At 60.0% G+C, this 57,671-nt stretch carries 52 protein-coding genes (1 of these 52 running past the window's edge); 42 read left to right on the forward strand and 10 right to left on the reverse strand.

The genetic code is table 11. The features are described from left to right. The 25 genes from AC1DE4_RS10785 to folD form a co-directional block, all read left to right on the forward strand. Window positions 1–450: flagellin (locus AC1DE4_RS10785; RefSeq protein WP_477881330.1), on the forward strand; the 450-nt coding region annotated here is incomplete at its 5' end. A gap of 241 nt (window positions 451–691) precedes the next feature. Beyond that, window positions 692–1,600: a flagellin N-terminal helical domain-containing protein gene (locus AC1DE4_RS10790; protein ID WP_018856795.1), complete on the forward strand. Its 909-nt coding sequence runs from the start codon at window positions 692–694 to the stop codon at window positions 1,598–1,600. A 265-nt stretch (window positions 1,601–1,865) separates the two neighbouring features. After that, window positions 1,866–2,831, forward strand: a complete 966-nt coding sequence (locus AC1DE4_RS10795; RefSeq protein WP_025659529.1) for a flagellin N-terminal helical domain-containing protein — start codon at window positions 1,866–1,868, stop codon at window positions 2,829–2,831. Window positions 2,832–2,998: 167 nt separating this feature from the next. Next, window positions 2,999–3,634, forward strand: coding sequence for a hypothetical protein (locus AC1DE4_RS10800; protein ID WP_025659528.1), 636 nt, complete (start codon window positions 2,999–3,001; stop codon window positions 3,632–3,634). Continuing rightward, window positions 3,631–4,869 (forward strand): MotB family protein, encoded by a 1,239-nt coding sequence (locus AC1DE4_RS10805; protein ID WP_025659527.1) that lies wholly within the window; start codon window positions 3,631–3,633, stop codon window positions 4,867–4,869. The genes AC1DE4_RS10800 and AC1DE4_RS10805 overlap by 4 nt, the downstream gene beginning before the upstream one ends. 3 nt (window positions 4,870–4,872) lie before the next feature. After that, on the forward strand, window positions 4,873–6,168 hold the full coding sequence (gene motC / locus AC1DE4_RS10810; protein WP_025659526.1) for a chemotaxis protein MotC: 1,296 nt from the start codon (window positions 4,873–4,875) through the stop codon (window positions 6,166–6,168). Between the two features lies 1 nt (window position 6,169). Then, a complete protein-coding gene (gene fliK, locus AC1DE4_RS10815) occupies window positions 6,170–7,576 on the forward strand; it encodes a flagellar hook-length control protein FliK (protein WP_025659525.1) in 1,407 nt (468 codons plus the stop codon). Beyond that, window positions 7,518–8,081, forward strand: coding sequence for a lytic transglycosylase domain-containing protein (locus AC1DE4_RS10820; protein WP_025659524.1), 564 nt, complete (start codon window positions 7,518–7,520; stop codon window positions 8,079–8,081). The genes fliK and AC1DE4_RS10820 overlap by 59 nt, the downstream gene beginning before the upstream one ends. A gap of 283 nt (window positions 8,082–8,364) precedes the next feature. Next, window positions 8,365–9,036 (forward strand): transcriptional activator Rem, encoded by a 672-nt coding sequence (gene rem, locus AC1DE4_RS10825; RefSeq protein ID WP_018856802.1) that lies wholly within the window; start codon window positions 8,365–8,367, stop codon window positions 9,034–9,036. A gap of 129 nt (window positions 9,037–9,165) precedes the next feature. Continuing rightward, window positions 9,166–10,467, forward strand: a complete 1,302-nt coding sequence (locus tag AC1DE4_RS10830; RefSeq protein ID WP_018856803.1) for a flagellar hook protein FlgE — start codon at window positions 9,166–9,168, stop codon at window positions 10,465–10,467. Between the two features lie 18 nt (window positions 10,468–10,485). Further along, complete coding sequence (gene flgK / locus AC1DE4_RS10835; RefSeq protein WP_018856804.1) at window positions 10,486–11,952, forward strand: flagellar hook-associated protein FlgK; 1,467 nt, start codon at window positions 10,486–10,488, stop codon at window positions 11,950–11,952. 3 nt (window positions 11,953–11,955) lie between these two features. Further along, window positions 11,956–13,077 (forward strand): flagellar hook-associated family protein, encoded by a 1,122-nt coding sequence (locus AC1DE4_RS10840; protein ID WP_025659523.1) that lies wholly within the window; start codon window positions 11,956–11,958, stop codon window positions 13,075–13,077. Between the two features lie 36 nt (window positions 13,078–13,113). Then, window positions 13,114–13,461, forward strand: coding sequence for a flagellar biosynthesis regulator FlaF (gene flaF / locus AC1DE4_RS10845; protein WP_007530128.1), 348 nt, complete (start codon window positions 13,114–13,116; stop codon window positions 13,459–13,461). After that, complete coding sequence (gene flbT, locus AC1DE4_RS10850; RefSeq protein WP_025659522.1) at window positions 13,458–13,907, forward strand: flagellar biosynthesis repressor FlbT; 450 nt, start codon at window positions 13,458–13,460, stop codon at window positions 13,905–13,907. Before flaF ends, flbT begins: the two co-directional genes overlap by 4 nt. Then, window positions 13,898–14,338 carry a flagellar hook assembly protein FlgD gene (gene flgD, locus AC1DE4_RS10855; RefSeq protein WP_018856807.1) on the forward strand — a complete coding sequence of 147 codons (441 nt, stop codon included), beginning with the start codon at window positions 13,898–13,900 and terminating at the stop codon, window positions 14,336–14,338. Before flbT ends, flgD begins: the two co-directional genes overlap by 10 nt. 63 nt (window positions 14,339–14,401) lie before the next feature. Beyond that, window positions 14,402–14,668 (forward strand): flagellar biosynthesis protein FliQ, encoded by a 267-nt coding sequence (gene fliQ, locus AC1DE4_RS10860; protein WP_018856808.1) that lies wholly within the window; start codon window positions 14,402–14,404, stop codon window positions 14,666–14,668. A gap of 88 nt (window positions 14,669–14,756) precedes the next feature. Next, window positions 14,757–16,844, forward strand: coding sequence for a flagellar biosynthesis protein FlhA (flhA, locus tag AC1DE4_RS10865; protein ID WP_025659521.1), 2,088 nt, complete (start codon window positions 14,757–14,759; stop codon window positions 16,842–16,844). Then, window positions 16,841–17,593, forward strand: coding sequence for a flagellar biosynthetic protein FliR (gene fliR / locus AC1DE4_RS10870; protein WP_018856810.1), 753 nt, complete (start codon window positions 16,841–16,843; stop codon window positions 17,591–17,593). The genes flhA and fliR overlap by 4 nt, the downstream gene beginning before the upstream one ends. A gap of 4 nt (window positions 17,594–17,597) precedes the next feature. Then, a complete protein-coding gene (locus AC1DE4_RS10875) occupies window positions 17,598–18,011 on the forward strand; it encodes a hypothetical protein (protein WP_018856811.1) in 414 nt (137 codons plus the stop codon). A gap of 31 nt (window positions 18,012–18,042) precedes the next feature. Continuing rightward, window positions 18,043–18,609, forward strand: a complete 567-nt coding sequence (locus tag AC1DE4_RS10880; protein WP_025659520.1) for a rod-binding protein — start codon at window positions 18,043–18,045, stop codon at window positions 18,607–18,609. 17 nt (window positions 18,610–18,626) lie between these two features. Further along, entirely contained in the window at window positions 18,627–18,992 is a 366-nt protein-coding gene (locus tag AC1DE4_RS10885) for a hypothetical protein (protein ID WP_018856813.1), read from the forward strand. Then, window positions 18,992–19,498, forward strand: a complete 507-nt coding sequence (locus AC1DE4_RS10890; RefSeq protein WP_025659519.1) for a membrane protein — start codon at window positions 18,992–18,994, stop codon at window positions 19,496–19,498. The genes AC1DE4_RS10885 and AC1DE4_RS10890 overlap by 1 nt, the downstream gene beginning before the upstream one ends. Window positions 19,499–19,815: 317 nt before the next feature. Further along, complete coding sequence (locus tag AC1DE4_RS10895; RefSeq protein ID WP_025659518.1) at window positions 19,816–20,619, forward strand: WecB/TagA/CpsF family glycosyltransferase; 804 nt, start codon at window positions 19,816–19,818, stop codon at window positions 20,617–20,619. 87 nt (window positions 20,620–20,706) lie between these two features. Then, window positions 20,707–22,437 carry a GumC domain-containing protein gene (locus tag AC1DE4_RS10900; protein ID WP_477881335.1) on the forward strand — a complete coding sequence of 577 codons (1,731 nt, stop codon included), beginning with the start codon at window positions 20,707–20,709 and terminating at the stop codon, window positions 22,435–22,437. 118 nt (window positions 22,438–22,555) lie between these two features. After that, a complete protein-coding gene (gene folD, locus AC1DE4_RS10905; protein WP_025659516.1) occupies window positions 22,556–23,455 on the forward strand; it encodes a bifunctional methylenetetrahydrofolate dehydrogenase/methenyltetrahydrofolate cyclohydrolase FolD in 900 nt (299 codons plus the stop codon). Here folD and AC1DE4_RS10910 read toward each other — a convergent pair. After that, complete coding sequence (locus AC1DE4_RS10910; RefSeq protein WP_025659515.1) at window positions 23,434–24,480, reverse strand: LacI family DNA-binding transcriptional regulator; 1,047 nt, start codon at window positions 24,478–24,480, stop codon at window positions 23,434–23,436. The two genes, folD and AC1DE4_RS10910, sit on opposite strands and share 22 nt — an antisense overlap. Before the next feature lie 286 nt (window positions 24,481–24,766). On the opposite strand from AC1DE4_RS10910, the gene AC1DE4_RS10915 reads away from it, so the two are divergent. From AC1DE4_RS10915 to AC1DE4_RS10940, 6 genes are all read left to right on the forward strand, one after another. Beyond that, window positions 24,767–26,131, forward strand: coding sequence for an ABC transporter substrate-binding protein (locus tag AC1DE4_RS10915; RefSeq protein ID WP_025659514.1), 1,365 nt, complete (start codon window positions 24,767–24,769; stop codon window positions 26,129–26,131). Between the two features lie 163 nt (window positions 26,132–26,294). Beyond that, window positions 26,295–27,308, forward strand: a complete 1,014-nt coding sequence (locus AC1DE4_RS10920) for a carbohydrate ABC transporter permease (RefSeq protein WP_018856820.1) — start codon at window positions 26,295–26,297, stop codon at window positions 27,306–27,308. Between the two features lies 1 nt (window position 27,309). Beyond that, window positions 27,310–28,473, forward strand: a complete 1,164-nt coding sequence (locus AC1DE4_RS10925; RefSeq protein WP_018856821.1) for a carbohydrate ABC transporter permease — start codon at window positions 27,310–27,312, stop codon at window positions 28,471–28,473. A gap of 26 nt (window positions 28,474–28,499) precedes the next feature. Further along, window positions 28,500–30,152 carry a beta-galactosidase BglA gene (bglA, locus tag AC1DE4_RS10930; protein WP_025659513.1) on the forward strand — a complete coding sequence of 551 codons (1,653 nt, stop codon included), beginning with the start codon at window positions 28,500–28,502 and terminating at the stop codon, window positions 30,150–30,152. Window positions 30,153–30,173: 21 nt separating this feature from the next. Next, the gene (locus tag AC1DE4_RS10935) at window positions 30,174–31,265 is read left to right on the forward strand and encodes an ABC transporter ATP-binding protein (protein WP_018856823.1); all 1,092 of its coding nucleotides are present in this window, start codon (window positions 30,174–30,176) and stop codon (window positions 31,263–31,265) included. A 269-nt stretch (window positions 31,266–31,534) separates the two neighbouring features. Further along, the gene (locus tag AC1DE4_RS10940; RefSeq protein ID WP_018856824.1) at window positions 31,535–31,888 is read left to right on the forward strand and encodes a hypothetical protein; all 354 of its coding nucleotides are present in this window, start codon (window positions 31,535–31,537) and stop codon (window positions 31,886–31,888) included. 73 nt (window positions 31,889–31,961) lie between these two features. On the opposite strand, the gene edd is transcribed toward AC1DE4_RS10940, so the two are convergent. The 5 genes from edd to AC1DE4_RS10965 form a co-directional block, all read right to left on the reverse strand. After that, the gene (edd, locus tag AC1DE4_RS10945) at window positions 31,962–33,782 is read right to left on the reverse strand and encodes a phosphogluconate dehydratase (RefSeq protein ID WP_018856825.1); all 1,821 of its coding nucleotides are present in this window, start codon (window positions 33,780–33,782) and stop codon (window positions 31,962–31,964) included. Window positions 33,783–33,842: 60 nt separating this feature from the next. Then, complete coding sequence (gene pgl, locus AC1DE4_RS10950) at window positions 33,843–34,541, reverse strand: 6-phosphogluconolactonase (protein ID WP_025659511.1); 699 nt, start codon at window positions 34,539–34,541, stop codon at window positions 33,843–33,845. Between the two features lie 11 nt (window positions 34,542–34,552). Continuing rightward, complete coding sequence (gene zwf, locus AC1DE4_RS10955) at window positions 34,553–36,028, reverse strand: glucose-6-phosphate dehydrogenase (protein WP_025659510.1); 1,476 nt, start codon at window positions 36,026–36,028, stop codon at window positions 34,553–34,555. A 133-nt stretch (window positions 36,029–36,161) separates the two neighbouring features. Further along, on the reverse strand, window positions 36,162–37,460 hold the full coding sequence (locus AC1DE4_RS10960; RefSeq protein WP_025659509.1) for an NAD(P)/FAD-dependent oxidoreductase: 1,299 nt from the start codon (window positions 37,458–37,460) through the stop codon (window positions 36,162–36,164). Between the two features lie 13 nt (window positions 37,461–37,473). Further along, window positions 37,474–38,910 (reverse strand): glutamine synthetase family protein, encoded by a 1,437-nt coding sequence (locus tag AC1DE4_RS10965; protein WP_025659508.1) that lies wholly within the window; start codon window positions 38,908–38,910, stop codon window positions 37,474–37,476. A 125-nt stretch (window positions 38,911–39,035) separates the two neighbouring features. On the opposite strand from AC1DE4_RS10965, the gene AC1DE4_RS10970 reads away from it, so the two are divergent. The 4 genes from AC1DE4_RS10970 to AC1DE4_RS10985 all read left to right on the forward strand — a co-directional run bounded on the left by AC1DE4_RS10970 (window position 39,036) and on the right by AC1DE4_RS10985 (window position 45,371). Then, entirely contained in the window at window positions 39,036–40,217 is a 1,182-nt protein-coding gene (locus AC1DE4_RS10970; RefSeq protein ID WP_025659507.1) for a BaiN/RdsA family NAD(P)/FAD-dependent oxidoreductase, read from the forward strand. A gap of 150 nt (window positions 40,218–40,367) precedes the next feature. Then, complete coding sequence (locus tag AC1DE4_RS10975; protein WP_018856831.1) at window positions 40,368–40,511, forward strand: hypothetical protein; 144 nt, start codon at window positions 40,368–40,370, stop codon at window positions 40,509–40,511. A 324-nt stretch (window positions 40,512–40,835) separates the two neighbouring features. Next, entirely contained in the window at window positions 40,836–43,364 is a 2,529-nt protein-coding gene (locus AC1DE4_RS10980; protein WP_025659506.1) for a methyl-accepting chemotaxis protein, read from the forward strand. Between the two features lie 165 nt (window positions 43,365–43,529). Beyond that, window positions 43,530–45,371: a methyl-accepting chemotaxis protein gene (locus AC1DE4_RS10985; protein WP_025659505.1), complete on the forward strand. Its 1,842-nt coding sequence runs from the start codon at window positions 43,530–43,532 to the stop codon at window positions 45,369–45,371. On the opposite strand, the gene AC1DE4_RS10990 is transcribed toward AC1DE4_RS10985, so the two are convergent. Next, window positions 45,344–45,577, reverse strand: coding sequence for a hypothetical protein (locus AC1DE4_RS10990; RefSeq protein ID WP_025659504.1), 234 nt, complete (start codon window positions 45,575–45,577; stop codon window positions 45,344–45,346). The genes AC1DE4_RS10985 and AC1DE4_RS10990 overlap by 28 nt on opposite strands. Before the next feature lie 87 nt (window positions 45,578–45,664). On the opposite strand from AC1DE4_RS10990, the gene AC1DE4_RS10995 reads away from it, so the two are divergent. After that, window positions 45,665–46,534 (forward strand): LysR family transcriptional regulator, encoded by an 870-nt coding sequence (locus AC1DE4_RS10995; protein ID WP_025659503.1) that lies wholly within the window; start codon window positions 45,665–45,667, stop codon window positions 46,532–46,534. Window positions 46,535–46,551: 17 nt separating this feature from the next. On the opposite strand, the gene AC1DE4_RS11000 is transcribed toward AC1DE4_RS10995, so the two are convergent. Then, window positions 46,552–46,788 (reverse strand): SMc00767 family acetate metabolism repressor, encoded by a 237-nt coding sequence (locus AC1DE4_RS11000; protein ID WP_025659502.1) that lies wholly within the window; start codon window positions 46,786–46,788, stop codon window positions 46,552–46,554. 22 nt (window positions 46,789–46,810) lie between these two features. Then, window positions 46,811–48,100, reverse strand: a complete 1,290-nt coding sequence (gene aceA, locus AC1DE4_RS11005) for an isocitrate lyase (protein WP_018856837.1) — start codon at window positions 48,098–48,100, stop codon at window positions 46,811–46,813. Window positions 48,101–48,291: 191 nt separating this feature from the next. Here aceA and AC1DE4_RS11010 point away from each other — a divergent pair, with 191 nt between their 5' ends. The 5 genes from AC1DE4_RS11010 (at window position 48,292) to AC1DE4_RS11030 (ending at window position 53,903) form a co-directional block, all read left to right on the forward strand. After that, complete coding sequence (locus AC1DE4_RS11010; protein WP_025659501.1) at window positions 48,292–49,704, forward strand: helix-turn-helix domain-containing protein; 1,413 nt, start codon at window positions 48,292–48,294, stop codon at window positions 49,702–49,704. 126 nt (window positions 49,705–49,830) lie between these two features. Continuing rightward, entirely contained in the window at window positions 49,831–50,931 is a 1,101-nt protein-coding gene (locus AC1DE4_RS11015) for a polyamine ABC transporter substrate-binding protein (RefSeq protein WP_037215550.1), read from the forward strand. A gap of 93 nt (window positions 50,932–51,024) precedes the next feature. Then, window positions 51,025–52,167, forward strand: coding sequence for an ABC transporter ATP-binding protein (locus AC1DE4_RS11020; RefSeq protein ID WP_477881342.1), 1,143 nt, complete (start codon window positions 51,025–51,027; stop codon window positions 52,165–52,167). Window positions 52,168–52,170: 3 nt separating this feature from the next. Continuing rightward, entirely contained in the window at window positions 52,171–53,082 is a 912-nt protein-coding gene (locus tag AC1DE4_RS11025) for an ABC transporter permease subunit (RefSeq protein ID WP_025659500.1), read from the forward strand. 2 nt (window positions 53,083–53,084) lie between these two features. Continuing rightward, on the forward strand, window positions 53,085–53,903 hold the full coding sequence (locus AC1DE4_RS11030) for an ABC transporter permease (protein WP_025659499.1): 819 nt from the start codon (window positions 53,085–53,087) through the stop codon (window positions 53,901–53,903). Here AC1DE4_RS11030 and AC1DE4_RS11035 read toward each other — a convergent pair whose 3' ends face one another. Beyond that, entirely contained in the window at window positions 53,904–55,784 is a 1,881-nt protein-coding gene (locus AC1DE4_RS11035; RefSeq protein ID WP_025659498.1) for an AsmA family protein, read from the reverse strand. It lies immediately after the preceding gene. A 163-nt stretch (window positions 55,785–55,947) separates the two neighbouring features. Here AC1DE4_RS11035 and AC1DE4_RS11040 point away from each other — a divergent pair, with 163 nt between their 5' ends. Beyond that, window positions 55,948–57,671: the 5' portion of an acetoacetate--CoA ligase gene (locus tag AC1DE4_RS11040; protein ID WP_025659497.1), read on the forward strand. It continues 229 nt past the right edge of the window; only the first 1,724 of its 1,953 coding nucleotides appear in the window; its start codon is at window positions 55,948–55,950; its stop codon lies off the right edge, out of view.

The following is a 57,671-nucleotide window of genomic DNA, read 5'->3' on the forward strand; positions in this document are numbered from 1 at the left end:
GTCCGCGGCACCGGCGGCACGGTCTCGATCAAGACCACCGACTATGTGCTCGGCACGACCAACACCCTGTTCAACGGCACGACCACCGGCGGCATTCTTGGTGGGACCGGCGCAAGCTCCGGCCAGTCGGTCTACGGCTTCACGATCGGCAACACCACGACCCAGGCCGCAATCGACAACCTGCTGACGGACGTCGAAACCACGCTGAAGAACATGACCACTCTCGGTTCGCAGCTCGGTTCGCTGCAGCAGCGCGTTGATATCCAGACCGAGTTCGTCTCCTCGCTCAGCGACTCGATCGACTCCGGTATCGGCCGCCTGGTTGACGCCGACATGGAAGAAGAGTCCTCCAAGCTCAGCGCCCTGCAGACCCAGCAGCAGCTGGCGATCCAGTCGCTGTCGATCGCGAACTCCTCTTCGCAGAACATCCTCTCGCTGTTCCGCAGCTAATAGCAGGAGCGCCCGCGGGCGCTTCAAACCGAAAGATCGCCGATCGAAGCCGCGCTCCCCCGAGCGCGGCTCTTTTATGTTTGTTAACTCGGCGTTAACCAAACTCATGTTTTCTGCCGTCAACGAAACGGTATGTTAACCAAGCTTAAGAAGCGGTTAGCGGGCATGAAGCTGATTGCCGTTCCCGGTGGCGGACCGGAGTGTCCTTTTCAATATTTGCCAGCCAAGGACCAATAATTTCATGACCAGCATTTTGACGAACGTCGCGGCAATGTCCGCCCTCCAGACCCTCCGCAGCATCAATGGCAGCCTGGAAGAAACGCAGAGCCGTGTTTCGTCAGGCTACCGCGTCGCGGAAGCCAAGGACAACGCTGCCTATTGGTCTATTGCGACGACGATGCGCTCGGACAACAAGGCGCTGTCGGCTGTCTCCGACGCGCTTGGCCTCGGCGCGGCGAAGGTCGATACCGCATATTCCGCCATGGATAGCGCCATCGATATCGTCAGCGAGATTAAGGCCAAGATCGTAGCCGCAACGGAAAAGGGCGTCGACAAGACCAAGGTTCAGGACGAAATCGCGCAGCTGCAGCAACAGTTGCTGAGTGTTGCGCAATCTGCTTCCTTCTCCGGTGAAAACTGGGTTGCAGGCAATACAACGAAAAGCGTGGTCTCCTCGTTCGTCCGCGACGCGAATGGACAGGTGTCCGTTCAGACGACAGAATATTTCCTCGATGACTCGACCAGCGGCAACGTTCTGTTTGGCATGACGACAACCGGAGCAATCGACACTGCGACTGGTATCATCGGAACCTCCTCGGGCAGCGTTGGCTCGATCTTCAGCATGGACATCACGAGCTTCAGCGACAGCGATATTAACCTGGCATTGACCACCGTGGAAAACGGCCTCAGCGCGCTGACGAAGGCGGGTTCGCAGCTCGGTTCGATCTCAACCCGTATCGATCTTCAGGAAAGCTTCGTTTCGAACCTCAGCGACTCGATCGACTCGGGCGTCGGACGTCTCGTTGACGCTGACATGGAAGAGGAATCGAGCAAGCTGACCGCGCTGCAGACGCAGCAGCAACTGGCGATCCAGTCGCTGTCGATCGCCAACAACAGCGCACAGAACGTCCTCACGCTGTTCAAGGGCTAAGAACGCCGCCAGCCACGAAGTGAGACAGAAAGCCGCGTCGCGAGATGCGGCTTTATCTTTGTTTTTGAAGCGATAATCAAGGTTGCGCGAGGCTTGCGGCACCGACGCCGTAGCCCTTGCGCCGGTCCGGAGCCTTGGTTACCTTCGCTTAACAGTTGATTTGTTTTAGCGACAATCCGGCCTGGAGGATCCAGTCGGGGGCATGACGCCAGCTCAGTCGCTGCCGCTCGCCGGCCTGTCCCGTTTCCCTATTCAGAGCCAGAAAATGACATACAAAATTACCAGCTCGGCACAGGTGAACGCCCTCGCGGCGCTGCGCATCATCAACAAGGACGCCGCAACGGTTCAGCAGCAGGTTTCGTCGGGTTACCGCGTCGAAACGGCTGCGGACGACGCAACCTATTGGTCCTTTGCAAGCGTCATGCGCTCGGACAGCAATTCGCTGCAGAACATTCACGACGCGCTCGGCGTCGGCGCATCGAAGGTCGATACTGCCTATACCTCGATGGACAGCCTGATTGACCAGTTGGGCGAGATCCGCAAGACGCTGCTGACGGCGAAGGAAGCCGGCGTCGACAAGACGAAGCTTAATACCAGCCTCAGCGAGTTGAAGGGACAACTGCAGACGACGGTTCAGTCGACCAGCATCGCCGGCGAGAACTGGCTTCTTAACCGAGATGCCACGCTTCCGACCTCGCGATCCGTGATCGGCGGTTTCGTGCGCGGCGCGAGTGGTGAATACCAGATGCAAACCATCGATTTTCCGGCGGACCAGACCGTCATGATCGATATGACGGACGCCAATCGCGGACTGCTCACGAAAACGGTAGATGCGAACACCCTGAATTCCGACGGCACTGCGACGGCGCGCAACTATTATCTGCTTAGCGCCGGCTCGACGACGCCGGCGACTGGAACGGAAATAAAGCTCGATGGCAATACGACGTCCGCACAGGTGGACGATATGATCGCAGTGGTCGATTCCCTGTTGTCGACACTGACGGAGACCGCGGCTGGCCTCGGCACGATGAGCGCGCGTATCGGCGATCGCGTTGCCTACACCGCGGACATGTCAGACTTGATCGACAAAGGTGTCGGCGCACTCGTTGACACCGACATGGACGAAACGGCGACCCTTCAGAAGGCGTTGCTTGCGCAACAGCAGATGGGCATTCAGACGATCTCGATCCTGAACACAGCCGCCAGCAAAGTACTGCTACTGCTGCAATAGTGAGGTGAGGCGCGGGTGAGCTTGTTGGGCCTCACCCTTCATCCTCGCGCAAGTTTGATTGCCTAGTTTCGATACAAAGGCGCAGTGCGGAAACCGTGCCTGATGAGTTGTCAGTTCATGATGGGGCGCGGCATGTCGCAGTCTTCTGCAGCGAGAGGGTGGATTCGGTGAGCGCGCTGCTTTCTCGGTATCTCAAGGATTTTGGAGAACCGGCCGTCGCCGCTCCCGTCGTGGATGCGGACGATTTCGCGAACGACTTTGGCGGCTTTGCCGATCTTGCCTCAGAGCCTGTCGTCGATCTCGAAGCAGAGCGCCACAATGCTCACGCCGAGGGCTATGCGGAAGCGACCGCCGTGTTGACGGAGAAGTATGAACTGGAAGCGCAAACGGTCGCCTTTGTTCACCAGCGCGAGGTCGAAGAGCTTCGCGACCGCTACGAGGTTGAGACTGCGGCGCTGGTCGCCTCCCGGCTTGATGCCATGGCGAGCGCGATTGCCGAGCTTGTCAGCGCGACTGTCGCAAGGGCGCTGGCCCCCGTAATGACCGATGTCCTGTCGCAGAAGGCTGCCGTCGATCTCGCCGGCATTCTTCGCGAGGCGGTCTTGGAAGGCGATGTCGGCACCGTGACCGTCAAGGGACCTGCCCGGCTGTTCGATGTGTTGAAGGGTACTCTTGGCGAAAAGGCAGGTCTTCTGCGCCACCTTGAAACCGGCGATGTCGACCTGACTGTCGAATTTGGCGACGCCGTCCTTGTGACGCGCATGTCGGCCTGGGCGACGAGCTTGAAGAAAGTTCTGGAATGAGTGAGAGCGAAAACCACCATCACGGCAAGAACGAGATCATCATCGTCAAGCGGCATGGCGGCGGCGATCACGATGGGGCGCATGGCGGCGCTTGGAAGATCGCCTACGCCGACTTCATGACGGCCATGATGGCGTTCTTTCTCGTCATGTGGCTGGTCAACGCCGCGAACGAGGAAACCAAGGCCTCCGTCGCGACCTATTTCAATCCGATCAAGCTCTCCGACGAGAAGCCCACGCAAAAAGGCCTGAAGAAGCCTGTCGATCAGGCGGATGGCGATCAGAATCAGGAGAAGTCGAAGGAAAAGGAGGACAAACCCAACGAGGGCGCGGCGGCGGCAAACGGCGACGACCAGACCTCGACATCCGGCGACCAAACGAACTACTCCGAAGCCGACTTCTTCGAGAATCCCTATTCGGTCCTGGCAGAAATTGCGCAGGAGGTCGGCCAGCAGGCAAACGTCAGCGCCAAGGGTGAGGGCGGCGCGAGCGACTCCGGTCCTGCAACGGGAGCCGACGGTGGCCAGGCTTATCGTGACCCGTTCGATCCCGACTTCTGGACGAAGCAGGTCGAAGTTACCCATGCCAACAAAAGGCAGCCGGCTTCGAAAGATGTTCCTGCCGATGAAGCAGCGGATGCCACGGAAGTTGCGAAGGCCGAATCCGGGAACCCGGCGGATCTGACGAAAGCGGCGGACGCCGGCGAGAGTCACGACGCACAAGCCGCAGCGACAGCAGAGGACAAGCCGCAAGCCGAGGCGCAAAAAGCCGTTGAGCAGAAGAAGGCCGAGGACCTGCAAAAGGAAATCGCGCAGCAGATCAGCGTCGTGGCTGGCAAGCTCGCCGAAGGCCTCACGGTTACGGCGTCGGAAGGCGGCCTCCTGGTCAGCATCTCCGATCAGAGCGACGACTCCATGTTCAATATCGGGTCGGCCGTTCCGCGCAAGGAAATGGTGCTCGCAATGGAAAAGATCGGTGAGATCCTGAAGAGCAAGCCGGGCGCAGTCGCCATCCGCGGTCATACGGACGGCCGTCAATACAAGGGTGAAAACGAGAACTGGCGCTTGTCCATGGATCGTGCCCAGGCGGCCTACTACATGGTCGTTCGCGGCGGACTCGACGAAAAACGCGTCTCGCAGGTTTCGGGCTTTGCCGATCGCATGCTGAAGGAGCCGGCCGATCCGTTCAATGCTGCCAACCGGCGCATCGAGATATTGCTGCAGGCGGATCAGGGATAATCCATGGTCCGTCACCACCAACGTCTTCTGCTTTTGCTTTTTGGGCTTGCGGTGAGCCCTGCTACCGGCGTGCACGCGGAAGATCAGGAGGACATTGTCCCTTACAAGATGCTCCGGTCGCTGCAGTTCGTGCAGGATTCCGTCGTGCTCGGGGATCACTCGGCTGCCGAGATGCAGCGCTTCATGCTCGGGACGATCGATCAGCGTCTACGCACGATCGATCCATCGGTTTTCGATGATGAGCGTAATGTCGATGCGGCGCTAATCTACGCGATGAGCGGTGGTAATCCGGAGACCCTCGAATATCTCGTCGCGCGCGACGTGAACGGTCACTTCGACAACCGGGTCAGCGACGTCCTGCGGAAATATCTGAGCGGCAAAGGCCTGCTTGTTGCAAAGAGCCTTGTCGAGACCGCAAACGAATACAAGGACAAGAAAATCGGTCCCTATCTGGCGCTGGTGGGCGGCAACGTCACCATCGCCAAGAGTCCAGTGGAAGCGCTGAAGCTGTATGATCAGGCTCGCCTCTATGCGCCGGGTACGATCGTCGAGGAGGCGGCGCTACGCCGCTCCGTGTCTATCTGCGTCGAAGCAGGGATGGTGGATAAGGGTCTCGACTACTCGCAGCGCTACGTGCGTCGTTTCCTGCATTCGCCATATGCCAGCCAGTTCGCGGATCTTTTTGTCAGCCTGCTGGTCAATCACGATCATGAGGTGAAGCCGGACGACGTTGTTAACATCCTCTCCTTCATGGACGAGGCCAGGCAGCGCGAGGTCTACCTCCGCATCGCCCGCGCGGCGGCGATCGCCGGCAAGGGCGATCTCGCACGGATGGCCGCGGCGCGCGCCCAGACGCTTGCAGGCGATTCTGATAACGCCTTTGGAGCGCTGGCGGATTTCTACGGCGGCATGGCGGCGATCCCGACCGACAAGATCGATGCGGCCACGAAGAACATCGAATCCATCCCCGAGCAGGAGTTGTCGCCGCGCGACCARGCCCTCAGAGCCGCGGCAAAAGCTATTGCGGAACAAGTGCTTCGTCCGCCTGAACCGGCAAGCTTGACGCAAGCGACGACCCCTAAATCTAATGGCCAAGAAATTACTTCTGAACAGGCTGAAGCGGATCAGGGGGAGGTACCAAACCCAGTTCCAGGTCCCGTTGTGGGAGAATCGGCGGGGGGGCCGCCATCCGATGTTGGGGGACAGCAGGACGCCGACCCGTCATTCAACGCATTCGTGACGTCAAGCCGATCGCAGTTGGATGAGATCGACGGCCTCTTGAACAAAGAGAGTAATTGAGATGATGGACATCAGTGTTTTGGGGGGAGCATCCGGAGCAGGGGCTGCCTCTGGCATTGGCCGCCAGACGGGCAGCGGTGGCGATGCGGATGCAGGCGGGTTCTCCGATGTCCTGAACAAGGCAAGCGGCGGAAAGCATGACGCCGCCGAACAGTCCACGGCCGGCCGGCAGGCAGGCGAAGGCACCGATGGCAGCACATCCACTGCGCCGCGCCGTCCAAGCACTCAGCCATTGATCGATCTCGGCAGCACATCTCTCGCTGCGCAGGCGCGGATGAAAGAGAAAGCGTCTGGTTCGGCGGACAAAGAAACGAAGACGACGGAACAGAACGGTAAGCCTAAGGGCAAGCACGCTGATGAAGCCGATTTGCAGGATCTTTCGGATAGGCTGGATGATGACGCTGTAACGGTTCGAAAGGGCGCCAAGGAGACGAAGGCCGACGGTGCCGACGACCAGAAGGTCGCCCCGGACGATAGCACGCTGTCTGATGTCCTGAGCTTACTCAAGCAAGTCCCGACGGACGGAACTGCGGCTGCAGCGTTCGCGGCGATGGCAGCCGCGAAGCCGGAAGGCAAGGTATCGACAGAACCGAAAGAAAAGTCCGTTGCCAGCGTCAAGGCCAAGGATGAGATGTCTGTTGACGCAGGTCTGACCGGCGTCGATACAGCCGCGGACGTCCAGCTACCCGGCACTGAGGCCGAAGGCGGTATCGACGGGACGACATTCCGGCTGACCCGTGCCGACGGCCGTGGTCAGTCCATGGACATGCATCTTGGCGTTGACACGGATGCCGCCGAGTCCGGCGGCAAGGCTAACATCGAGAGCGTCTCTGTTCTGGATTCGCGCCGCTACATCGGTCTTGCGCAGAACACCAATTCTGCCGCCGTGACGGCCGCCATATCCGGTGATCAGGAATGGGCGCACGCCATGCAGGCGAGTTCTTCGCTGTCGAACGCCGCTGAGTGGACGAGCACCGGCAAGGTGGTGAATACACTCAAGATCCAGATGAACCCGATCGAACTCGGTCTCGTCACGGCGACGATGCGGCTGCAAGGCGACGCGCTCAACGTCGATCTGAAGGTCGAGACACCAGCTGCCTACCGGCAGCTCAAGGAAGACCACGGGAAGATCATCGAGGCATTGCGCAGCCAGGGCTTCGCGATCGACAACGTGACGATCAGCATGGCGCCAGTCGACCGTTCGGACACGGGCAACCAAGCGACCGCACAGGGCCAGCAGCAGGGCCAGGCGTTTGCCCAGCAAGGCCAAGGCGGGGAGGCGCGTGAGCGCCAAAATCACTCAGGACAGCGAACTGGCGGAGGCTTCAATGGCTCGGGCGAAAGCGGTGTTGAAAGCACTTCTTCTGGCGCCGCTGGCAGTAGTCGCGCTGGCGACGTCTACCTCTAGCGCTGAAGCGTCGAACAGCGCCTGCGAGGTGGAGATTCAAGCCGCCGCACTGAAATACGGTATTCCGGAAGGCATACTCTATTCCGTGGGTCTGACCGAAACCGGGCGCAAGGGATCCCTCTACCCTTACGCGCTGAACATCGAAGGCAAAGCCTTCTTTCCGCCCTCCGAGCAGGATGCTCTGAGGCAGGTCGATGTGGCGCGCCGATCGGGTGCGAAGCTCATCGACATCGGCTGCATGCAGATCAACCAATACTACCATGGTGAGAATTTCCGGTCCGCGGAGGAGATGTTCGACCCCCGCCGCAATGTGGAATACGCGGCAAGGTTCCTGCGCAATCTCCACGACCGACACGAAACCTGGACGATGGCAGTGGCCCGCTATCACGCCGGCCCCAACAATGACCCTGCCCAGAAGCAATATGTCTGCCGGGTCATCGCCAATCTGGTCGCCACCGGCTACGGCAAATGGACTCGCAATGCGAGCACCTTCTGCCAAAATTGATTCAATCAAAACTAGCAGAAAACAGAACAAAACAGAAATGTGTCATATTGTGGCGAGAATCTGTCTCAATATGGCAAGGCAAGTCACATTTTAGACCTTGTTAACTTTTCCACGAAATTTTTGTGTGCATAATTTCCGACCGCTACTACATCTAGATCAAATCGCGCCCCAATTCTTAATCAACTATTAATTCCTGCCAGTAAGTTCCTACAGCTTGTCCCGGAATCGCGCGATTCGTACCCATAGAGCATCGAGGTACCACAAGTGATTCGGAGGCGGACGAATGATCGTAGTGGTTGATGAGCGTGAGCTCGTGAAAGATGGTTACACTTCACTTTTTGGGCGGGAAGGCATTCCTTCCACAGGGTTTGATCCACGTGAATTCGGCGAATGGGTTCAGACGGCGGCGGACGCTGATGTCGCGGCCGTCGAGGCGTTCCTGATCGGGCAGGGGCAGCAGACTTTCGAGCTGCCGCGCGCGATCCGCGACCGTACCATGGCGCCGGTTATCGCAGTCAGCGATCAGCCGTCGCTGGAAAACACCCTTGCACTTTTTGATTGTGGCGTCGATGACGTCGTGCGCAAGCCTGTGCATCCCCGCGAGATCCTGGCTAGAGCCGCCGCCATTCGGCGCCGACTGAAAGCGATTTCCAGCCACACGGATATCGGTGCGATCCGCGTGTTCTCCGACGGCCGCGATCCGGAAATTCACGGTGAGGTTTTTGCGCTCCCCCGTCGCGAGCGTCGCATCCTTGAGTACTTGATTGCAAACCGCGGTCGTCGTGTCACCAAGACGCAAATCTTCAACGCGATCTACGGGATTTTCGACGACGAAGTCGAAGAAAACGTGGTTGAAAGCCATATTTCCAAGCTGCGCAAGAAGCTTCGGAAGAAGCTGGGCTTCGATCCGGTCGATTCGAAGCGCTTCCTTGGCTATTGCATTGACTGGAACTGATTTTTTCAGAACGGGCCGCGTTGCCTGAACCTGGTCGCTGCATTCTCGCGACATTGGTTCAACGCCAGACAGCCTCACGCAAGGCCCACCAAATACTCTCAAGCCTACTAAGGGAATCGAGGTTTTCAGATGAGCATTTTTGGCAGCATGAAGACGGCCGTGTCCGGCATGAACGCCCAGGCAAACCGCCTTAGCACCGTCGCCGATAACATCGCGAACGCAAACACGACGGGCTACAAGTCCGTTTCGACCGCTTTCTCGTCGCTGGTCCTGCCATCGACCTCGGGTAACTATAATTCGGGCGGCGTCCAGACATCCGTTCGCCAGTCGGTTTCGGAACAGGGCGACATCTCCTACACGACATCAGGCTACGACCTGGCGATCTCGGGCGACGGCTTCTTCATCGTTCAGAGCCCGGACGGCGTTCCGGTTCTGACCCGCGCCGGCGATTTCACCAAAGACCCCGAAGGCAACCTGGTCAATTCCGCCGGCTTCAAGCTGATGGGTTATTCTTACGACGCTGGCGCGCCGGCCGTCGTCGTCAACGGTTTCTCGGGACTCGTGCCGATCAACGTCAACCAGTCCGGCTTGACGGCGATCGCTTCGACGACCGGTACCTTTACCGGCAACTTGAACTCCAATGCCAACGTCGCAACTGGCAACCTTCCGTCTTCCAACACGGCGCCGATCACAGCTGACACGAAGCAGATGTCGATGGTTGGTTACGACAAGCTCGGCAACACGGTTCAGTACGATTTCTACTTCACCAAGACGGCCGTGACGACGCCCCCGCCGGCAGCTCCGGGTGTTGCGAGCACGTGGGAGGTTGCAGTCTTCCGTCATGACGATGCGGCAACAGGTGGAACCTCATCATTTCCGTACACTTCGACGCCGGGTCCGGCTCTCGTTGGCTCGACAAATTTGACGTTCGATGCCAACGGCAAGATGGTCAGCACTGGCGCCCTCACCATCGCCGATCCCGTCACCACCGGTTCGATCGCCATGGACCTCAGCGGTTTCACGCAGCTCGCCGCTGATTTTGCAGGTAGCGGCACGCCGAACGGCCAGGCCGCCAGCCCGGTCAAGGATGTCACGATCGATAAGGACGGCACGGTATATGCCAAGTATGCGGATGGCACGTCGAAGCCGCTCTACCGCATTCCGCTAGCGACCGTCGCCAGCCCGGACAACATGACGCTGATGAGCGGCAACGTTTATAGCGCAAACGGCCAGTCCGGCGTGACGGTCACCGGCTTCCCGCAGACCAACGGTTTCGGCACGATCCAGGCGGGAGCACTTGAAAGCTCGAACGTCGACCTCGCCGGCGAACTGACCGAAATGATCGAGTCGCAGCGCAGCTACACTGCCAATTCCAAGGTGTTCCAGACGGGGTCCGACATCATGGACGTCCTCGTCAACCTCAAGAGATAAGTAGGGTTCGGATAAGCCATGTCGCTCACTTCCGCACTGAATACCGCGCAGAGCATATTCAGCAACACCGGCACTCAAAGCAGTGTGGTGTCGAACAATATCTCGAACTCCAGCAACAGCGACTACGTGCGCCGGCAGGCGATGATCACCACGTCGCTGAATGGAGCGCAGGTTGTGAAGATCAGCCGCGCGCAAGAAGACGCGCTAATGCGTCAGTGGCTGAAGGCGAGTGCGCAAGACAGTGGCCAGCAGACGCTGCTTGGTGGTCTGACCGACCTGAAATCGATCATGGGCGGCAACGACTACGAGACGTCGCCGGCCAACTACCTGGCGACGTTCCGCGAAAAGCTGCAGGCTTTCCGCACATCGCCAAGCAGCACCATTGCCGCGCAAAGCGCGGTCACGGCTGCGCAGGACGTCGCCAATTCGCTGAACAACGCGACGAAATCCGTGCAGGCGGTACGCCTGGGCGCGGACAAGGAAATTGCAACGCAGGTTTCGACGCTCAATACGCTGCTCGCGCAGTTCAAGACGGCGAACGATGCCGTCAAGAGCGAAACGGCAACCGGTGGTAACCCTGCCGATGCGCTGGACGAACGCGACAAGCTGCTGAAGCAGATTTCTTCGATTGTCGGTGTCAACGCCGTCGACCGTCAAAACGGCGACATGGCGCTCTATACGACGGACGGAACCGTCGTGTTCGACACCATTCCGCGAACGGTTACTTTCGTCGCGCAGGACACTTACACCGCCCAGACAAAGGGCAACGGCGTCTACATCGACGGCGTGCTGCTCGGCAGTGGCAAAGGGTCGACAACGACGGCGCAGGGAAGCCTGCAGTCACTGCTACAAGTGCGCGATGACATCGCAACGACGTTCCAGTCGCAGCTCGATGAGATCGCAAAGTCTCTCGTGACGATGTTCTCGGAGACCGGCGGCACTCCCACTACGACACAGCCAGGTCTTTTCGTCTGGAAGACGGCGACCGGAGCAACTGGCGGCACACCGACGACCACAGGCGTGATCGATGGCATCGCGGGTACGATTGCGGTGAATGCCGCCGTCATCACCAACCAGGGCGGCGACCCGATGAAATTGCGTGACGGCACGATCACCGGCCTCACGAATCTCAATCCGACGGGCAGCAGCGGTTTCTCCGACAATCTCGATGCGCTCTACACGGCGATGGGCGCGGCCCAGACCTTCTCGTCGACCGCCGGCATCTCGTCCAACGTGAACATCATGGACTACGCCTCCAATTCGATCGGATGGCTCGAGCAGTATCGAAGCGATGCGACGACTGCGTCCGAGAATACGGCGGCGGCGCTCTCGCGTTCGACGGAAGCTTACTCCAACGAGACCGGCGTCAATCTCGACGAAGAACTGACCCTGCTCCTCGACATCGAGCAGTCCTACAAGGCGGCCACCAAGATCCTAAACGCTGTCGATGAAATGTTGAAGTCATTGCTAGACATAGCGAGTTAAGCCATGAAAAGTTCATTTATTTCTAGTTCGGCCATTCAGAACGCAATGCGATTGACGATCCGCCAGTCGCAGAAGCAATTGGTAACCGCGTCTCTCGAGGCGACGACGGGCGTTTACGCCGACATCGGCGCCTCCCTGGGCTCTGGTGCAGCCAAGAGCGTGAATTTCACAGCTGAGGTCAGCCGCATCAAGGCCCTCAAGGGCAGCAATTCCATCGTATCGGCGCGTCTCGAAGCTTCGCAGCTCGGCCTCAACAGTATGAAGACGGCCGGTGACGCACTGGTCTCCAAGCTGACCGCGCTTCAGGGAAGCCAGGACAAGACCAGCATCGCGGTGGCCATGCAATCTGCCGGCGACGCGCTTTCGCAGCTGATGGACACGGGCAATTCGATGCTCAACGGCGAGTACCTGTTCTCGGGTATCAACACCGATGTGCAGCCGCTCACCAACCAACAGAATGCCGCAACGACCGCCATTCAGACGAACCTCGAAGCCTACGCGAGCGGCCTGGGCAAGCCGGTAAGCTCTTTGACCGGCGCCGAGATGGGCACCTTCATCACGAACTTCGTTGAGCCGATGTTCTCCCAGGACACGTTCAACGGCACCTCCACACCGGTTGCATTCCCGCCGCCCGGCGCACCGACCCCGGTTGCACCCGCGGCCTACGTCACGCCGCCGGCCTGGAGCGATTGGTCGGCTGCTTCGAACCAGAACATGACGAGCCGCATCAGCAACTCTGAAGTCGTCACGTCGTCGACCAATTCCAACTCGGACGGCATGCGCTACTTCGCGCTGGCTTCGATCACAGTGTCGGCGCTGGCCAGCCAAAATCTGGGCGCCGACGCACTGAGCAAGGTCACCTCCACGGCGATCGGCTATGCCGCGCAGGCCACGACCGGCATCGTGACCCAGGCGAGCCAACTCGGCCTTTCGCAGGAGCGCGTCGAGAAGGCCAATGACGCTCTCGATGCACAGTCGAGCATTCTTCAGAACAAGCTCGTCGATCTTCAGGGCGTGGATACGTCGGAAGCGTCGACGCTGGTCAATACCCTCCAGACTCAGCTGGAGACCGCCTACACCATCGTATCGAAAATCCAGCAGTTGAGTCTCGTGAATTACCTTTGATGATCAAAGGTACGAAAGACAAAGAAGGATGCATGAATGTATCAGTTCTCTTACTCCGAGATCATGGAGGACTCGGTGGCCGATGCGAAGGAGCGGGAGCGTCAAGTTCTCGACCGGTCCATAGAGCTGCTGTCGATTGCGCGAGACAAAGAGAAATACAGCCGGGAAGCCATTGATGCATTGTTCTACACCCGGCGCGTTTGGGTAAGTTTTATCGAGGATCTCAAGCATCCGGACAACCAGCTTGAAATCCAATTGCGGGCCAACCTCATCTCCATCGCGATCTGGATCTTGAAGGAGTGCGATCGGATCAGGCGCCGGCAATCGACAAACTACCAAGGCATTATCGACGTTACCACCATCATCAGGGATGGACTAAAATGAAAAGCACACTTCGTATCTCGCTAAAAGCCGGGGAAAAGATCTTCATCAACGGTGCGGTCCTGCGCGTCGATCGCAAGGTCGCGCTGGAATTCCTGAATGATGTAACATTCCTTCTCGAAAACCACGTCCTCCAGCCGGAAGACGCGACGACGCCTCTGCGCCAACTCTATTTCATCGCGCAGATGATCCTCATCAATCCGGAAGGCAAGGATCAGTCGACCGCGATGTTCCGCAAGTCGATCACGATGCTGCTGACCTGCTTCAAGAACGAGGAAGTCCTCGCCGAACTGAAGCGCGTTGACGGTCTCGTTTCGACCGGCCGCGCCTTCGACGCCCTGAAGGCGATCCGCGGTCTCTATCCGATCGAGGATAGCATTCTCAACAACCAAGAAATGCACCCGGCGATGGTCGAGCAGATTCGCAAGGAGATCGCACCATGGCGGTAGACGGCGTCTCAAACGTCAATAGTTCTTCGTCGTCGAGCACCTCGAGCGCGCAACAGAAGGCGACGCTCAACTACGACAACTTCCTGCAGCTCCTCATCGCGCAGATGAAAAACCAGGATCCGACGGATCCGGTGGACGCGAGCGAACAGATGTCGCAGCTGGCGAGCTTCTCGCAGGTCGAGCAGACGATCCAGACGAACAGCAAGCTGGACACGCTGCTGGCGAGCTCCAGCCTGACGCAGGCTGGCAGCTACATCGGCAAGTACATGACCAGCGCTGACGGCAGCGTGAAGGGCACGGTTGCGTCGGTGAAGGTTTATTCCGACGGCATCATTGCGACGACGACGGATGGCGGTAGTATTCTCGTTCAGGCGGGAATCACCCTGGCCGACAAGGCTCCGACGACGACCGACACATCGTCTTCGAGCTAGTTGAAATGACAAGGCGGTTCGACCACACCGGACGGACCGCAAGGCGATATGAGGTTGCCTGCAATGAATGAAGCTGATGCACTTGACCTATTCCAGGCAGCGATCTGGACCGTTCTTGTTTCCGCCGGCCCGGCGGTCGCAGCGGCCATGATCGTCGGTCTGATCATCGCGCTGTTCCAGGCGCTGACGCAGGTTCAAGAAGCGACACTCACCTTCGTTCCGAAGATCGTGGCCGTCCTCGTCACCATCGGCATCTCGGCTCCGTTCGTCGGATCGCAGATTTCGATTTTCACCAATCTGGTGTTTTCTCGCATTCAGTCAGGTTTCTGAGCCACTTTCGCGCAAGCTTCGCCATTTAAGTCTCGTTCCGAATTGGTGGGCATCATGCCCGCACCTCTCATGAAGAGACGGAATCGAAATGGCGCAACCTCCTGCACTCCCCCTCCCGAAAGCCGGACTTAGCGTACGTGATATCGGTTTTGCCATGGGCATCATCGTCATTATCTGCGTGCTCTTCCTGCCGATCCCGCCGTTCTTGATCGATATGGGACTGGCCTTCTCGATCGCCTTCTCGGTGCTGATCCTGATGGTGGCGCTGTGGATCCAGAAGCCGCTCGATTTCTCGTCCTTCCCGACCATTCTTCTGATCGCGACCATGACGCGATTGGCGCTGAACATCGCGACGACGCGCGTCATCCTATCGCATGGCAACGAGGGTCATGATGCCGCCGGCGGTGTCATCGCGGGCTTTGCCAGCCTTGTCATGTCCGGCGACTTCGTGATCGGTCTGATCGTCTTTTTGATCCTGATCACCATCAACTTCATCGTTATCACCAAGGGTGCTACGCGTATCGCGGAAGTCGGCGCGCGCTTCACCCTCGATGCGATCCCCGGCAAGCAGATGTCGATCGACGCCGACCTTTCGGCCGGCATCATCGACGAGAAGGAAGCACAGCGCCGCCGCAAGGAGCTGGAAGAGGAAAGCTCCTTCTTCGGCGCCATGGACGGTGCGTCCAAGTTCGTTCGCGGCGACGCGATTGCCGGGTTGCTGATCACTTGCATCAACGTCTTCGGCGGCATCATCATCGGTTACTTCCGCCATGGAATGCCGATCTCCGAAGCCGCCGACGTCTTCGTCAAGCTCTCGGTTGGTGACGGTCTCGTTTCGCAGATGCCGGCCCTCATCGTTTCTCTCGCAGCCGGCCTTCTCGTGTCGCGCGGCGGCACCGTCGGTTCCACCGAACAGGCAGTCGTCAACCAGCTCAGCGGTTATCCGCGGGCGCTTTCTGTTTCGGCGGTTCTGATGGCGATCCTCGGCCTGATGCCGGGTCTGCCATTTGTGCCCTTCATGTTCCTGTCCGGTCTTCTGGCCTTTGGTGCCTGGTTCATTCCCCGCCAAGTCGAGGCGGAGAACAAGGCTCGTCGCGAGCTGGAAGAAAAGAAGGTCGTCCAGAACAAGGAACTCGAAAAGGATTCCGTCAAGTCGGTGCTGCGCACATCGGAAATCGAGCTCGCGCTCGGCAAGATGGTGTCGACACGCCTGCTCGGCGCTCACCAGGAGCTTGCCTTCCGCGTCGGCAAGATGCGCAAGAAGTTCGCAACGCAGTACGGTTTCGTTGTTCCGGAGATCAAGGTCACGGACGATATCGGCATTGCCGAGAAGTCCTATCAGATCCGAATTCACGGCACGACGGTCGCGTCCAACATGCTGCGCGTTGGCGAAGTTCTTGTTGTCACCGGCTCCGGCCGCAAGCCAAGCATTCCGGGCGACGAGATTCGCGAACCAGCCTTCGGCATGCCGGCGGTTTCCATACTCGAAGCATTCGCCGACGATCTGAAGCGCGAGGGTTTCCAGCCGATCGACAACGTTTCTGTCGTCCTGACGCATATGAGCGAAGTCATCCGCAACAATCTGCCGGCGCTCCTGTCGTACAAGGATGTGAAGGTCCTGATCGACAGGCTCGATCCGGAATACAAGAAGCTGGCGGACGAGATCTGCTCGTCGCACATGTCCTATTCCGGCCTGCAGGCCGTGCTGAAATTGCTCCTCGCCGAGCGTGTGTCGATCCGCAACCTGCACCTCATCCTGGAAGCCGTCGCCGAACTCGCGCCGCATGTCCGCAAGACCGAGCAGATTGTCGAGCATGTGCGTGTTCGCATGGCGCAGCAGCTTTGCGGCGATCTCGCGGACAACGGCGTGCTTCGCGTGCTGCGACTCGGCAGCAAGTGGGATCTCGCCTTCCATCAGGCGCTGAAGCGCGACAACAAGGGCGAGATCATCGAGTTCGACATCGACCCGCGCATGCTCGAAGAGTTCAGCGAGCAGGCGACGAAAGTTATCCGTGAATTCATGGATCGCGGCCTGCCGTTCGCCCTTGTCACCTCGCCGGAAACACGCTCCTATGTGCGCATGATCATCGAACGATTGTTCGCAACGCTCCCGGTCCTGTCGCATGTCGAGCTGGCCAAGGGCATCGAGATAAAGATTCTGGGCTCCATTTCATGATAACAGACCCGCAAGGGACCGTCCTGGCGCTGTTCCTGATCTTCTGCAGGATCGGCGGCTGTGTTCTGGTGATGCCCGGCTTTTCGTCTGCCCGTGTCGCACCGCACTTGCGGGTTTTCATTGCAGCTGCCTTATCCCTTGCAATCCTTCCAGTGCTCTGGGAAACGGTCTATCCGATCGTCCACACCTCGAACGCCACCTATATCGGCTACATTTTCAGCGAGTCGCTGGTTGGCGTCATGTACGGCATGCTTGCTCGGCTTTACACGCTCGGCCTGCAGTTCGCAGCCAGCGTGATTGCGATGATGGTCGGCTACACTCAACCGAGCGCGGGCGATATCTTCGAAGATTCCCCGGAAAGCAGCCTTTCAGGGTTCATCACCTTTGCCGGCATGATGATCCTGTTCATGATGGACTTTCATCACGTCGTCTTCAGGGCATTGGTCGATTCCTACACGTCGATGCCCTTCGGAGGCATCCTGCAGATGCGCAGCACGCTGATCTCGTTCACGGACACGCTGTCATCGACATTCATGATCATGCTGCGGCTCTCAAGTCCCTTCCTGATCTACGGCCTGATGTTCAACATCGCGATCGGCTTCATCAACAAGCTGGCGCCGCAGATTCCGGTGTATTTCATTTCGACGCCCTATCTGCTTCTCGGCGGCCTGTTCCTGTTCTATTTCTCAGTGGCGGCGCTGGTTAGCCAGTTCGGCCAATCCTTCGCCAGCGTGTTCATCGGCAGGTAGCGACATGGTGGACAAGACGCGCTCACAGAAACTGAAACGCCTCGTGGCGGTTCAACGTCATCTGGAGCAGATGGCTGAATTCGACCTTGCCGAAACGAGCCGTCAGCGGTCGGAAGTCAACGAGCAAATGGACAGCGTCATCCTGGCGCTCGGCTCCATGGACCCGGTCCATCATGCCTTCTCGCAAAGCTATGCGGATCGCTTCAACCGATTGGGGATCAAGGACAAGCAGCTGATCGGCATGCAGCAGATTCACGAAATGCGCGTTGTTCAGGAACGCGCCAAGGGCGATCGCCTGGAAGACGGCATGCGTGAGGCGCTCGAGGCCGAGCGCCGCGAAGCCGCCGACAACGCAGTCTATGATCTCATCGATCAAAAATTCGGTACGCCAGCCTCCAGCAAGCTTCAAAAATCATAATCGTCACAATCTTAATCAAGAGGATTGTGACTTGGCTATTTCACCTCCGAGTGATCTGGTCCTGGATGTTGTCAAAGCTGCCGACCCGCTCGAGGTGCAGGCAGCCCAGGAAAAACTGAAGGCAAACCAAGCGGCGTTTGCCGCCAACAGTCTCGCCGAAGCCGGCAACGGCTTTACCTCGGCCGTTGATATTCTCGATCGCGCCGCGGGCAAGACCGGTTTGAGCGACAGCAAAAACCGCAGCACCAAGACAGAAGAGGTGCCGGAAACCTACCGCAAGTTCGAGGCTATGGTCCTGCAGAACTTCATCAAGAACATGCTGCCGAACGACAGCGAAGAAGTGTACGGCAAGGGTGCCACCGGTGATATCTGGAAGGGCATGATGGCCGAACAGCTCGGCAACGAGATTTCGAAGGGCGACGGCATCGGCATTGCCAAGCAGCTCTATCACGATGCGCTGAAAAAGCAGGAAGGCAAGGTCGCCAACGCTTCCACCGATCAGGACGATCGCAACATGGCGATGAGCATGATCGACGACTTCCAGCGCAAGACCTTCGGTACACCAACTGCGGACAACAAGTCCGCCAATGACGCCTGAGAAAATCGAGGACAAAAATGGAAATAATCTCGAACGACTATCGTATCAAATCGGTTCTTGGACGCCTCGAAATGATCATCGACAACGAGAACACGCGTATCGGCAACGATCCGCAGTTCGATCTCAAGGTGTCGAACACGCACAAGAGCCGCTGCCTCTACGAGCTGTCGATGCTCTTCCGCGACACAGACCCGAAGGAACTGGCTGCCACGCATCTTGATCAGCTGCATGGGCTCAAGAAGAAGCTGGTGCTGAACGCACGGCGCGTCGAAGCGCATCTGGAAGCGGTCCGCACCGTTGCCGATCTCCTGAAGAATGCAGTCCAGGATGCGGACGCCGACGGCACCTATTCCCAAGAGCAATTCGTAGCACGTGACGCTTGATGATTAAGCTCGTTCTGACAGGCGTCTGGGTTTGCGCGATCACGCTGGCATCGGTCTATTTCTCGGTGCACATGGCAACGGCACCTGCGCCGGCCCCCGATGATTCCAAGCAAAGCCAGCTCGAGCTTGTAAAGGGCGAGACGATCACCGTGCCGATCATCGCCGACGGTACAATTACCGGCTACTTCCTCGGCAGGATCTCTTTCATGATGAACAAGGACGCGGTGAAGAACGTGTCCTTGCCTCTGACGGAAATGACGACCGACGAGCTCTTTACATTGCTCGTCGGCAACAAGATGATCGACATCTCCAACATGAAATCCTTCGATCCGAACGCCTTTCGGGAGATGATAAAGAAGGACGTCAACCAGCATCTGGGTGGAGAGTATATCGAGCAGGTCATGCTGGAACAGCTCGACTACCTCCCCAAGACGAGTGACTCCGGACAACACAAGAGGACGGGCAAGCCCGTCAACGTCGTCGCTCCGGAACCGGTAGCGGATTAAAGCTGCCAGAGAGTGACTCGGTCCTTGCTTTAAGCGGCGCCCTTGGGGCGCCGTTTCTGCGTTTTTGTGCCGACTGTAGACGGTTAATAATTCCTTCCACCAAGGGGCGAAATTCAAACGGTTTTCCTAAGAGATAGTTGAAATCGCGCTGTTACAAGACCGGCCCGATGGGCTGACTGTGCACTGACATTCTGTTTCTCGGAATTCTCTCATGCGCTCCCAGGCCAACGCCACCGGTCGATGCTGAATCGTCTGGTGCGGCTATGTGATCTGTTCGGGGATGCATGCGCATGAAACACTATCGTCAGGAAACCGGCATGAACCTGATCGCGAATTTCGCGGTCTTGTCGTCGCGCCGCGCGATTTTCGATCTGCCGGTCTGCGACCTAGGCTGGGATGACGCCCTGGTGCTTTTCAATGAACTCCTGTCGATACCGGTCGGGCAGACATCCGTTTCCTTCGTCACCGCGCGCAACATGCTCATGGCGCTGCGCGACAGCGACTATCGCGCCGTTCTTGCACAAAACCTGCTGCTTCCCAATGGTCCAGGTTTCAACATCGCGTCGAAGGTGGCGCATGGCTCGCCGTTCTCTGCCAGCTTGAGGGCCGCCGATTTCGTGCCGGCGCTGCTGACGTTCATGGAGACACCGCGCCGCATCGGCCTTATCGGCACGAACCCTCAAGAGGCTCGCCTGACTGCAGCGAAATTCCGTCGGCACGCGCCATGGCACGAGTTCACCGTCATTTCCGACACGCTCTCCCACACAGAAGGCAGGTCGCGGATCGTAGATCAGATCGACGGGCAAATGCTCGACATACTCATCGTCGGAGCGCGCACTCCATTTCAGGAAAAATGGATCCAAGAGAACATCCGGGCGGATCACGCTCGCCTAGTGCTTGCTGTCGGCGACCTGTTCGATGTCGTGGCCGGTATGATCCGCCCCGTGCCGAAGATTGTACGGACGGTGGGACTTGAACGCGCCTATCGCTGGACGCAATGGCCGGCGCGCCCTGGCCTTCGTTCCGGCCTGGGCTTTGCTGCCTTCCTGTACTACGCCCTCCGGTACGACGGAACGCCGCATGCGGATACGGAACTGACCGACGCAAGGTCGGCCAGTTAACCTTTTCTTTGCCATGAACTTTTAGTGTTGGTTAACCCGTCCGCTTTCGCGGATGGCTTCGACCGTTCATACGCATGAGATCTGGCGATGTACGACAACAACCCGAGAAGCCAAGCCTTCCGCCGACCTGTGGCGGTCGAGGGCGAGCGTGTGGCGATGCCATCCAAAACTGCGGCCGCGATGCCGGCTGCGGAGGCAGAATTGCTCGGGGTGATCGAGCGTGCGCTCGAGCGGCAGCGGTCCAGACGTGATGCCGAGGCGCCGCCGCCGCTTGTCAGCCGCATCGAAACGATCCTGGGCAAGCGGCTCGAGGCTGCGAACGATGCAGCGGCTGCCGCGATCGATCCGTCGTCTGTTGTGCCTTCGGAAGTTACGTGCGCCACACAAGCGACAGCGACCCCGAACGTCGCCACGCTGCCTACCGAACACAGTGCACCGAAATCGCAGCGTCTGAAGCCACTTGCGATAGTTGCTCTCATCTCCGCATTGGGCGCGGCGAGCGGTGCCCTGATCCCGGCCGAAACGGCGCGCTATAGCGCTGACGCTGTGCTCGCTGTCCAAGGTGACGGCGAAGGCCGTGCGGCCGTCGCTAAAGCGGCCGAGAAGACGCTTCGGTCTTCCCACGTGATCGCGGCAACGGTCGCTGCGTTGAAACTCGATCGCGATCCGGAATTTTTCGGCCTCTCCTCGGATGCGTTTGCGGTGGCTGTCGACCTGCTTTCGACCGATGGCGCTGCCGCCGATCCGCTTTCGCACGCAGAAGCATCGCTCGTTTCCGCGATCCGCACCACGAGCGACCCTCACGCCGGCACCATCGATTTCAAGGTGACGACCGGCAGCGCCGAGAAATCCGCGCGCATTGCGAACTACCTGGCGTCTGTCGTGACAGGCTCAGGAACCACAAAGGCCGCGGCCGAAGACGGGTCGCTGAAGAAGGCGGCCGACGCGGCGCAACTCGATCTTACGGCCTTCACGCAGAAAAGTGGCGAAGGCAACGTGAAGGTTGCCATCGATCTGCAGCGGCAGATCGGGAGCATGGACGCGGAACTGAAGGCAGGGGACGAGCGAATTGCTGCTACCCAGGAAAGGGCCCGTCGTCTGAAGGCGGCGAAGGTTGGCGATGTCATTGCCGGTACGCTGGATGCGGACCTCATGTCGCCGACGCTCGTCGATCGCCGCGACAAGTATGTGGCGGCACAACTGTCTCATTCACAGCTGTCGGCCAATCTCGGTCCCCGCCATCCCCGCTTGCAAGCTCAGCAGGCAGAGGTCGACGGCTTGAAAGCAGCGATCGGTGACGACATCGCCCGGCTGCTCCGCGAAACGACCGACGAGATGAAGCAGGCGACCGTCGAGAAGCGGCAGCTAAGCGACAGTCGCAATGCACTGATTGCGCAAAGCAAGGATACGGGTGTCGACCTGGCGAAACTCGCCGAGCTTCGCGACAAGGCGAGTGCGGCACGCCAGCGCCTTGAGGATGCGATCACGACCGGAGCGGTGACGCCTGGTGCCGGCAGCCTGCGACTGCAGAAGGCGGTGCAGGTCGCCGCAGTGCCGGCGGAGGAGGGCTGGCTCCCCACGTTGCTCGGCGCCTTTGCTGGCCTCGCATTTGGTCTTGCGACAGTGTCTTTCAAAGCGCGCGCCAGGTTCACGGCGTCCGCAAGGAAGGAACCGTCGCTGCCCACTCCCGCCCCGAAGCCGGTTGTCGTCGCGCCATCGGCAGCTGAGCCTGCTGCGATGCCGCAGGAAGTGGACATTATACGCGCGGAGCTCGCCGCCATGCGCGACAGGTTGCGTACCCGGCAGGCGGCATCCTGAACCAGCTGCGACACGATTGTTCTTGCATTTGCCATTTTAGGCAGGATAGGGCGTGGACAGGCAAATCGCGCTGGGCGCCACCGGCTACAATGAGCGAAAGCAAGGGCAGGAGATAGTCTTGACGACAGTGATTGATGGCAAACAGGTCGCAGCTTCCGTAATCGAAACGGTGAAGGCGGCGACATCGGCGCTGGACAAGCAGAGCGGTGTCAAGACGGGTCTTGCGGTCGTGATCGTTGGCAATGATCCGGCCAGCCACGCCTACGTCAACTCCAAGAGCAAGATGGCGAAGGAATGCGGCTTCAAATCCGTCCAGCACACTTTGCCTGTCGAGACCACGCAGGATGAGTTGGCGGCACTCGTCGCGTCGCTGAACAACGACCCCTCGATCCACGGCATCCTTGTGCAACTGCCGCTGCCGAAGCACCTGAAATCCGAACCGATCATCCAATCGATCCTGCCTGAAAAGGATGTCGACGGTCTGCACGTCGTCAATGCCGGCAAGCTTGCAACCGGCGATCTTGTAACGGGCCTGGTATCCTGCACGCCAGCCGGCGCGATGGTCTTCGTGCGCCGCACGCACGGCGAAGATCTCTCCGGCCTGAATGCCGTCGTCATCGGCCGCTCGAACCTGTTCGGCAAGCCGATGGCGCAGTTGCTGCTGAACGCCAACGCGACGGTCACCATCGCTCACTCGCGCACCAAGGATCTGCCCGTTGTCTGCCGCAATGCGGATATTCTGGTTGCCGCCGTTGGCCGGCCGGAAATGGTCAAGAGTGATTGGGTGAAGCCCGGCGCCACGGTCATCGACGTCGGCATCAATCGCATTCCGGCTCCCGAGAAAGGTGAAGGCAAGACTCGTCTGGTCGGGGATGTCGCCTTTGAAGAGGCGGCAAGGGTCGCCGATGTCATTACGCCGGTTCCGGGTGGTGTGGGCCCGATGACCATTGCGATGCTGATGGCCAACACCGTCATTGCCGCCCATCGCACCGCCGGTCAGACACCGCCGACATTCTGATCCTGCCGTGGAGCAGGGCCTGTTGAGGCCCTGACGATCAGCTCGGTCTTCCAGAGCTCCTGCTCCGGGAAGGGCCCTTCCTGCTTGATCGTTCCGATGAGCCGTTGGGCGATGCGCACGCCTGCCGCCCGAAGCGAGGATCGTGTCGTCGTCAGCGGCACCGAGAAGTTCTCGGGCTTCAGATGTGGCAGGACGTCGTCATGCGCGATCAGCGAGATTTCCTCCCCGAGCTTCAGGCCGGCCTGGTTTACGGCGCGGATCGCGCCAAGCGCCAACACCGTACTGGAGCAGAGGATAGCCGTCGGCCGCTCCGGTATCTGCAGAAAGCGCTCCATTGCGGTCTGGCCAAGCTCGTCCGTCATTGATGTGTGGCTCATGTGATCGTCCGGAAGCGACAATCCCCGCTCGGAAAGTGCGGCAATCATTCCGTTCTTGCGACGGATCGCAAAGTCGAGATGCTCCGGCCCGTTGAGCAGGGCAAAGCGCGTATGGCCGAGCTGAAGCAGCAGGCGCGCGGCATCGTAGAAAGCGCCTTCATTGTCGATGTCGAGGTAGGGATAGTCCGGCTCGGAGCCGAAGGAGCGGCCATGCACGAGGAAGGGCATCGAAAGCGACTTCAGCATCGGTAGTCGCGGATCATGGCCGCGCATATAGGCGACGAACAGCGCATCGACATTGCCGCTGATCGCAAGCCGCCTCAGCGCGCCCACTTCGTCGTTGGGATCGGCCGGCATGATCACGAAATGAAAGTCGTGGCGCACGGCCTCCTCGCCGAGGCCCGTCAGGAATTCGCCGAAATGGACGTCCGAATAGTGGTCGGGAGCGGTTGGCATTACGAGGCCGATGGAACCGGCCTTGCCGGTCGCAAGCCGCTGGGCCGCCTTGTTCGGACGGTATCCGGTTTCCTTGACGGCCTGCAGCACGCGCTCGCGCGTCGCCTCATTGACTTCGGGGTAGCCGTTCAATGCGCGGCTTACCGTCGTCTGCGACAGTCCAAGCAATTCCGATAGCTGTTTGAGATTCACGTGTTATGCTTCCTCCGCTCGCACTGGCCGCCAGCTCCCAATGGCATCCAAAGCGCTTTCAATTATGTAGCAGCTGTACCGCTTGACTCAAGCAAAATCGCGCCATATTCCCAAGGGTGTGGCGTGGGTACTTCGGGGATAACAGGGCCGCGTCTGCTGCCCTTTTCGCGAAATAGCTTGACTCTTTTCCATCGAAAGTGAAATGAGTGCATTTGTCAAAGCGCTTTGGAACGGCATCCAAATAGTTTCAAAAGTGCGGTTGGGATTGTGATGGGAGGTTGATCACATGAGAAAGACGTTTTTGATGGGCGTTGCCGCGGCGGCGCTTCTTGCTGCGGGTGCCGCGTCGGCTGCCGATCTGAAGTTTGCCCCCGGGCAGGATTCGAAGTTCAACTGGAAGAGCTACGACGACTTCAAGGCTGCTCATGCCGACCTGAAGGGCGAGCAGATGACCATCTTCGGGCCATGGCGCGGTGAAGACGAAGCCTTCTTCCGCAGCATTCTGGCCTATTTCACCGAAGCGACCGGCGTGGACGCCAAGTACTCGTCTTCGGAAAACTATGAACAGCAGATCGTCATCGACACGCAGGCTGGCTCGCCGCCGAACATCGCGATCCTGCCGCAGCCGGGCCTTCTCGCCGACCTCGCCGGCAAGGGCTTCCTGACGCCACTCGGCGATGAGACCTCTGCTTGGGTCAAGGAAAACTATGGCGCCGGCGACAGCTGGGTTGGCTATGGCACCTACAAGGGCAAGGACGGCAAGGAAGCCTTCTACGCCTTCCCATACAAGGCCGACGTGAAGTCGCTTGTCTGGTATGTGCCGGAGAATTTCAAGGAAGCAGGCTACAAGGTCCCGACGACCATGGAAGAGCTCCATGCCCTGACGGACCAGATCGTCAAGGACGGCGGCGTGCCGTGGTGCATCGGCCTCGGCTCCGGTGGGGCGACCGGCTGGCCGGCAACGGACTGGATCGAAGACATCATGCTGCGCCAGCAGAAGCCTGATGTTTACGACAAGTGGACGACCAACGAAGTGAAGTTCACCGATCCGGCCGTCGTTGCCGCGGTCGAGGAATTCGGCTCCTTCGCCAAGAACGAGAAGTATGTCAGCGGTGGCGTTGCAGCGGTAGCTGCGACCGACTTCCGCGACAGCCCGAAGGGTCTCTTCGGCGTGCCGCCGAAGTGCTATCTGCATCACCAGGCTTCATTCATTCCGTCCTTCTTCCCAGAAGGCACGAAGCTCGGTCAGGATGCCGACTTCTTCTATATGCCGACCTATGCGGCGCATGCCGATCTCGGCAAGCCGGTTCTGGGCGCTGGTACGCTCGTAACCGTCACGAAGGACTCCAAGGCCGCCCGGGCGTTCGTTGAATTCCTGAAGACACCGATCGCACACGAAGTCTGGATGGCGCAGTCCAGCTTCCTGACGCCGTACAAGGGCGTCAACACGGCAGCCTATGCAAACGATCAGATGAAGCGGGAAGGCGAGATCCTGACGACTGCGACGACTTTCCGCTTCGATGGTTCCGACCTGATGCCGGGCAAGATCGGCGCGGGCGCATTCTGGACAGGCATGGTCGATTTCGTTGGTGGCAAGTCTGCGGAAGACACCGCCAAGGAAATTCAGGGTGCCTGGGACGCGATCAAGTAACATCGCCTGAGTTCCATGCCGTCGGTTGCGGCGGCATGGTTGAAATACATGGCCGGATACTGGGAGTGTCCGGCCACTGTCGCCTGTCGCGTCGAGCGATGGCGGCGTGACGACATCGGCGCGCATACCCGTCAGGACAGACAGGGTAGCAGGGGAGGGACGAATGCTGTCGCAGATAGTTTCCGCTTTGGGGGTCGTGGTCGTGGCGGTCTTCGCCTGCTCGGCCTATTTCTATTTTTCCAACAAGATCCTGGATTGGTCCCTGCCGGTGAAGGATGGTGACATCCATTCCGCGGCGCGCAACCTGAATCGCCGGGCGATGATCCGCCCGTGGCTGTTCATCGGGCCGGCCCTTCTCCTCCTTGTCGTCTACCTCGTTTATCCCGTGGTCGCGACGCTCATCCTGTCCTTCTATGATCGCTCCGGTGAGCAGTTTGTCGGCTTTGCGAACTATCAGTGGGCTTTCACCGACCGCGAATTCCGCCAGTCGATCTTCAACAACATCCTGTGGCTGGCGGTCGTGCCGGCGGCCTGCACCTTCTTCGGCCTCGTCATCGCCGTGATGACCGACCGCATCTGGTGGGGCAATATTGCCAAGAGCATCGTCTTCATGCCGATGGCGATCTCTTTCGTCGGCGCATCGGTTATCTGGAAGTTCATCTACGAATACCGCGGCGGCAACGATGTGCAGATCGGCCTCCTCAACGCGATCGTCCAGCTGTTCGGCGGGACGCCTCAGGTATGGATCTCGGTTCCCTTCTGGAACAACTTTTTCCTGATGATCATCCTCATCTGGATTCAGACCGGTTTTGCGATGGTAATCCTGTCCGCGGCGCTCCGCGGCATCCCTGAGGAAACCATTGAAGCCGCCGTCATCGATGGCGCAAACGGCTGGCAGATCTTCTGGCGCATCATGGTGCCGCAGGTCTGGGGTACGATCGCCGTTGTGTGGACCACGATTACCATTCTCGTGCTCAAGGTCTTCGACATCGTGCTGACCATGACCAACGGTCAATGGAATACGATGGTGCTCGCCAACCTGATGTTCAACTGGCTGTTCCGAGGCGGTGGTGACTCCGGCCGAAGTGCTGTTATCGCGCTGATCATCATGCTGGCCGTGACGCCGATCATGGTCTGGAACGTCCGTCGCGCCAATCGCGAGCTGGGAGGCCACTGAGATGACGCTTACCCGAGATTTCTTCAAGATCGGCCCCGCCCGTCTCTTTGTCCACTTTGCGGTCCTCGTGATCGTCGTTCTGTGGCTGATCCCGACGCTCGGTATCTTTGTCAGCGCGTTGCGCGACAAGGACCAGCTCGTCGTCTCCGGCTGGTGGACGGCCTTTGCGGGCTCGTCACGCACCGTTGCCGTGCGCCTTGGACAGCCCGACCAGCAGAAGCAGGAAGGCGCCATTTACGTCATTTCGGGCAATGTGCTGGAAGGACAGCAGGGGCGCTCCATCCGCGCTTTCGGCACGCGCGTCCAGCAGCCGTCCGCCTACAAGGCGGGCGAGACGGCTGATCTCGGCGACGGCGTGTCGCTCACCGTCGCAGCCGACGGCAACTATCGCTATATGAAGTATGCCGCCTTCGGACCGGATGACGGCGGCCGCCGTGTCTACATTTCCGTCGCCACGCCGCCGGAATTCACGCTGCAGAACTACAAGAACGTTCTGACCAGCGAGGGTATCGGGCAGTCCTTCATCAACTCGCTGACTGTCACCATCCCGGCGACGATCATCCCGATCCTGATCGCCGCCTTCGCGGCCTACGCGCTGAGCTGGATGGAGTTTCCGGGGCGCGCGTTGCTGATCGCGCTTGTTGTCGGCCTTATCGTCGTGCCGCTGCAGATGTCGCTCATTCCGCTTCTGCGACTTTACAACGGAATCGGCGCACTGCTCGACGCTCCGTCGAAGACCTATCCCGGCATCTGGTTCGCGCACACTGCCTTCGGCATGCCGCTCGCAATCTATCTGCTGCGCGCCTACATCGCCGGTCTCCCGAGGGAAATTATTGAATCCGCCCGCGTCGACGGCGCCAGCGATTTTGAAATCTTTACCCGTATCGTACTACCCTTGTCCTTCCCCGCGCTCGCATCCTTTGCGATCTTCCAGTTCCTGTGGGTGTGGAACGACCTGCTTGTCGCCATGGTCTTCCTCGGCACCGACAGGGACCACCTCGTGCTGACAGGCGCGCTGAACGCGCTGCTCGGGTCACGGGGTGGCAACTGGGAAATCCTGACGGCCTCGGCCTTCGTCACCATTGTCGTACCCCTGCTCGTGTTCTTCGGCTTGCAGCGCTATCTGGTGCGTGGTCTGCTCGCGGGCTCGGTCAAGGGCGGTTAGCAACCCAAGACGATCGAACAGGAAACATGAGCATGGCATCCCAATCCATTTTGACGGCCGACAAGGACTGGTGGCGCGGCGCGGTGATCTATCAGATCTATCCGCGCTCCTACCAGGACTCCAATGGCGACGGCATCGGCGATTTGAAGGGGATCACCGCCCGGCTGCCACATGTCGCCGCCCTCGGCGCCGACGCGATCTGGATCTCGCCTTTCTTCACTTCGCCAATGCGCGATTTCGGCTACGATGTCTCCGACTACGAGAACGTCGATGCCATTTTCGGCACGCTGGTGGATTTCGACACGCTGATTTCAGAGGCCCATCGCCTCGGCATTCGCGTGATGATCGACCTCGTCATCTCGCACAGCTCGGACCAGCATCCCTGGTTCGTCGAGAGCCGATCCAGCAAGACCAACGCGAAGGCCGACTGGTATGTCTGGGCTGATGCCAAGCCTGATGGCACGCCGCCGAACAACTGGCTGTCGATTTTCGGCGGTTCCGCATGGGCGTGGGATCCGACGCGCATGCAGTACTACATGCACAACTTCCTGACCTCGCAGCCGGACATGAACCTGCACAATCCCGAGGTTCAGGACCGGTTGCTTGATGTCGTCCGCTTCTGGCTGAAGCGCGGCGTCGATGGCTTCCGCCTCGATACGATCAACTTCTACTTCCACGACAGGGAGCTGCGCAACAATCCGGCGCTCGCCCCCGAGCGCCGCAACGCCTCAACCGCTCCGGCGGTCAATCCCTATAACTTCCAGGAGCACCTTTACGACAAGAACCGGCCGGAGAACCTGGAGTTCCTGAAGCGGTTCCGCGCCGTGCTCGAGGAGTTTCCGGCGATTGCTGCCGTCGGCGAGGTGGGCGACAGTCAACGCGGTCTTGAGATCGTCGGCGAATACACGTCAGGCAATGACAAGATGCATATGTGCTATGCCTTCGAGTTCCTGGCGCCCGACCCCTTGTCGCCTGAACGCGTCGAGGAGGTGATGGAAGACTTCGCGGCCGCGGCACCCGATGGCTGGGCCTGCTGGGCGTTTTCCAACCACGATGTCATGCGCCATGTCAGCCGCTGGGGCTCGCTGGTCGCCGATCACGATGCATTCGCCAAGCAGTATGCGTCGCTCCTGATGACGATGCGCGGTTCCGTCTGCCTCTACCAGGGCGAGGAACTCGGCCTGACCGAGGCCGATCTCGCCTATCAGGACCTGCAGGATCCCTACGGCATCCAGTTCTGGCCGGAATTCAAGGGCCGTGATGGTTGCCGCACGCCGATGGTTTGGGATAGCCAGGTCGCCCAGGGCGGCTTCTCGACCGTCAAGCCGTGGCTGCCGGTTCCTGTCGAACACATCCTGCGCGCCGTCAGCGTCCAGCAGGGCGACGAGAACTCGGTCCTCGAGCACTATCGCCGCTTCCTCGCCTTCCGCAAGCTGCATCCGGCCTTTGCCAAGGGCGAGATCGAGTTCATGGAACCACAGGAGGACGTGCTGATTTTCGTGCGCGAGTACGGCAACGAAAAGCTGCTTTGCGTCTTCAACATGAGCGCTACCGAAAGTGCCGTCGTTTTGCCTGCCGGTGACTGGCAGGCGTTGACGGGCCACGGCTTCGTCAGCAATAACTACGGTGAGAAGATCGATATTCCGGCATGGGGAGCGTACTTCGCTCGTCTCGCCTGACGACTTGAGGAGGAGGATTTAATGACTGGACTGACGCTCAAGGATATTCGCAAATCCTACGGTTCCGTGGACGTTCTCCACGGCATCGATCTGGAGATCAAGGAGGGCGAGTTCGTTGTGTTCGTCGGCCCTTCGGGCTGCGGAAAATCCACCCTGCTGCGCATGATTGCCGGCCTGGAGAACATTACCGGTGGCGACATGTATATCGATGGCCAGCTGGTCAACGATGTGCCGCCGTCGAAGCGCGGCATCGCCATGGTGTTCCAGTCCTATGCGCTCTATCCGCACATGACTGTCTACGACAACATGGCGTTCGGCATGAAGATCGCCGGCGAAAACAAGCAGGAGATCGATCGCCGTGTTCGTGCGGCGGCCGACAGTCTTCAACTCGGCAAATATCTCGATCGCCTGCCGAAAGCGCTCTCCGGTGGTCAGCGCCAGCGTGTTGCCATCGGCCGCGCCATTTGCCGCAATCCGAAGGTCTTCCTCTTCGACGAGCCGCTGTCGAACCTCGACGCAGCTCTCCGTGTCGCGACCCGCATCGAGATCGCCCGCCTGAGCGAGCAGATGGCCGGCACGACAATGATCTACGTCACGCACGACCAGGTCGAGGCGATGACACTTGCCGACCGCATCGTCGTTCTTTCCGCCGGCAACATCGAGCAGGTGGGCGCACCGCTGGAGCTCTACGAGCGCCCGGCCAATCTCTTCGTCGCCAAGTTCATCGGCTCTCCGGCCATGAACGTCATTCCGTCGACGATTACCGAGGCTGGCAACTCAACGACGGTGACGCTGACCGGCGGCAAGTCCGTAACGCTGGACATTCCGACGGCCGGTTCCGAGAAGGGCAAGACCGCGAGCTTCGGCGTTCGCCCCGAGGATCTACGCATCGCCGGTGCCGGCGACGACTACCTCTTCGAGGGCGAAGTCTCGATCGTCGAAGCGCTCGGCGAAGTGACACTGCTCTACATCGAGGGTCTCGTTCCGGGCGAGCCGATCATCGTCAAGCTGCCTGGCATTTACGATATCAAGAAGGGGCAGAAGATGCACTTCTCGGCCGACCGCTCCAAGCTGCATCTTTTCGATGCGGAAGGGCGCACATATCGTAAATAAAGTTGCCTCGTTGCGAACGAGAAAAATCAGGCCCGGGGACCGCGATGTGTTGCCCGGGCTTTGTTATGTATTTGATCGAAAACGGGTTTATTCTTGCAGGTTCGCTGCGGCGTTCAGTGTGTATAGCGTGCCGGATCGAAACTAATCTCACCTTCTGTTAAACATCGCCAGCTAGTATTTCCTCATTGAATATCGAAGGGAATACGGCGGTGGCAGCATCGAATCCAATGCCTTCCGGGCAGCACTTTCTAAATAAGGAGGAATCCTTCATGTACGACCGCGAAGTGCGGTTCAAAATGGAGGATACGATGAATGCCGCACGCATCGAATATACTGAGAAGGGCGTCATGCACATGGCGTCCCGGCGTTGCGATATCATTCGCATTTCGAAGAGCACGGCCGTCCTCGCGCTCCTCACCCAGTACGCCCTTCCGAAGCAGTTCTATCTCGATATCCCGGATGCACGCATCACCAAGATCGGCTGCATGCTAACGCGGGTGAATGCCAACAACACGATCGAAGTTCGTTTTCTGCGCATGCTAAATGACAAGGAGCTCAACAAGATCTTCGTCTACAGCACACACCCGGCACACCGCGATCGCGTGCTCGACATCCGCGGCTGATTTCGCCAAGCATCAAAAGCAAAGCCCGCGAGTTTCCTCGCGGTCTTCGTTGTTTCTAGAGCGGGCTATTGCCTCAATGGAAGAGGACGCTGGCCCCGCGATCCGAAGGACCGACGGCGCGGCGGAAGGGCGAAAACAGCTCGCGGCCCATGCCGAATTCGTTCTCGGAAAGATCGGCAACCACGGACTCGCGTTCCGCCAGATCGGCAGCATCGACCAGTACCTCCAGCGTGCCGGCGATCGCGTCGAGGCGAATGATGTCGCCGTCCTTGATGCGAGCGATCGGACCACCATCGACAGCCTCCGGCGTCACGTGGATTGCAGCCGGAACCTTGCCCGAAGCGCCGGACATACGGCCGTCGGTCAGAAGTGCCACGCGGAAGCCGCGATCCTGCAGCACGCCGAGTGGCGGCGTCAGCTTGTGCAGTTCCGGCATGCCATTCGCCTTCGGTCCCTGGAAGCGAACGACGGCGATAAAGTCCTTGTTGAGCTTGCCTTCCTTGAAAGCGTCCTGCAGTTCCTGCTGGCTGTGGAAGACGATGGCCGGCGCTTCGATGACGTGGCGGTCCGGCTTGACTGCAGAGATCTTGATGACGGCCTTGCCGATATTGCCGCGAAGCATTTTCAGGCCGCCATTGGCCTGGAAGGGGGTTTCGATATTGGCAAGCACCTTCGGGTCGACGCTCTTTTCCGGTGCCGGTTCGCGCACGATCGTGCCGTCGTCACCGAGGCGGGGATCGATCGTGTAAGCCTGCAGGCCATGGCCGAAGACCGTACGAACGTCGTCATGCACCATGCCGTGCTTGAGCAGCTCCTTGATAAGGAAGCCCATGCCGCCGGCGGCGTGGAAGTGGTTCACGTCGGCAAGGCCGTTCGGATAAACGCGCGCCAGCAGCGGCACGATCTCGGATAGCTCGGCAATATCCTGCCAGGTCAGCTGGATGCCTGCTGCCCTCGCCATGGCGACGAGGTGTAGCGTGTGGTTCGTCGAGCCGCCGGTCGCGTGCAGGCCGACGACGCCGTTGACGATAGAGCGCTCATCGATCATCTCGCCGGCCGGCGTGTATTCGTTGCCCTGGGCCGTAATCGCCAACGCACGCTTGGCAGCTTCGCGTGTGAAGGCTTCGCGCAGCGGAGTGCCTGGATTGATGAAGGAGGAGCCGGGCATATGGAAGCCCATAATCTCCATCAGCATCTGGTTCGAATTCGCCGTGCCGTAGAAGGTGCAGGTGCCCGGACCGTGGTAGGACTTCGACTCTGCTTCCAGCAGTTCGGCGCGGCCGACCTTGCCTTCGGCATAAAGCTGGCGCACGCGTGACTTCTCGTCGTTCGGCAGGCCCGACGTCATCGGACCGGCCGGCACGAAGATCGCCGGCAGATGCCCGAAGGAGAGGGCGGCGATGACAAGGCCGGGCACGATCTTGTCGCAGACGCCGAGGAAAAGCGCGGCATCGAACATGTTGTGGGAGAGGCCCACGCCGGCAGCCATGGCGATCAGGTCGCGCGAGAACAAGGAAAGCTCCATTCCCGGCTGCCCCTGGGTGACGCCATCGCACATGGCAGGAACACCGCCGGCGACCTGCGCGATGCCCCCGGCTTCCGCTGCCGCCTCGCGGATGATCGCCGGATAATGCTCGAAGGGCTGGTGCGCGGAGAGCATGTCGTTGTAGGAAGTGATGATGCCGAGGTTTGGCACGCGGTCGCCTGCAAGCGCGTCCTTCTCGGCGGGGGAACAGACCGCAAAGCCGTGCGCGAGGTTGGCGCAACCGAGAACCGAGCGGCTTACACCCTTGGAGGTCGCATTGCGCAGGCGCTCCAGATAAAGTCCGCGTGTCGGCTTCGATCGTTCGACGATGCGGGAGGTGATCGCAGAAATGCGTGCATTAGCGGACATGGGAGGTATCCTGCCTTGTTTGCTCTTCAGTTTTTCGTTCGCGGCTATCTGCCCGAAGGCTTATGGAGCCCAGTAGATTTCGACGGGGCTCGCCGCCCGCCGCAAAATGGCGCGGATCGGCATCTCTGCCTCGTCGCCGGCGCTCTGCGCTTTCGTCAGGACGTCCTTCTTGCTCTCGCCTTCGATGTGAAGCACGAGCAGCCTTGCATCCTGAAGGCTGGAGAAGGTGAAGGTGAGCCGCGGCTCGCCCGCGCCCTCCGCCTCCATGGTGATGATACCACGCGGCGTGTTGGGGTCGAGCGCGACCTTCAGATTGCTGCCGCCCGGAAAGAACGAGGCGGTATGGCCGTCGCCGCCCATTCCGAGGATCGCCACATCGAAGGGATTGCCGATCGTGGCCGTCGCGCTCGTCGCAAGCCTCGCAGCCTCCTCGACCGAGCCTGCTGCCTGGTAGAGCGGCAGGAAGTTTGCAGCCTTCGCCTTGTTCCGCAGGAGGTTTTCGGCCACCAGCAGATGGTTCGAGCGCGGATTGTTCGCCGCTACGAAGCGTTCGTCGACGAGTGTGATGGCCACTTTGGTCCAGTCGAGATCGCGGGCCGAAAGCTCCTGGAAAAACAGTTTCGGCGTCGAGCCGCCAGAAACGGCAAAGGTTGCCGCTCCCCGTGCGTCGATTGCCGCGGAAAGCGACGCAGCGACTTTGTCGGCAAGGTTGCGAGCCAGTTCCGCGCCATTGGCAAAAGCATGCATCGTCGCTGCCATCGTTCTTTATCCTACAGGTTGTCGTGCCAGGTGCGGCCGTCACGCTCGATGAGCGCGATCGACTGGCTGGGGCCCCAGGTGCCGGCGGTGTATCCCTGAACCTTCTGGCCGGTCGATTCCCAACCCTTCAAGATCGGGTCGACCCACTGCCATGCGGCCTCGACTTCGTCGCGGCGCATGAACAGCGTCTGGTTTGAACGAATGACGTCCATCAGCAGCCGTTCATAGGCGTCCGGATTGCGGACCTGGAAAGCGTCGGCAAAGCTCATGTCGAGCGAGACGTTGCGGAGGCGCATGCCGCCCGGGCCCGGATCCTTGATCATCAGCGACTGCTTGACGCCTTCATCAGGCTGCAGGCGAATGATGAGCTGGTTCTGGTTGATACGGCCGGCGGACTGGTCGAAGACCGAGTGCGGGATCGACTTGAAGGTGATGACGATTTCCGACATGCGGCCGGCAAGACGCTTGCCGGTACGGATGTAGAAGGGAACGCCAGCCCAGCGCCAGTTGCCGATTTCGGCCTTGATGGCAACGAAGGTTTCGGTGTTCGAAACGCCGCCTTCGAGCTCCTCAAGGTAACCCTTGACCGGACCGCTGCTGGAAGCGCCGGCGCGATACTGGCCGCGAACGGTATTGGTCTCGACGTTCGATGCATTGATCGGCTTCAATGCGCGCAGCACCTTCAGCTTCTCGTCGCGGACGGCCTCGGAGTCCATCGAGGAGGGGACCTCCATCGCAACCAGGCAGACGAGCTGCATGATGTGGTTCTGCACCATGTCGCGCAGCGCGCCAGCGGTGTCATAATATCCGGCGCGGCCTTCGAGGCCGACCGACTCGGCAACCGTGATCTGCACGTGGTCGATATGGTTGGCGTTCCACAGCGGCTCATAGAGCGCATTGGCAAAGCGCAACGCCATCAGGTTCTGCACCGTTTCCTTGCCGAGATAGTGGTCGATGCGGAAGATCTGCTCTTCCTTGAAGACCTTGCCGATCGTGTCGTTCAGCTGCAGGGCGGAAGCAAGGTCGCGGCCGATCGGCTTTTCAACGACAATGCGCGTCGACTTGGTGATCAGCTTGTGGTCATGAATTTTCTGCGAGATGTCGCCGAAGATGCCCGGAGCAACGGCGAGGTAGAAGGCGCGCACGCGATCCTTGCCTTCGTCCAGAAGCTTCTTGAGCTGATCCCAGCCGGCATCCGAACGCGCATCCACCGGCACGTAGTACAGGCGCTGCAGGAACTTCGTAACCTCGGCCTCGTTGTATTCGCCCTTCTTGAGGTGCTCCTTCAGGGCGTCCTGGGCAAACTTGCGATATTCCTCGTTCGTCAGCGGGCTACGCGACGCGCCGATGATACGGGTCGGTTCGGAGAACTGCCCCTCGATCTGACGATGGTAAAGGGCAGGCAGCAACTTGCGTTCCGCAAGGTCGCCGCTGCCACCGAAAACGACATAATCAAAGGGTTCAACGGGGATGGTTTGGCTGCTCATGAGGATGTCTCTCAATCAGACGGGTTATTGGCTCTTTAATCTAATCGATTTAAAAAAGCCAGTGTGCGATGCAATGAATCTCTCGGAAAGAGGTTTTAGATCGAATTGCCGCGCGATGAAATCCGCAATCTGACTAAAACTTGTCGCGCAGTGCAAACCAGGAGAGCGCCAGGAAAAGCAGCGGCGCGCGCATGGCCGCACCCCCGGGAAAGGCCGGAATATCGAGCGACTTGAAAAGATCGAGATCCGCCGATTTTCCCAGAACCGCTTCGGCATAGAGCTTTCCGCAGTAATTGGCGAGCATGACACCATGACCGGAATAGCCGCCGATCGACGTCACGCCAGGCATGACCTCGCGCACAAAAGGCTGACGCGGCATGGTGATGCCGACCGAACCGCCCCAGGCATGCGTGATCTCGATGTCCCGAAGCGCCGGGTAAATCTCGGCGATCTGCCGGCGGATGTGCTGCGTTATGTCGCGCGGATTGTCGGCCGTATAGGCTTCGCGCCCGCCGAAGAGCAATCGTCCGTCCTTGGACTTGCGGAAGTAGCGCACGACAAAGCGCGAGTCGGCCACGGACTCGCCGCCCGGCAGCACCTGCGGATGCGCGTCGAGCGGCACCGTGGCGCCAATGAAGGAGCGGATAGGCATCACGTGACTTGCCGTCACCGGCTCGAGATTGCCGATATAGCCGTTGCAGGCGATCAGCGCCCTTTCGGCAGTGATCGTGCCCCTTGGCGTCTCGATCAACACCTTGCTGCTGCCATGAAGGATCGCCGAGGCCTTGGTCATCTCGAAGATCTGCGCGCCGGCATTGGCGGCAACCCGGGCAAGGCCGATCAGCAGCTTCAGCGGATGGATGTGGCCCGTCCCGATGTCGCGAACGCCGCAGTGGTAGCGCGTCGAGCCGAGCCGTTCCTGCGTTTCGGCCTTGTCCATGAAGCGCACATGCGGATAGTTGTAGCGCATCGCCGCGATCTCGGCGTTTTCGTAGTAGTCGGCCCTGTAGCTCTCCTTGTGGGCAACGTTCATCTGCCCCGGCATGTAGTCCATGTCGATCTGATGGTCGGTCGCGAAATCCATGAGATGGTGCTTGGCCGCCTCGGCGAGATCGTACAGCGCGCGCGAACGCTCGTAGCCGATCTTTTCCTCGAGCTCTTCCGGCCACCAGCGTTGCCCGGTGCCGAGCTGGCCGCCGTTGCGACCCGAGGCGCCGTCGCCGAACCTGAAGGCCTCGATGAGAACCACCGAGGCGCCGGATTTGGCGAGATTGTAGGCGGCTTGAAGGCCGGTGTAGCCGCCGCCGACGATTGCGACGTCGCATGTCTTCGAGCCGTCCATTTCCGGGTAGGTCGGCCGCTCGCCTGATGTTGCCTGATACCAGGAAATGCCGGGCGCGATGGGGCTCTGCCATCTCTCCTGCGATGTCATGATGAAGCCCTCTCTAAACATTCAGCAGAAGGAATTCGCGCTCCCAGGGGCTGATCACCTGCATGAAAGTTTCGAATTCTCCGCGCTTCACACCGGCGTAGATGCCGAGGAACTCCTTGCCGAACACTTCCTCGAAGGCTTCCTCGTCTTCCATCAACGCGACTGCTTCCAGAAGGCCGCGTGGCAGTTCGATCGAGCCCTCGTTTGCCGTATCCTCTGTTGGTGCTGTCGGCTCGATGCCCTTCATGATGCCGAGCAGGCCCGATGCGAGCGAGGCGGCGAGCGCAAGGTAAGGGTTGGCATCCGAACTCGGCAGGCGGTTTTCGACGCGCCGTGCCTGCGGATCGGATACCGGGACGCGGAACGCCGTCGTGCGGTTGTCATAACCCCAGGCATTGTTGACGGGCGCCGACATGTCAGGCGTCAGCCGTCGATAGGAGTTCACATAGGGCGCCAGCATCACCATGGAACTCGGCACGTATTTCTGCAGGCCGCCGATGAAATGGAAGAACTCACGAGAGGCGGAACCATCAGGGTTGGAGAAGATGTTCTTGCCGGTTTCCTGGTTCACGACCGACTGGTGGATGTGCATCGCCGAGCCCGGCTGTCCCTGCATCGGCTTGGCCATGAAGGTGGCATAGATGCCGTGCTTCATCGCCGCTTCGCGGATCGTGCGCTTGAACAGGAACACTTGGTCGGCAAGTTCGATCGGATTGCCGTGGCGCAGGTTGATTTCCAGCTGCGCCGGGCCTTCTTCGTGGATCAGCGTATCGATCTCGAGACCCTGCTTTTCCGAGAAATGGTAGATGTCGTCGATCAGTTCGTCGAATTCGTTGATGCCGGCGATCGAATAGCCCTGACCCCCGAGGATCGAACGGCCGGAGCGGCCCTTCGGCGGATGCAGCGGATAATCCGGGTCATCATTCTTCGCCACGAGGTAGAACTCGATCTCGGGCGCCACGATCGGCTTCCAGCCGCGATCGCCATAGAGTTTCAGCACGCGCTTCAGAACGTTTCGCGGCGTGTAGGGGACCTCTTCCCCATCCACGCTAACGATATCACAGATCACCTGCGCCGTCGGGTCGGTTTCCCAGGGGACGACCGAAAGCGTCGAAAGGTCAGGCACCAGCTTCAGGTCGCTGTCGCGCGGCTCGTAGCGGAAGCTTTCCGTCTCGTCCGGATATTCGCCGGAGATGGTGTGACGGTAGATCGCCGAAGGCAGCGCAAGCGAGGTGTTTGACGTGAACTTGGAACTCGGCATCATCTTGCCGCGCGGCACGCCGGCAAGATCCGGCGTAATGCATTCGATGTCTTCAATGCCGCGCGCCCGCAAGAACTGCGCTGCTTCCTTCCAGTTTTCCACGCCGCGCTGATGTCCGGGGTCCGGGGGTGTCTTCTTCGAGGCAGGTACGTTTCTGGCAGGCTTCAGCGTCGTCTTTTTTGGGGACATGACACACCGGTTTGCGTTGATCGTGACGGCATCATAGCTGGAGTTTGGCAATTGGCGAGGGGGAGGCACGTTGACTTTCGCCTCTTGATGGAAAAAGAAGATGCCTTTCGACAAGGGAAGTGGTTTTGCAGCGAAAAAGCGATGTGATCGTCATCGGCGCGGGCGCAGCCGGCATGATGTGCGCCATTCGCGCCGCTCAGCGCGGCCGCTCGGTCATCGTTCTCGACCATGCGAAATCGCCGGGCGAAAAGATCCGCATCTCCGGGGGCGGGCGCTGCAATTTCACCAACATTCACGCCGGCCCGAAGAGCTTCCTCTCCGCCAATCCGCATTTCTGCAAGTCGGCGCTGGCGCGCTTCACGCCTTCGGATTTTATTGCCATGGTCGATCGTCATCGGATTGCCTGGCGCGAGAAGACGCTTGGGCAGCTGTTTTGCGACGACAGCGCCAAGGACATCATCCGCATGCTCCTCGATGAGATGCAGGCTGCCGGAGCGGCGTTGCATCTGCGCACCGAGATCGCGGACGTGGAAAAGAGCGGCGAAGGCTTCCGCATCTCGACGTCGGAGGGGGCATATGAATGTCGCTCGCTGGTGATCGCGAGCGGCGGCAAGTCTATCCCGAAAATGGGTGCCACGGGCTTTGCCTATCGCATTGCTGAGCAGTTCGGCCTTCCCATGGTGGAGACGCGGCCTGGACTTGTGCCGCTGACCCTGGATCAGGCGACGCTCGAAAGCCTTTCCGACCTGTCGGGCATATCGGCGCCAGCCGAAATCCGTCACGGCAAGACAGCATTCCGCGAAGCCCTGCTGTTCACCCATCGCGGCCTCAGCGGCCCTGCGATCCTGCAAATCTCCTCCTACTGGCGCGAGGGCGAGGACATCACCGTCGACATCGAGCCCGATGTCGATCTGTTCGAACATCTGAAGGCGGCGAAAAGGGTGAATGGCCGGCAGTCCGCTCAGACGGCGCTGGCCGAGATACTCCCGAAGCGGCTGGCGCAATATCTGGCCGACCGAGAAGGCATCGTCGGTCATATGGCCGATCTTTCCGACAAGGTCCTGGCGCGTTTGGCCGAAGCGGTACAAAGCTGGAAAATCAAGCCGTCCGGCTCTGAGGGCTACAGGACTGCCGAAGTGACGCTCGGCGGCATCGATACGACGGGGCTCGACTCCCGTACCATGGCGGCGAAGAGTATTCCGGGCCTCTATTTCATCGGTGAATGTGTCGACGTGACCGGCTGGCTCGGCGGCTATAACTTCCAGTGGGCCTGGGCTTCGGGCTTCGTCGCCGGTGAATCTTTATAGGCGCGAAACTATCTGCTCGATTCAAGAGTTCTTAAGAAGGGTGCGCCATCCTGCCTCATGACGGAATGGAAAAGCACTTCCTAAATAGAGCTTTACCAACAGGTCGTTTTGTTGGATTGTTGTGTCAGAAATGAAGTGAGGTTCTGCAAAATGAACAGGAACGCACGACGCGCCCGCGCCATTGCAATCGCTCAAGCCAAGCCCGACAACAAGCTCGTTGCCGCACGCTACTTCGTCCTCTCTGCCAGTGCATTGGCCGCCGTGGCCGCTCTCCTCCTCGCACGTTGGTTCTGACACTCCCGATCTCGGATCTGTGAGCACCGGCCGCATTCGGGCCGCCGGCCATATCTGGGCCAAGTCGATTTGACCACCGCTAAAATCGATTTGATTGCGGCTATCCGTAATTTCCGCTTATCCGAAAATTAAGACATCCTCTGCAAAACTTGCTCGATGATTTTTTGGGCGCTTCCGCGTTGGCGTGAGGCGAACCGGCAATGACTGCCGACCGGGCCTCGCCGTCCGGGACTCCAATGTTCCAATAAAGCAGCTCGATGCACTCGGTCGGCGCCCCGCCAGGCGGCCGGCGGGAGGAGTGGTGTATGGAAGGCCGGAACCGCTATGTTGATTGACAAGATTCTTTCCCGTTTCAAGATCAAGACCAAGGTCCTGATCTTTGTATTGCCCTTCGTCGTGAGCATTTCTGCCGTCGGCCTGACCGGCCTCTACGCTTCGGGCATGCTGCAGGGACGTATGGAAATCTCCAACAGCGTCCTGCAGTCGCTCAGCGGGTTCAAGGATCTCTATGGCTCCATGGACGACTTCCTGCAGATGACCAGCCAGGAAGCGCGTGACAAGCTTTACGGGGACATCAAGACGCAACAGGGCACGCTGAGCGCCACGCTGAAGCAGATCGGCGACAATGGCGGTCGCGACAACCTTCTTGCCGCCATCGAGGGTACCTCGGGAATTTCCGACACCGTGGGCAAGCTCTGGACCCTGCACGAGCAGGAGCTCGCCCTTCGCAAGTCGATCGATGACGCGCAGAAGGTGATGATCACCAGCCGCTTCAACGTCAACTACGATGCGCAGCAACTCGAGGAAAACATCCGCAAGGATGAGGGCAACGCCACTGCAACGCTGCGCGCCGCCGACCGCCTGCTGAAGGGCGGTGATACCCTTGCGGCCGTCATGGCCGACTTCAACAAGGCCCAGCTGCCGGCTGACAAGCTGAAGGTCGTCACGGACGACATTCCCGCTATCGCAAAGGCGCAGCGCCTGATCGAGATTTCGGTCCCCGCGAACCAGAAGAGCATGACACAGTCGCTGTCGCAGACGATCAGCGACGTGAAGGCGCAGGCAACGGCGGCCGATGCCGGCACCGACGAGGCGATCGCCAATCTCGGGCGACTTGTCTCCCGCTTCCGTCAGATGTCGACCTATACCCAGCTGACGGCAACGCAGATGATGCGCGCAGCGACGACGACCTTCGTCGAGCTCGACAGCCGTATCGCGCAGACGAACTCTGTTCTCGAAGACACGCGCCGTCTGGAGAGCGCGATCTACTCGCTGCAACTCGTGCTCGGTGAGTTCGCTGCCAAGCCTGGCAAGGAAAATCGCGTCCGCCTGCATCAGGAGATCGCGACGCTCGGCACCAACCTAAACACGCTGCTCGCCAGCGCGAAGGGCATGAATTTCGCGGAAGACATCGTCGCGGCAATGTCGCCTGCCCTTGCCTCCATGGATAAGGATGCGCAGAGCCTGGTCGACACGATCAACCAGCGCGTCACCGACTACGCATCCGCTCGCCAGCAGCTTGATGCCGTCTGGGGGCAGCTCACGACGTTTGCCGAATTGCAGAAGAAGAGCGCCGGTGCCGAGCGCACTCAGGCAAATGGCATCTCCGTGCTGACGACCGGCCTCGGCATCCTGGTTTCGATCATCGGCGGCATTGCCCTTGTCCTGACGCTGCAGCGCCCGATCGGCCAGATCACCGCCGCGATGCGCCGTATTGCCGATGGTGCGCTCGACACCAACATCTCGGGCGACCAGCGGTATGACGAAATCGGCGACATGGCGCGCGCGCTTGGCATCTTCAAGGAGAATGCGATCTCCAAGATCCGCATTGAGGAGCAGAGCGAGGAAGAGCGCGTCGCGGCCGAGCATGAACGCCAGCGCAACGACGCCGAGAAGCGCGAAATGGACCGCCAGATCGAGTTTGCTGTCAATGCGCTTGCCTCCGGTCTCGAGCGCATGTCGCAGGGTGATATTTCGACCACGATCGACACGCCGTTCATCGGTCGCCTCGAGCAGCTCCGCCAGGACTTCAACGGTTCGATGATGCGCCTGCAGGCCACCATGAGCCAGATCCGCGACAACGTCGAGATGATCCAGGGCAACGGCAACCAGATGGCTCAGTCCGCTGAAGACCTCTCCAAGCGTACTGAGCAGCAGGCAGCTTCGCTGGAGGAAACCGCCGCGGCCGTTGACCAGATCACTGTCACGGTCCGTTCCTCGGCCGAGCGGGCCAAGGACGCCGATCAGATCGTGCGCCAGGCAAAACGCAGCGCCGACGACTCCGCAGTTGTCGTCAGCAACGCGATCGACGCAATGGGCCGGATCGAAGCGGCGTCCCGGCAGATCGAACAGATCATCGGCGTTATCGACGAGATCGCATTCCAGACCAATCTGCTGGCTCTGAACGCCGGCATCGAAGCAGCACGCGCCGGTGAAGCCGGCAAGGGCTTCGCCGTCGTCGCCATGGAAGTGCGTGAATTGGCGCAGCGCTCCGCTGCTGCGGCGCAGGAGATCAAGGGTCTCATTAACAAGTCGACCACCGAAGTCAGCTCCGGTTCGCAGTTCGTGCAGGAGACCGGCACGGTGCTCGCGAAGATCAGTGCCCAGATCGTCACGATCAGCCAGCATGTCGAAACGATCGCCCGAGCGAGCCACGATCAGTCGAGCGCACTTGGTGAAGTCAACGCGACCGTCAACCAGATGGACCAGATGACGCAGCAGAATGCGGCCATGGTCGAAGAGACGACGGCAGCAAGCCGCGAGCTTGCGGTCGAGGCGGATTCACTGCTGCGGCTCATCCAGCAGTTCAAGATCGGCGGCGACATGCAGGCGAGCGTCTACCGCGCGGCATAAGACGACGACCAAAACAAGCGCTTGGAGGGGCCTGGTATACCGGGGCTCTTCTGTTTTTCCGAATACCGGCCGCGTCTTTTTAAGTTTTCGACGATTATCAATTTTTTGAAGATTTTCTTTAAATATTCGCATTAGCCTCCGGGGCTCACGTCTCAGGGGATACCTATGCTACGCCTGTTCTCGGCTTCCATCGTACGTCAGATCGTCGCCATCACACTCGTTCTACTCGTCTTCAGCACCGCAGCGATCGTCTGCGCCACCTATTACAATCTGAGCGCTTACGTGATGACGAGCGCCGTGTCTGACGCCAAGGATGCAAGCAGGACGATGGCGGTCCTCTACGGCGCGAGCGATGCCGGAGTGAAGGTCGACGTCAGCAACAACGAGCTTGCCGGGGTAACCGAGGAAAAGCTGCCATCGCTCGGCGATCACGTTCTGGTCGATCGCACCGCACAGTCGATTGCTGGCGTTGCCACCGTCTTTGAACGCCAAGGCAGCGACTACGTCCGTGTTTCCACGAACGTCAAGAAAGAGAACGGCGACCGCGCTGTCGGCACGAAGCTCGCGGCGGATCATCCCGCGCAGGCGGTACTGGCCAAGGGGCAGGCCTACTACGGCCCGGCTGACCTTTTCGGTCGGAAGTTCATGACAGGCTATTTTCCGGTGAAGAACACGGCCGGTTCAAACGTCGGCATCCTGTTCATCGGCATCCCGATGGAGGTCTATTACAGCAGCCTGCAGCAACTGCTGATGCTGGTGGCCGGTGTCGGTGTAGCGGTATTGCTGCTCGTCGGCGTGGCAGCCTACTTCGCCATCCGGGCGTCCATCAGGCCGCTCGAGGCGCTGACGGCGACCATTCATACGATTTCCGACGGCAATCTCGACAGGCCGATCCCTTGCGTTGAGAAGCAGAACGAATTCGGCGCGATCGGACGCGCGCTCGCGCTGTTCCGCGACAACGCCCGCGCCCGCCAGGACTTGGAGATGCAGGCGGCCGAACAGCGGCAGCTTAGCGATAGTGAACGTGCCCGCAACGACGCCGAGAAGCGCGCGCTTGACGGCCAGATCGACTTCGCCGTCAACCAGCTCGCCGCCGGTTTGGGGCGCTTGGCGCAGGGCGATGTTTCGCAGACGATCCAGACGCCATTCGTCGGTCGCCTTGAGCAGCTTCGCGTCGATTTCAATGCGTCGCTCGTGCGGCTGCAGGAAACCTTGGCGCGCATTCGCGACAACACCGCTTCGATCCAGAACAACTCCGGCGCGATGCTGGCGTCTGCCGATGAGCTTTCGAAGCGTACGGAAGCACAGGCTGCCAACCTGGAGGAGACGGCGGCCGCAGTTGAGCAAATCACCGTGACCGTCAAATCGTCGGCCGTACGTGCCCGCGAAGCGAATGATGCCGTGTCCGCGACCAAGAAAAACGCCGATAGTTCAGGCGCTGTCGTCACCGACGCGGTCGCGGCGATGAACCGTATCGAAGAGGCGTCGAAGCAGATCGAGCAGATCATCGAAGTCATCGATGACATTGCGTTCCAGACGAACCTTCTGGCGTTGAATGCCGGTATCGAAGCCGCCCGGGCTGGCGAGGCGGGCAAGGGCTTTGCCGTGGTTGCGCAGGAGGTGCGCGAACTTGCACAGCGGTCCGCCGATGCGGCGCGCGAAATCAAGGGGCTGATCGAGAAGTCGACGCGCGAGGTTACCGCAGGCTCCGGCCTTGTGCAGAAGACCGGTGCCGTGCTCGCCGCGATCAGCCAGGAGATCATTGCGATCAGCAGCCATGTCGAAATGATTGCGACGGCAAGCCAGGATCAGTCCGCTGCCCTGCAGGAGGTCAACGGCGCGGTCAATGCGATGGACCAGATGACGCAGCAGAACGCCGCCATGGTCGAGGAAACGACCGAGGCGAGCCGCCAGCTCGCCAACGAGGCCGATGCGTTGATGACGTTGGTACAGCAGTTCCGGTTCGAAGCCGCCCAGAATTATGACCGCGTGAGGCATGCGGCGTGACCGACGTTCCCGGATCGGCAAGCGTCCGCTTTTCCGGAGCGGCGCTTCCCGCTCCATAGCCACGGAGACGTGAGGAAAGCCGCGACGCGGACCGCGCGGGAGCTGCCGAGGCTCTCGTAGAATTCGCTTTCGGCCTTTGCCGAGTACTTGTCACGACTGCCATTCAGCAGGTCTGCAATCTGGGCGACGGCGATGAGAGTGATCATGGCGATGTCCTTCGATATGGGCATCGCCTTAGTTATTCCTCGAAATTTGGTTTATAAACGGGAATTTCCTCACTATGTTTTTCATCGATGAAAAACCCACAATGGGATTCCTTTCAGCTATTCGTGCAGGTCGCTCGCTTCGGCGGGCTGACGGGCGCCAGTGCATCGAGCGGGCTCAGTCCCGCCACGATTGGCCGTCGCATGCTCGATCTCGAGCATGAGATCGGCAAGGCGCTTTTCATCCGCAGCCAGAAGGGTTACAGCCTCACCGCGGATGGCCAGGTCCTTTTGGATCATCTGCAGGACATGGAGGCCGCGGCGCGCAAGATTGACGCCTGGCGGCAGGCCGGGAGCGTTGGTGCGACGGTCAAGGTTGCCGCCGGCACTTGGGTCGCGTGGCTTCTGACGGAGAATTTCGCCGCGATCCGCAAACCCGGCGATGCCTTCGCTATCTCTTTGACGGTCGGCGAAGCGCGCGCCAACCTCAATTACAGGGAAAGCGATATCGGCATCCGCGCCTTCGAGCCCGAAGAAAGCAACCTTGCCGCCCGCCTGCTGGGCGAGGTGGCCTACGCTGTCTATACGAGACGCAATGTTGACGCGACCGAGGACAGGTGGGTGGCCGTCTCCGAAGAGGATGCGATCTCGAACTATCTCCGCTGGCCGCACCGCAATGCAGGCGGCTTGATCGTTGCAACGGTCAACCGGCCACGCTCGCTGCTGGAGCTGGTGAGAGGAGGGGCGGGCAAGGCGGTCTTGCCATGCTTCGTCGGCGACCTCGATCCCGAACTGCAGCGTCTTGGCGGCGAACTGCCGGAATTGCGCCACCGGCAGTGGATCGTCATGAACAACGAGGATCGGCACCGGCCGGAAATCCGGACCGTTGCCGATCGCATGACGAAATTGCTGAAGAGCTATATCGATCTGTTTGCGGGCAGGCGCGCCAGCCGAAGTTGAGGGCGCCCGCCGCGATCTCAGTTGCGCCCCGCGACGATGATGGGGATCAAAAGATCTCCCCAGTTACCGTCGCCGCCGTGGTGTCTCGCCGAGCGAACGATCTCGACGGAGACACCGGCATCGACCGCCTTCATGACCGACTGGTTCAGTCGGTGCAGATCGTTGGCGAGCGTGCGGATCGTCGTCTGCTGGTCTGTGGTCATGCAGGTGGACTGTTCTTCAGCGCGTTCCTTGACGCGTGCAAGAGTAGGCATGGCATTCTCCTCCTTGGTGCGATCATTCTGCTGCTGGTTTGAACTGTGCATGTTCGGTGGATTCCCTCATCGCCGTAGTCGACGAACGTCCGCCGGTGATGGCCATCGAAACGGCATCGAAGTAACCGGTGCCGACTTCGCGCTGATGCTTGGTCGCGGTGTAGCCGTTGATCTCCGCCGCGAACTCCGCCTCCTGCAATTCGGAATAGGCAGCCATCTGCCGGTCCTTGTAGCCGCGCGCGAGTTCGTACATGCCGAAGTTCAGCTGGTGGAAGCCGGCAAGCGTGATGAACTGGAACTTGTAGCCCATTGCGCCGAGTTCGCGCTGGAACTTGGCGATCGTCGCGTCATCCAGGTTTTTCTTCCAGTTGAACGACGGCGAGCAGTTGTAGGCGAGCAGCTTGCCGGGATGCACCTTGTGGACCCCCTCGGCAAAACGGCGTGCCTGCTCGAGATCCGGCTTCGACGTCTCGCACCAGATGAGATCGCAGTGCGGTGCATAGGCGACGGCACGGGCGATGCACGGCTCGAGCCCGTTGCGAACCTGATAGAAGCCTTCGACCGTGCGGCCGGCATCGTAGTCGACAAAGGGCTGGTCGCGTTCGTCGATATCTGAGGTCAGTAGCTTGGCGGCTTCCGCATCCGTGCGGGCAATGACGAGCGTCGGAACACCCATGACGTCGGCGGCGAGGCGAGCCGCATCGAGGTTGCGGATGTGTGCTGCGGTCGGGATCAGGACCTTGCCGCCGAGATGGCCGCACTTCTTCTCCGACGCCAGCTGGTCCTCGAAATGGACGCCGGCTGCACCGGCCTCGATATAGGCCTTCATGATCTCGAAGGCGTTCAGCGGGCCACCGAAGCCTGCTTCCGCGTCAGCAACAATCGGCGCAAACCAGGTCTCGACGGAGAGGCCGTTCTGCTCTGATGTTTCGATCTGATCGGCGCGCTGCAGGGTCCGGTTGATCCGCTTGGCCAGTTCCGGACCGGCGTTTGCCGGATAGAGGGATTGATCCGGATACATGGCCGAGGCGGTGTTGCTATCCGCGGCGACCTGCCAGCCGGACAGGTAGATTGCCTTCAATCCGGCGCGAACCATCTGCATCGCCTGATTGCCCGACAGGGCTCCGAGAGCATTGACGAAATCATCCTGATGCAGAAGCTGCCACAACCGCTTGGCGCCCATTTCCGCGAGGGAATAGCGCAGTTCGACGGAGCCGCGCAGCCGCTTGACGTCATCGATCGAGTAGGGACGCTCAACCCCATTGAATCGCCCAGCTGGAAGGTCCCGGTGCAGCTTGTCAAATTCTGTCATCTTATGCTCCTTGCAGATTGAGTGGTCAGTTTGGATGATTGACAGAATTTACAGATCCCGGAAAAAGACCAGAGTTTTCTATGGAGTAGCCATCAGAAACGAGTTAGGATGCAAAGCCTTGACAGGCTGGCTCTGTCAATTTGTAAAGTATTGTAAAGTTATCTGAGCGGACTTTTGTAAAGGATTGTCACATGGCGGAGCGCAAGATTTTTGCGGGGCCAAAGGTCCGGCGCATTCGCAACGGCCTCGGTTTGACTCAGTCAGCGATGGCCGAGGAGCTTGGCATCTCTCCATCCTATCTCAACCTTATCGAGCGCAACCAGCGGCCACTGACGGTGCAACTGCTCCTGAAGCTGTCGTCGGTCTACAAAGTCGATCTGGAGGAGCTGAGGGACGAGAGCGGCGGCAGCCTCAACCAGCTGCGCGAGATTTTTGCGGATCCGCTCCTGGCCGGCGAGCTTCCCGGCGACCAGGAACTCGTGGAGGTCGCGGAGGCCGCGCCCAACGCGGCAAGCGGCATCATCAAGCTGTACCGGGCCTATATCGAACAGGCGAGCCGCCTGTCGGACCTGACGTCGTTGACGGCCGGCGCGGGGCAGGTACCGCTCGCCGGTGCGCGGCTGCCGGCCGACGAGGTCCGCGATATCATGGAGCGGCGCTCCGCCTATTTCTCTCAACTGGAGGCTGCGGCGGAGACCTTCCTGGCCCGCTTTGCCGAGACGCGCGATCTGCCGGCCGCGTTCAGGGAGTGGCTGCGGGCGGAACGCGGGATCAGCGTGCGTGTCCTTCCCGTTCACGTCATGCCCGATCTGCGGCGCCGCTTCGACCGGCACTCGATGCGGCTCTTCGTTTCCGAGCGCCTGTCGCCGGCCGATCAGGCGCATGAGATCGCCATCGAGGTGGCAACGCTCGCCTTGCGTGATGCGATCCTGGCGGAACTCGATGGTCTGGCGCTGTCGACGCCGGAGGCGAAGCGGATAGCGCGCTTCGAACTCTGTCGTTACGGCGCCTTGGCGCTTGCCATGCCCTATGGGCCATTTCTCTCCGCGGCCCAAGGCAGCCGGTACGATCTAGATATCCTCCGTTCCCGCTTCGGAGTTTCCTATGCGCAGGCCGCAGCCCGGCTGGTCATGCTGCAGCGACCGGGCGCTTCGGCGATTCCCCTCTTTATGATTGAGATCGACGCCGCCGGTCACCGACTGCGGCGGGCTGGGGCGCAGGGTTTCCCGCATTCGCGTTTCGGCGGCGGCTGTCCCAAGCTGAACATTCATGCCGCCTTCCTGCAGCCGGGCCAGATCCTTGCCGAAACGGTCGAAATGCCGGATGGCGCCCGCTATCTCACGGTCTCCCGGACGCTTGAAGGGCCGAACGCCGCGTTCGGCGAGCGCATCAGGCGCACCGCATTGCAGATCGGCTGCGACGCTGCGGCCGGCGAAGCGTCGGTCTATGGCCAGGTCGCAACGTCTCAGCAGCCAGTTGCGATAGGACCTGCTTGCCGCCTTTGCGAACGGCGCGGATGCCTCTCACGCGCCGAGCCGCCGGTCACACGACCATTGGGCCTCGACGAGATGGTTGCGGGCCTCAGCAGCTTTGATTTTCAATGATTGTGAAATGATTGAGAGTGCAGGTTTTTGCGCTTGTGGGCTCTCAAAAACATTTCTAGTCTGCTTGCAAAACCAGAGGGTCGGCGTCTACAGGCGCCACAAAGCAAGAAGAAGACAGGAGATATCATGAGGTCAACATTCGCAAGACTTGCAGCGAGCGCCGTTGTGCTTGCATTCGCCGCTGCGCCGTCCTTTGCGCAGGAGCGGGTGGTCAACGTCTACAACTGGTCGGACTATATCGACAGCTCCATCCTTGAAGACTTCACCAAGGAAACCGGCATCAAGGTCGTCTACGATACCTTCGATTCCAACGAGACGGTTGAAACCAAGCTGCTCGCCGGCGGTACCGGCTATGACGTTGTCGTCCCGAGCGGCGACTTCCTGCAGCGCCAGATCCAGGCCGGCGTCTTCCAGAAGCTCGACAAATCCAAGCTGCCCAACCTTTCGAATATGTGGGATATGATCCAGCAGCGCACCGCCATGTACGACCCCGGTAACGAATACGCGGTGGACTACATGTGGGGCACCAACGGGATTGGATACAACAAGAAAAAGCTCGACGAAATCCTCGGGCCGGACGCAAAGGCGCCGGGCCTCGAAGTCATCTTCGATCCGAAGGTTGCGGAAAAATTCAAGGACTGCGGCATCTATGTCCTCGATGCGCCGAAGGACGTCCTGCCGTCTGCATTGACCTACATCGGACTTGACCCCAATTCGAGCAAGCCGGCCGATCTGCAGAAGGCCGGCGAAATGCTGGAAAAGGTACGGCCCTTCGTTCGCAAGTTCCACTCCTCGGAATACATCAACGCCTTGGCGAACGGCGACATCTGCATCGCTTTCGGTTATTCCGGCGACATCTTCCAGGCTGCCAACCGTGCGACCGAAGCCAAGAACGACGTGGAGGTCGGTTACTCCATTCCGTCACAGGGCGCGCAGATGTGGTTCGACATGATGGCGATCCCGGCGGATGCCAAGCATGTTGCCGAGGCGCACGAATTCCTCAACTACATGATGAAGCCTGAAGTCATCGCCAAGGCCAGCAACTACGTATTCTACGCCAACGGCAACAAGGCGTCGCAGCAGTTCATCGACAAGGAAATCCTCGAAGACCCATCGGTCTATCCGAGCGAGGACGTGATGAAGAAGCTCTATAGCGTCACCCCATGGGATCCGAAAACGCAGCGCACGGCGACCCGGATCTGGACGAAAGTCGTCACCGGCCAGTAAAGAATATCAGGCCCGGACGGCAACGCCCGGGCCTTTCCTTATCATGCCGATTGCGGGGACGTCGGTTCTCAAAATGACTTTTCGGGGCACATAATGAAGTCACTTGGCAATATTCGCCGTTCCTTTGCGCCGTGGGCAGACCCGGCATCGAAGCCGTTCATATCGTTCAATAACGTCACGAAGCGGTTCGGTGACTTCACCGCCGTCGATGACCTGTCTCTGAATATTTATCATCGTGAGTTCTTTGCCCTGCTTGGGGCTTCCGGATGTGGGAAATCCACGCTGCTGCGCATGCTTGCAGGCTTCGAGCAGCCGACCTCGGGCGAAATCGTCCTCGACGGCACCGACATGGCTGGAACGCCACCGTACAAGCGACCGGTCAACATGATGTTCCAGTCCTATGCGCTGTTTCCGCATATGACGGTGGAGAAGAATATCGCCTTCGGCCTGCGCCAGGATGGCATGCCCAAAGAGGAGATCACCGAGCGCGTTCTGCAGATGCTGAAGATGGTGAAGCTCGAGAAGTTTGCCACGCGCAAGCCGAACCAGCTGTCCGGTGGCCAGCGCCAGCGTGTGGCCCTGGCGCGTTCCCTTGCCAAGCGACCGAAGGTGCTGTTGCTCGACGAACCGCTTGGCGCGCTCGACAAAAAGCTGCGCGAGGAAACACAGTTCGAGCTCATGGACCTGCAGCAAAACCTCGGTCTGACCTTTGTCGTGGTCACCCACGACCAGGAGGAGGCGATGACCATGGCGGACCGCATTGCGGTCATGAGCCACGGAAAGGTCATCCAGGTCGCGACACCGGCGGAGATCTACGAGGCGCCGAATTCCCGCTTCGTCGCCGACTTCATCGGCGACGTGAACATCTTTGATGGCAAGGTCGCGAGCACGAACGACAGCACCGTCGAGATCGCCGTCGACGAAAATTTCTCGATCAGTGTCGTCACTCCCGAAAAGCCGGCAATGGGCGCGCCAGTCGGCTTTGCCATCCGTCCGGAAAAGCTGAAGGTCTCGCGCAAGCCGCCAGCCAATCCAAGGGTAAATGCGGCGTCCGGGGAGCTGTGGGACATCGCCTATCTCGGCGACATGACGGTCTTCYACGTGAAGCTGAAGAGCGGCAAGGTGGTCAAGGCCTCGCTCCTCAATGCGCAGCGCGCTGTCGACGACCCGTTCACCTACGACCAGGAAGTCTGGATTACCTTCGCCGAGGATGCCGGCGTCCTCCTCAAGGATTGAACCATGGGCAAGCTCGGTTCCGCGTTCTACAATCGCCTGGTCATCATCATTCCCTATGTCTGGCTGCTGCTGTTCTTCATGGCGCCGTTCTTCATCGTCTTCCGCATATCGCTCTCGACGACGGCAATCGCCATGCCTCCCTACGAGCCGGTCTTTGGTCTGGCTGACGGCTGGGCCGAGTTCTGGGCGAAGATGCGCACCTTTTCCTTCGAGAATTACAGCTATCTGCTCGACGACCCGCTCTATTTGAACGCCTACATATCGAGCGTCGTGATCGCTGGCGTATCGACGTTCCTTACGCTGCTGATTGCTTATCCGATCGCCTACGGCATGGCCCAGGCTCCACGCAGCATCCGTCCGACGCTACTGATGCTCGTCATCCTGCCGTTCTGGACGAGCTTCCTGATCCGCGTCTACGCCTGGATCGCAATCCTCAAGCCGGAGGGATTGTTCAACCAGCTGCTATTGTCGGTGCACGCCATCGATACGCCGTTGATCATTCTGAACACGAATGTCGCGGTCTACATCGGCATTGTCTATTCCTATCTGCCGTTCATGGTCCTGCCCCTCTATTCCTCGCTGGAAAAGATGGACGGCACCTTGATCGAGGCCGCGCAGGATCTCGGCTGCACGCCGATTACCGCATTCTGGCGGGTAACCTTCCCGCTGTCGCTGCCAGGTGTTGTTGCCGGATGCATGCTGGTGTTCATCCCCGCGGTTGGCGAGTTCGTTATCCCCGACCTGCTTGGCGGATCGGAGACGCTGATGATCGGCAAGACGCTGTGGAACGAGTTTAACTCAAACCGCGATTGGCCGGTGTCCTCGGCGGTGGCGACGATCCTGCTCTTGATCCTGGTGATCCCGATCGTGTTCTTTCAGAACGCGCAGGCCAAGGCCGACGAGCAGGGGAGATAGACATGCTGAGATGGACCCGTTTCAACATCGCCTCCGTCGCGCTCGGCTTTGCGTTTCTCTATCTGCCGATCGTCCTGCTGGTGGTGTTTTCCTTCAACGAGTCGAAGCTGGTGACTGTCTGGGGCGGCTTCTCGACCAAATGGTACGTCTCGCTCCTGCACAATCAGGCTCTGCTCGATGCCGCCTGGGTGACGATCCGCGTCGGCCTCCTTTCGGCCACGGCGGCAACGGTCCTTGGAACGCTCGCCGCGATCGCCTTGGTGCGCTACACGCGCTTTCGCGGCCGCATGCTGTTTTCCGGCATGGTCTATGCACCGCTTGTCATGCCCGAGGTGATTACCGGCCTGTCGCTTCTACTGCTGTTCGTGGCGATCGGTTTCGACCGCGGCTTCTGGACGATCACGCTGGCGCACACCACGCTCACCATGTGCTTCGTCGCCGTCGTTGTGCAGTCGCGACTGTTGACGTTCGACAGGTCGATTGAGGAAGCGGCGCAGGATCTTGGCGCACCACCGGTGCGGACCTTCTTCGAAGTGACGCTGCCGATCATCGCGCCTGCCGTGCTTTCCGGCTGGATCCTCGCCTTCACGCTGTCGCTGGATGACCTCGTCATCGCGAGCTTCACCTCCGGCCCTGGGGCGACGACGCTGCCGATGAAGATCTACAGCCAGGTCCGTCTCGGGGTAACGCCTGAAATCAACGCGGTCTGCACCATTCTCATTGCAGTCGTGGCGATTGGCGTGATCTGCGCCTCCACCATCACGAAACGCCGTGAACTGCAGCGCGAGCGTGACGAACGTGCGGCTGCAAACGCGCCGTGATTATTTGGTCGATCCCTGCTGCGTGACGGGAGCCGGGGAGATCACCGGCTCCGGCCACGCGCCGCCAACGAAGAACGGCAGAGGCGGGAAACTCGTCGATGCTGTCGGGTCAGTTGCTTCGATCGTCCCCGACAGTGCCAATCCATTCGAGTGGTATGGGATGACGCCGGAAAGGATCAGCGTCTGCTGGGGACCTTCGATACGGCCGCCATGGATGGTCGCCACGCCATCGGCGAGATCGGCGGCGATGTCGAAATTGTCAAAGGCAAAGGCACGGTGGGATACCGCGTTCAGCGTGAAGAAGTCCGCGCGCGTGGCTTCTTCGCGTACCGCCTCCGCATCGAAGCCCGGAAGCGAGCCCGAGCGCGCGCGGAAAGCGATCCTGCCCGTCACGTCGCCGGCTTCGACCTTCCAGAGCGGCTTTGTCGTTTTGATCGACATGTCGAGAGAGCCGGTGGCAAGGGGGAGTGGCCCCTTCAGCTGAAGCCGCTCGATCAGCCCGGCGAAGTCGGCGCCGCGGATCGACAGTTGCAGTTTGCCGCCGCCGTCGAAATCACCGCGCATCGCCTCAAGATGAGCGGACAGGGAGCCGCCTTCAAACTCGCTGTCACCGATGTCGAACTTTGCCTCGTTGCTGGAAACGATGATGCCCGCTCCGACATCGGAGAGGATGAAAGGTTCGATGAGGGCCTGTTTCGCGGAAAGCCGGAGATCAAGATCGAGTTTCTGCAGCGCACCGCCATCAGGCCGTCCGCCAGCCTCGCCGGCGGCCAGACGAAGCACGAATGCATCGAAGAGCGACCTGAAATTCATCTGGTCGAAGGCCAGCGTGCCGCCGAGTTTGGCGCGTTTGCCTGGCGGAAAGGCCACGTCCATCACGCCCTTCGCATTCGACCCATTCATGCTCATATTGACATTGTCGAAGCGGAATCCGTTCGCAACCGAAGCGACATCGGTCTCGATCGAGAAGGTCTTGAGGGTCGCGATACCCGGCAGCGAGCGGTCGGCCCATGTCAACAGTGCCGGCAGATCGGGGATGTTCAGCGCCATGTTGCCGGAGAGGTCAAAGAGATGCGAGATGTTCGCGAGTCCCTGGAACCGTGCCGTGAGCAGGCTCGAAGTCAGCGATCCGCTCATTTCGGCCTTGTTGCCGCCGAAAATGAGAAGCGGGCTGGGGGACGAGAAATCGAGCTTGAGATCCTGCCCACTCATCCGTGCGATCAACACGGCGGTAATCGGACTCGACAGTTTGCGCCAGCTGACGTCGGCGGTCACACCCTCGAAGCGATAAGTCCTACCGCTTGCGACATCGGCGACGTTGATGGTGCCATCCTCAACTGTGATGGCACCGACGGCGGCATCCAGTTTCCGATCTAGAACCTCTCTTCCACCTTCCTCACGCGCGCCTGAGATCGCTCGCGCCAGAAGCCCCTCATTGGTCCAGTCGATCACGCCGCTGCTTTCACGGGTGAGTTGCAGGTTTGGGCGGAAAAGGTGGAACTCGTGGAAGCTCGCGCGCCCTCGGATCGCATCGATCAGGCTGAACTCGGCGGAGAGGCTTTCGATCGTTCCGAGCAGCCTATTGCTGTCGCCTTTCTGGTGAACCGAGATCTTGCTGAGGGTGATGCGAGGCGTCGGCCAGAATTCGATGACCGGCTTGCCCGCGACCTCGGCACGATAGCCGGCCCATTTGGACAGGGCATCCTCGATGCCGGAGCGAACGAGGCCGGTTGAAATCAGGTAGGGGGCGGCGACACGAAGCGCCACGAAGATCGACAGGACGACAAGCAGGGTGACTGTGGCAAGCCGGGCGAAGCCAGGCAGCCAGCGTGACACGGGTCTGAATTTCTTCCGCCATCGCGGTTGTCTTGACGTACCCATGAATTCCGCCGGTATTTTCGGCCGTCGCCGCCGTTAATGCTCTGAAATGCCCGATATATCAAATGCAAGCTGCATGCAAACGCGAGCCTCTGACTTTGCTCGTCACTCCCTTTATAAGCTGATATTGCATGGTATACAGGCGAACAAATAGGAGAAGTCTCGAATGCGCGACGATAAGCCACTCTGGATGCCTTGGCGTACATCGGTCGAAGCGAGCCCGATGTACGCCTTCATGCAGCAGTGCAACCGTGACTTCGATCTCTCCCTGACAAGCTACCATGATTTGCACGCTTTTTCTGTCGCCGACAGGGAACGGTTCTGGACATCGGTCTGGGAGTTCTGCGGCGTCAAGGGCGAGCGCGGAGCACGCGCGCTCCTCGATGGCGATGTCATGCTCGATGCGCGCTTCTTCCCGGATGCGACGTTGAATTTTGCCGAGAACCTGCTTTCCGGAGAAGGCGCTGACGATGCACTGATCTTTCGGGGGGAGGACAAGGTTGCCGATCGTTGGAGCTGGGACCGGCTGCGTGGCCTGGTTTCCAGGTTGCAGCAGGCATTCAAGGCAATGGGGATCGGTCCCGGAGATCGGATTGCGGCGATGATGCCGAACATGCCCGAGACGGTGGCCTGCATGCTGGCGGCCGCGTCGATCGGCGCGATCTGGTCGTCCTGTTCGCCCGACTTCGGGGAGCAGGGTGTTCTTGACCGGTTTGGCCAGATCGGGCCGAAGCTTTTCATCGCCTGCGACGCCTATTGGTATGGCGGCAAGCTGCAGGACGTGAAGGCCAAGGTGGCGACCGTGACGAAGCAACTCGGCGCGCCATGCCTCGTCGTCCACTATGCAGGGGATGCCGCCGCGGTCGCAGACGAAACACCCGGCGCCAAGACGCTGGACGACTTCATCGCGCCCTTCGAGCCACGTTCTGTCGAGTTTACGCGCCTGCCCTTCGCGCACCCGCTCTATATCCTCTTCTCATCGGGAACGACCGGCGTTCCGAAGTGCATCGTCCACTCGGTCGGCGGCACATTGTTGCAGCACCTCAAGGAACACCGGCTGCATTGCGGAATTCAACCCGGCGAGAGGCTTTTCTATTTCACCACATGCGGCTGGATGATGTGGAACTGGCTGGTGAGCGGCTTGGCGGCAGGTGCCACGCTTTGCCTTTTCGACGGCTCGCCTTTCGCGCCTGACGGCAATGTGCTCTTCGACTTTGCGGCAGCCGAGAAGTTTGCTGTTTTCGGGACCTCGGCGAAATATATCGACGCGGTGCGCAAGAGCGGGCTGACGCCGCGCACCACTCACGACCTCTCCAGTCTTCGGCTGATGACATCGACCGGATCGCCGCTCTCGCCGGAGGGCTTCTCCTTTGTTTACGAAGGCATCAAGGAAGACGTGCAACTCGCATCTATTTCCGGTGGCACGGATATTGTCTCCTGCTTCGTCCTCGGCAACCCCTTGCAGCCAGTCTGGCGTGGCGAAATCCAGGGGCCGGGCCTCGGCCTGGCGATGGATGTGTGGGACGACGAGGGCCGGCCGGTTCGCCAGGAAAAGGGTGAACTCGTCTGTACAAAGGCCTTTCCGTCGATGCCCGTGATGTTCTGGAACGATCCTGATGGGGCGAAGTACAGGGCAGCCTACTTCGAGCGTTTCGACAATGTATGGTGCCACGGCGACTTCGCGGAGTGGACCGCGCACGAGGGCATCATCATTCACGGGCGCTCTGACGCCACCCTCAATCCCGGCGGCGTCCGCATCGGAACCGCGGAGATCTACAATCAGGTCGAACAGATGGGCGAAGTCGCGGAGGCTCTCTGCATCGGCCAGGAATGGGATGACGATGTCCGCGTGGTTCTGTTCGTGCGCCTCGCGCCCGGCGTATTCCTGAC

It is taken from the genome of Rhizobium sp. 10N414, assembly GCF_056394785.1.

Coding starts and splice junctions, on each gene's coding strand:
- flhA (WP_025659521.1), top strand. CDS start 14,757: ATGGCGCAACCTCCTGCACTCCCCCTCCCGAAAGCCGGACTTAGCGTA.
- aceA (WP_018856837.1), bottom strand. CDS start 48,100: ATGACAGAATTTGACAAGCTGCACCGGGACCTTCCAGCTGGGCGATTC.
- AC1DE4_RS10895 (WP_025659518.1), top strand. CDS start 19,816: ATGAACCTGATCGCGAATTTCGCGGTCTTGTCGTCGCGCCGCGCGATT.
- AC1DE4_RS11010 (WP_025659501.1), top strand. CDS start 48,292: ATGGCGGAGCGCAAGATTTTTGCGGGGCCAAAGGTCCGGCGCATTCGC.
- AC1DE4_RS10890 (WP_025659519.1), top strand. CDS start 18,992: ATGATTAAGCTCGTTCTGACAGGCGTCTGGGTTTGCGCGATCACGCTG.
- AC1DE4_RS10795 (WP_025659529.1), top strand. CDS start 1,866: ATGACATACAAAATTACCAGCTCGGCACAGGTGAACGCCCTCGCGGCG.
- fliK (WP_025659525.1), top strand. CDS start 6,170: ATGATGGACATCAGTGTTTTGGGGGGAGCATCCGGAGCAGGGGCTGCC.
- rem (WP_018856802.1), top strand. CDS start 8,365: ATGATCGTAGTGGTTGATGAGCGTGAGCTCGTGAAAGATGGTTACACT.
- AC1DE4_RS10840 (WP_025659523.1), top strand. CDS start 11,956: ATGAAAAGTTCATTTATTTCTAGTTCGGCCATTCAGAACGCAATGCGA.
- AC1DE4_RS10920 (WP_018856820.1), top strand. CDS start 26,295: ATGCTGTCGCAGATAGTTTCCGCTTTGGGGGTCGTGGTCGTGGCGGTC.
- AC1DE4_RS10935 (WP_018856823.1), top strand. CDS start 30,174: ATGACTGGACTGACGCTCAAGGATATTCGCAAATCCTACGGTTCCGTG.
- AC1DE4_RS10960 (WP_025659509.1), bottom strand. CDS start 37,460: ATGACATCGCAGGAGAGATGGCAGAGCCCCATCGCGCCCGGCATTTCC.
- AC1DE4_RS10830 (WP_018856803.1), top strand. CDS start 9,166: ATGAGCATTTTTGGCAGCATGAAGACGGCCGTGTCCGGCATGAACGCC.
- AC1DE4_RS11030 (WP_025659499.1), top strand. CDS start 53,085: ATGCTGAGATGGACCCGTTTCAACATCGCCTCCGTCGCGCTCGGCTTT.
- zwf (WP_025659510.1), bottom strand. CDS start 36,028: ATGAGCAGCCAAACCATCCCCGTTGAACCCTTTGATTATGTCGTTTTC.
- flaF (WP_007530128.1), top strand. CDS start 13,114: ATGTATCAGTTCTCTTACTCCGAGATCATGGAGGACTCGGTGGCCGAT.
- AC1DE4_RS10975 (WP_018856831.1), top strand. CDS start 40,368: ATGAACAGGAACGCACGACGCGCCCGCGCCATTGCAATCGCTCAAGCC.
- AC1DE4_RS10980 (WP_025659506.1), top strand. CDS start 40,836: ATGTTGATTGACAAGATTCTTTCCCGTTTCAAGATCAAGACCAAGGTC.
- AC1DE4_RS10965 (WP_025659508.1), bottom strand. CDS start 38,910: ATGTCCCCAAAAAAGACGACGCTGAAGCCTGCCAGAAACGTACCTGCC.
- AC1DE4_RS10900 (WP_477881335.1), top strand. CDS start 20,707: ATGTACGACAACAACCCGAGAAGCCAAGCCTTCCGCCGACCTGTGGCG.
- AC1DE4_RS10985 (WP_025659505.1), top strand. CDS start 43,530: ATGCTACGCCTGTTCTCGGCTTCCATCGTACGTCAGATCGTCGCCATC.
- AC1DE4_RS10875 (WP_018856811.1), top strand. CDS start 17,598: ATGGTGGACAAGACGCGCTCACAGAAACTGAAACGCCTCGTGGCGGTT.
- AC1DE4_RS11000 (WP_025659502.1), bottom strand. CDS start 46,788: ATGCCTACTCTTGCACGCGTCAAGGAACGCGCTGAAGAACAGTCCACC.
- AC1DE4_RS10915 (WP_025659514.1), top strand. CDS start 24,767: ATGAGAAAGACGTTTTTGATGGGCGTTGCCGCGGCGGCGCTTCTTGCT.
- AC1DE4_RS10885 (WP_018856813.1), top strand. CDS start 18,627: ATGGAAATAATCTCGAACGACTATCGTATCAAATCGGTTCTTGGACGC.
- AC1DE4_RS10790 (WP_018856795.1), top strand. CDS start 692: ATGACCAGCATTTTGACGAACGTCGCGGCAATGTCCGCCCTCCAGACC.
- AC1DE4_RS11025 (WP_025659500.1), top strand. CDS start 52,171: ATGGGCAAGCTCGGTTCCGCGTTCTACAATCGCCTGGTCATCATCATT.
- flbT (WP_025659522.1), top strand. CDS start 13,458: ATGAAAAGCACACTTCGTATCTCGCTAAAAGCCGGGGAAAAGATCTTC.
- edd (WP_018856825.1), bottom strand. CDS start 33,782: ATGTCCGCTAATGCACGCATTTCTGCGATCACCTCCCGCATCGTCGAA.
- fliR (WP_018856810.1), top strand. CDS start 16,841: ATGATAACAGACCCGCAAGGGACCGTCCTGGCGCTGTTCCTGATCTTC.
- AC1DE4_RS11035 (WP_025659498.1), bottom strand. CDS start 55,784: ATGGGTACGTCAAGACAACCGCGATGGCGGAAGAAATTCAGACCCGTG.
- AC1DE4_RS11015 (WP_037215550.1), top strand. CDS start 49,831: ATGAGGTCAACATTCGCAAGACTTGCAGCGAGCGCCGTTGTGCTTGCA.
- bglA (WP_025659513.1), top strand. CDS start 28,500: ATGAGCATGGCATCCCAATCCATTTTGACGGCCGACAAGGACTGGTGG.
- AC1DE4_RS10805 (WP_025659527.1), top strand. CDS start 3,631: ATGAGTGAGAGCGAAAACCACCATCACGGCAAGAACGAGATCATCATC.
- AC1DE4_RS10925 (WP_018856821.1), top strand. CDS start 27,310: ATGACGCTTACCCGAGATTTCTTCAAGATCGGCCCCGCCCGTCTCTTT.
- pgl (WP_025659511.1), bottom strand. CDS start 34,541: ATGGCAGCGACGATGCATGCTTTTGCCAATGGCGCGGAACTGGCTCGC.
- flgK (WP_018856804.1), top strand. CDS start 10,486: ATGTCGCTCACTTCCGCACTGAATACCGCGCAGAGCATATTCAGCAAC.
- AC1DE4_RS10990 (WP_025659504.1), bottom strand. CDS start 45,577: ATGATCACTCTCATCGCCGTCGCCCAGATTGCAGACCTGCTGAATGGC.
- fliQ (WP_018856808.1), top strand. CDS start 14,402: ATGAATGAAGCTGATGCACTTGACCTATTCCAGGCAGCGATCTGGACC.
- flgD (WP_018856807.1), top strand. CDS start 13,898: ATGGCGGTAGACGGCGTCTCAAACGTCAATAGTTCTTCGTCGTCGAGC.
- AC1DE4_RS10995 (WP_025659503.1), top strand. CDS start 45,665: ATGAAAAACCCACAATGGGATTCCTTTCAGCTATTCGTGCAGGTCGCT.
- AC1DE4_RS10940 (WP_018856824.1), top strand. CDS start 31,535: ATGTACGACCGCGAAGTGCGGTTCAAAATGGAGGATACGATGAATGCC.